Consider the following 57,671-nt stretch of genomic DNA (forward strand, 5'->3'; position numbering starts at 1 on the left):
CCCTATTTCACAATCCGAGACCCAATTCCCCTCTATCCTGGGGTCCGAACCAGAATTGGCCACCAGGCCAGTTACCGCATGCCTTATCACCCCGTGCTCCAATAAGGGGGACGAAACTTCACAGTCCACCCCCCTGTTTGCCCACTCCACCCTGGCCCAGCTCAGCTTGCTATCGCCTTCGGCCTGGTTGAATTCGATTCTATTCCAATCACCCTGTTTGGGATTTTCCATATTCGAGGTAAAGACGATCATACTCTTCTCTTCCCCGATCGAGATTAACCTCCCTTCAACCCTCAACTTATAATACCCATCAAACCTGATGACCGCTCCCGGCTCAATGGCCAAGGTAACCCCGGTGGGAACTACTATATCCGAAGTTACTATATAATGTCGGTCGCCTTCCCAAACTGTGTTCTGGGTCACATTTCCGCCCACCTCCACCTCCCGGAGCAATGAAAAATTGGGAATTATGAATGAAGAGTTATTAAGGGCAACATCGTAGATATACTTCCAGCCGTAACCCTCCTTTCGGGCCACGAGGATATATTCTCCATGGGGAACACCCAAAGATAAATTAAGAATTAAGAATGTAGAATTAAGAATCAATATTCGGTTTCTCAAGCTTCCCTTAACGCAGTGTTCATCCTTAATTTTTAATTCTCAATTCATAATTTGGGTTCGTAAACGGAGACGGTTATACCGCTGTGGTCGCTTTCACCCTCTAAGGCTGCCTTGCCTCCAATGGCCCCGCTGCCAGGGCTGGTAGACTCCCCCCAAAAGCATGCCTGCGCGAACCAACCGGCCGCCAGCAACGTCTCTGCCGCCTGCAGGTCTTCCTCTGCCGTCCTCAGCCAACGCTCTGCTTCATAGCGATTCTTGCTCACGCTCATAAATCGTCTCTGCTTCACGCAACGCCGCAGCGATGAAAGAACGGTGCGCGATGTTCTGCAGCTCCTCCGGCGTGTAGATCAACAAATCAACGGCACGTTCCGCAACCGCGCGGGCGATCGGCGTAAGCAAGGCATCGTAGCGATCCAAAAACCGTGCATCTGTATCCATGATCACCATCAAACCAAGATCGCTGTGTCGCGAGGGCGCAGCCGCTCCGCAATCTGCTCCAGTTCGCTCGACATCATCCTGCGACCTTGCATCCACCCGCCCCCAAATCCTCCAAACCTCCCGGAGGTTGGCCTACCAGGTCTCCTTCGCCCATATGCCCCTTTCCCCATGCCCGCAAGAACCTCCCGGAGGTTGCGTCAGTGCCGAACCAGCTCCCCTCAGGCCCTCTCCAAGACCCAGACGACCTCTTCTGCCGCCTTGCCAAAACGCTCCTGCAGTCCGGGTGTGGACCATTCCTCCTGCGTGTACACCAGCACGTCTGCCGGCACCGGCAGCGTCGTCGTGTCCCAGTCGGCAGCCCGGCCGACCAACGGCACCTTCGACTCCCGTACCACCACGATGAGGTCTACATCGCTCCCCACGCCCCAGTCGCCGCGCCCATACGAGCCAAAGTAGCCAATGCGCACCACCTCCGGGCGCTGCCTCGCCATCTCCTCCGCCCATCCCCGCACGGCCCGATCGACGCTCCCCACCTCAGGCCATGTGCGCACGCACGAACTGAAGGATCTCACCGGCATAGGCGATCGCCTGCTCGCTCTGCAGCGGACCGTAATGTTCAAACGGCGCACCTTCCGGGTAGCTGTTCGGGTAACGCGGCGGTATGTAAAAGGAATCCAGCACCCGTGCTTTGTCCACCAGCTCTTTGGGGGCCGAGACCTCCGCCGGCAAGGCGCTCAGGAGCTTTGCCACCACATGGCCCCATGCCTCCTGCCCCACATGGAGGTGCGGTGCCTTCACCGCCTTGTCCGCGGCCTGCTGGGCGGCAAAACAGGCCCACTCATGCCGTCCTGCAACACGGGAATCCTCTGCCTGCTGGAGATCCCGCTCGGCCTGTCTGTACCAGTCTCGTGCCCGGTTGGCCATAACTCCTAACCTCTCCTCCAAACCTCCGGGAGGTTGGTCCACCAGGTCTGCCTGGCCATATGCCGCTTCGCCATGCCTGCCAAGACCTCCCGGAGGTTCGCCCCACGCCTCACGCCTCCCTTGCTGCCCCGGGCATGCGCGTCGCCTGCCGGTCCGTATCGCCGCCTGCCCCCCATGCTATCAACACCGCCACAATGCGCTCCGACACGTGCTCGTCCCACAACGGCGGCACGCCCCCCCTCTTGCCGTCCCCGGCCAGCACGCGCTTGGCCTCTGCCACCAGCCTCTCCGGGTCCGTCCCCACCAGTACGTTCGTGCCCATGGTGATGGTAATCGGCCGCTCCGTGTTCTGGCGCACCGTGAGGCACGGTACCCCGAGAATGCTCGTCTCTTCCTGCACGCCTCCAGAGTCGGTGATGACCAGGCGCGCATTGGCCTCCAAGCAGAGAAAGTCCACGTAGCCCAGCGGGTCGAGTACCACCAGGCTGCCGGGCCCCTCCGCGGGCGACCAGAGCCCAAACTGCCGCAGCCTCTTTTGCGTGCGCGGGTGCGCAGGAAAGATCACCTTGAGCTCCTTGGCGATCTCCTGCAGCGCGCGGAACAGGCCCCGCAGCGAATCGCGGTCATCCACGTTGGAGGGCCGGTGCAGGGTCACCAGGCAATAGTCGCCGCGGCCGACGTGCAACTTCTCGCCGATTGCCGAGCCTTCCGCCTGCGGCAGAAAGGTCAAGAGCGACTCCACCATGGTGTTGCCGACAAAGTGAATCTTGTCATCGCCAATGCCCTCGGCGCGCAGGTTGCCGTTGCCATCCTCACAGGTGGTGAAGAGCAGCTCGCACAGGTGGTCGGTGAGGATGCGGTTGAGTTCCTCGGGCATGGTGCGGTCGAAGGAGCGCAGGCCAGCCTCCACGTGCGCCACCGGCACGCAGAGCTTGGCGCCCGCCAAGGCCGCAGCCAAGGTGGAGTTCACGTCCCCGACGACGATGACTAGGTCAGGCCGCTCGGCGAGCACCACCGGTTCAAAGGCTTTCAGCACCGCGGCGGTCTGTTCGGCATGCGTGCCGGAGCCCACGCCCAGGTAGTAGTCCGGCTCCGGCAGGCCGAGGTCGGCGAGGAAGACGTCGGACATGTCGGCGTCGTAGTGCTGCCCGGTGTGGACGAACACCGGGGCAAAGTGCTCCGGGTAGGCGCGCAGGCGCCTCAGGATGGGGGCCACTTTCATAAAGTTGGGCCGCGCCCCTGCGACGAGCACCACTTTCATTGGCGATTCTCGCAAAGGACGCACAGCTCCGCCGACAGCGCTATGCAGCTCTTACTGTTGCCCCCCAACCCCGCCTGGAAAACTTTGGAGTCGTTTGCGACCGTGGCGGCCCTGGCGAGGGAAGATGTCACACAAAGCACGCAAAGTTTCGCAAAGGACGCAATGACTTTCCTATTGTTCCCACCACCGCCCCATAAAGACGCTCTTGCCAACCCACTTTGCTCTTGCCGACATCTTGGCGCTCTTTGCAAGGATACTCATTCGGGCAATTGAGTGACAATGCGCGTGATGCCCTCTTTGAGGCGGGCGCTGTTGAGTTGCTGAGCAGGCCCAGGCGTTTGTCCGCCAGGCGCAGGTAGGTGAGCAGTTGCTTCTTGTGCACCGGCGCCACCTCCTCCACCGACTTGAGCTCCACCACCACCTTGTCCTCTACCAGCAGGTCCATGCGGAAGCCGACGTCGATGCGCACGTCGTCATAGCGCACGGGCAGGTCTTTCTGCTGTTCCACGCGCAGGCCGCGTCTGCGCAGCTCGTGCGCCAGCGCCGCCTCGTAGACGGTCTCGAAGAGTCCTGGGCCGAGTTTCGTGTGCACCGCAAACGCGGCATCCAGGACTGCTCTCGCAATGTCATTTTCTGTCATCGGGTTTCACGCAAAGAGCGCAAAGTGCCGCCAAGAACGCTACGCCTGTTCTATTGTCACCCCCTCCAGAGCAGCAACCATGAGGAGGGGACAACCGCAAACCTATTTCGGGATGGCCAACGAAGCAACTTGCACCACCAGCTCGGCATCGTCAAGGGCGCGCTCGGCATCCTGGCGCGAGTACCGCTCGGTGGGCACAAAATCCACGTCGCCGTAGAAGGAGAACTCCCGCTCCTTGCGCAGCCAGCTGGAGATGCGTGCCAACTCCTCCACCCTGGGCCTCACCTCCTCCGGAAAGCGCTCCCTCTGCTCCACGAGCAGCGCGCCCACGTCATGCCACTTGGGCGGCTCTACACCCGCCTGGCGCAGCATCCCCTTCAGCGCCAGTTCCACCACTTCCTGTGCCTCGCGCACCACGTCCGAGTAGGCCTCATGCTGCAGGAGCACACGCAGGGCCAGCAGGCGCTTTTGCGCCTTTGTCAGGTAGGCCTGTGCCAAGCTCGTGTTGGTCACAGCTCGAATACCTCGCCCGGCCGATAGTCTGGCTTCAGGTCCCAATACCAGGCATCACCGCGCCAGATGCGCCGCGCGCCGAGCTTCTGGAGTCTCTCTCGCAGGCGCATAAGCGCCGCCTCCAACACCCTGCCCCTGTCATAAAGGATGCGCGCATCCTCCACCATGTCCAAGAGCAGTGGGCTGCCCGCCGCCAGCTCCTCCGGCGTCTTGAACACGGGCGAAAGTTCCGCGGTCACTCCTGCCTCGTGCAGCGCTGCTACCTCTGCGCGCAGCAGCCTCTCCACTCCCTCGAACTCGGTCGCACGCGCCAACCGACCGTCCGGCAATGGGCTGGCGACGATGAGCAGGTCGATGTCCGAGTCTGGGCGCGCAGTGCCTCGCCCCACTGAGCCAAAGACCGCCACGGACACCAATCGCTCGCCGTAGACCTCCTTGCACGCCGCCACCAGCGCCGCCAGCAGTTTCTCATAATGCTTCATTTGGGTTTCACGCCAAGGACGCAAAGTGCCGCAAAGAACGCTACGCCTCTTCTATTGTCACCCCCCACCCACCAAAAATCCTTGGCGACCGTGGCGGCCTTCGCGAGAGAGAATCCGCGCAAAGAACGCCGAGTCCCGCCAAGGACGCAGGTACACGCCTGTTGTTTCCCCTCCCCACCCTATTCGTGAGGGACTTCCACGACGGAGCCCGAGGTAAATCGGTAGGTGCGGGCACAGGCGGGGCACTGGGCCTCGGCACCGTCAGGCGCCTCTTTGGGCAGCGACAGGCGCGTGCCGCACGCGCACATCCAGCCGATCAGCCGCGCCGGCGAGCCCACCACCAACCCATAATCCGGCACGTCGCGCGTGACCACCGCCCCAGCACCGATGAACGCGTGCCTGCCAATGGTCACCCCACAGACAATCGTCGCGTTCGCCCCGATAGAGGCGCCCTCCCTCACCAACGTCGGCACCCACTTGCCGTACTGCGGGTACTTTGCCTTGGGATAACGCGAGCGCGGATTGATGTCGTTCGTGAACACCGCCGACGGCCCGGCAAACACATAGTCTTCCAGCGTCACCAGGTCCCACACGTCCACATTGGACTCTAACTTGACCCCATTGCCCAGCACCGCCCTGCCCGCCACAAAGCAGTTGTGGCCGATGACGCAATTCTCGCCGATCTGCGCCCCGGCCTGCACCTGCGAGTTATGCCAGATCTTCGTGCCCCTGCCGATCTTGGCCCCCTTGTCCACCACCGCGCTCTCGTGGGCGTAAAACTCCCGCGCCGGCGGCCGAGGCGCCACCTTCTTCAGACTCGCCTCCGCCATCTCCAAAATGCGCAATACCTCCACCCCGACGCGCGCGTCGGTAAACGGCACCTTGTCCTGCTCCACGCACTCCACAAAGTGGCGCAGCTCCTCGGTGAGTGGCATCTTCTTCTCATAGTCGATGGCCCGCGTCATCCCTTCGCGCGTCACCGGCTCGCCGGCCACCCAGTCGATCCCCTTCTCGTAAAAGAGCAGCTCCTTGCGCGCACTCGAGTCCTCGAAGGACACCATCCCCTTGGAGCCGATCACCACCAGCCGGTGCTCCTTGAACGGATGCAACCAGCTGACGAAGATATGTCCCACCACATTTTCCGGATAGCGGAGCACGGTCATGGTGGTGTCGTGCACGTCCGGCTGCAGGAACACCCCCCCTTCGCACACCACCGCCTCCGGCATGGCGCCCACAAAGTACTGGAAGATGGAGATGTCATGCGGCGCAAAACTCCACAGGATATTCTCCTCGGTGCGCACCGTGCCCAAGTTGAGGCGGTTGCTGTACATGTACTGCAGCTTGCCCAGCTGCCCCTGGTCCAACAGTTCCTTTATCTTGCGAATCGCCGGATGGTAGAGCAACACATGTCCCACCATCAGCTTGCACCCCTTGCGGTCGGCATGGTCGGCCAGCTCTGCCGCGTCCTTGGAACTCAATGCCAACGGCTTTTCCACCAGCACATGCTTGCCCTGCTCCAACAGGAATTTAGTCACCGCAAAGTGGCTCGCCGCCGGTGTGGCCACCACGTAGCCGTCCACATCAGCCGCAAGCGACTCCTGCACGCTGGCGTACACAGCCACCTTCGGGTAGAGCGCCGCCATCTCTTGGCGCCGCCCAGGGTCGGTCTCGACGATTGCCCGCAGCTTGCCCGACTCGTGCAGCGTCCGCACATGATTCTTTCCCCAACGTCCAGCACCCACCACCGCAAAATTAGCCATGCACTGCTTCCTTTCCTTCTCCTTCTGCGACCTGTTCCTGTCCCATGAAGAACGCCATGCAGCGCCGCAGTCCCTCGGCAAAGTCAGTCTCCGGGTTGTAGCCGAGATACTGTCGCGCCTTACCGATATTGGCCAACGAGTGCTTCACATCACCAAGCCGCGGTTCGGCGTAGACCGGCTCCACACTCTTCCCCAACAGCTCATTGAGCAGGCGCACCAACCCGTTGATGGTCACCCGTCTGCCATAGGCGATGTTGAACACCTCGCCGGAACACTCCTCAGCCCCGGCTTCGCACGCCAACAGATTCGCCTGCACCACATTGCCCACGTAGGTGAAATCCCGCGACTGCGTGCCGTCACCGTACACGGTCGGCCGCTGCCCCTTGGCAATGAGCCTGATGAACTTGGGGATCACCGCCGAGTACTGCGACGCCGGGTCCTGGCGCGGCCCGAACACGTTGAAGTAGCGCAAGCAGACGGTCTCCAAACCGTACAGCCGGGTGAAGACCTGGCAGTATTTCTCTCCGGCTAACTTGGACACCGCATAAGGGGAGAGCGGCTTGGGCAGCATGTCCTCGGTCTTGGGCAGCGTCTCCAGGTCGCCGTAAATGGACGAGGAAGAGGCGTAGACAATGCGTCTCACCCCAGTCTCCTTGGCGGCGTTGAGGATGTTCAGCGTGCCCACCACGTTCACTTCGTTGCTGGTGATGGGATCCTTAACCGACCTGGGCACTGACGGCAGCGCCGCCTGATGCAGGACAAAGTCCACGCCTTCCGCCGCCTCGCGCACGATGTGGTAGCTGCGCACATCCCCTTCGATGACCTCCAGGCGGCCGGCAAAATCCGCCTGCGGCTGTTCCTCGCGCAGGATGGCAAGCAGCGCCGCGAGGTTCTCGCGTTTGCCGGTGGCAAAGTTGTCCAGCACGCGCACCCGGTCGCCGCGCCGCAGCAGCTCTTCCACCAAATGCGAGCCGATGAATCCGCCCCCGCCGGTGACCAAATAGAACGCCACCCTTTCCTCCTTAGCCCCGCAGGGGGAGCCCCATGGCGCGCCAGCGTGCGGCCCACTTGGCGGCGGACTTTTCGCCCCCTTGGCAGGCGGCCACCCGCACCAACTTGCCCTGCTCCACCTCCACCAGCAGCGACTGGCCGGTCACCCCCACGTTGAGCGCCACCTTCTGCCCGCAGCGAAAGTCCACCAACTCCCCTTCCACGCCGGCCAGCGGCCCCTCGACGATGCGCACGCGGTCGCCATAGTGCAACTCCTGGCTCAGCTCAAAGCTCGTCTTGCTGGCAAGCAGGGTGCGCACCGCCTCGATCTCTTCATCGCGCACAGGGGTAGGCTGGTTACCGATGGACACGATGCGCACCACGCCCGGCACGCTGAGCACGTCGTAGCGTTTGAAGTAAGAGATGTGGGCAAAGATGTAACAGGAAAAGAGCGGCACCTCCACGTATTTGCGCCGGTCCTTCCACTGGTGCAGGGTGCGATGCAGGGGCAGGTAGCACTCGACGCCGTTGCCGCGCAGCTGTTTCTCCACGCGCTTTTCGTGGCGCGGTCGGGTCACAAATGCGTACCAGTAGGGGTCTGTCTGGTTAATCATCAGAGCTTCCCCCTTCTCCGGGCGTGCTACCGCCCTGTCACTTACAGAGAGCCACTCTCCCTGCAGAACAAGGCACGCGCACTGCCCGCGGCACACCGGCATGCTCACGCCGGGCATGCGTGGAACAATCTCCACATCACCTCATCCCCTCCCAGGGGCGCTCAGTTGGCGTGGGAAGCGCAACTCCCCGACCGACCCGACCTGCCTCTCCTCACCTGTGGCGCGCCCCGCTTCCCACGCAGCTTGCTCACCTATGCGGCAGGCTTACGCGACCTCGCTGCCGCGATGCCTGCGCTTCTTCACCTTTTCCTCCTTCTTCTCCCCGTCGCCGTAGTAGTAATAGCGGTAGTAGTAATAGTAATAATAGCTGCCGTACATGTTGGTTGCAGTGATCTTGTTGAGCAACACGCCCAACACCGGTGCGTGCACCTGGTCCAACACCTCCTTGGCGCGCAGCAAGGCCTCGCGGTTGGTGCTCCCGGAGTTGACCACCAGCAGCACGCCGTCGACCAAACGCCCCAAGAGCGACGCGTCCGTCACCGCGATCACCGGGGGACTGTCGAACAGCACCACATCAAAGCGCTGGCGGAACTGTTCCATGCAGGCCTGCATCTGCTGCGAGCCGAGCAGCTCAGACGGGTTGGGCGGCAGTACTCCGGCCGGCACCACGCTCAGGTTGTCCACCGCCGTGCTCTGCAGCACCTCGTCCAGGGTCGCTTTGCCCACGAGCAGATTGGTCAGGCCCATGTCGCGGCGCAGGCCGAACAGCTTGTGCAGCACCGGCCGCCGCAGGTCGGCATCCACCAGCACCGTGCGCGTGTTGAGCTGCGCCATGGTGATGGCCAAGTTAGCCACGGTGGTGGACTTCCCCTCCTTGGGTCCGGCGCTGGTGACCAGAATGGTGCGCACCGGCGTGTCGCTGCGCGCGAACTGGATGCTGGTGCGCAGGCTGCGATAGGACTCGGCCACCGGCGACTTGGGGCGGAGATGCGTGACCAGGCGCGCCTCGATCAGCCGTGTCTCGTCGTCTAAGCGTTGGCCCGGCCCCTCTTCCGGGCGCCCGTCCCGCTGCGTGGCACGGATCACCGGAATGGTGCCCATCAGGTTCAGGCCCAGCGCCTCCACGTCCTCAATGCTGCGCACCGAGGTATCCATGTACTCCATCACAAAGGCAAAGCCCAAGCCGAGCATCAGCCCGATGATCGCCCCGAGCATAAGGTTCAGCTGCTTCTTGGGCTTTACCGGCGCTAACGGCACCTCCGCCCGGTCGATCACGGTCACGTTGCCCAATTGCCCCACCTCGGTGATGCGCGACTCCTGGTACTTTTCCTGCAGCATGACATAGAGCTTTTCGTCCACCTGGGCGGCGCGCTGCAGGCGAGCTAACTCCAAGGCTTTCTCCGGCAGAGCCTCCATCTCGCGGTTGAAGCGGTTGACGATCCCCTGCAACGCCTCCACGCGCGGCTGCAGCGACTGCAGCTCGGTCTCCACTTCGATCTTGCGCTGGAAAAGGGCGGTGGACACGCTCATGGGGTCGAGCATCTCGGAGGCGGCCAGGCGCGTGACCTCCTCCTTGAACTTGTCCTTGAGGGCCTCGATCTGCTTCTGCCGCAACAGGATGTCGCTGCGCTTTTCCTCCAAGGCGCCTACCTCCACCAACTGCGCCATGAACACGGCCAGGCTGGCCTCTTTCTCCGCCAACTGCCGCTTGATCTCCTGCAGGTAAGGGCTGGCCGACACCGCGTCGATGTCAAAGTGCTGGCGACTCTTCTCCAACTGCTCGTCGATGAACTTGAGCCGCTCCTTGTTTTCGGCAAGAGCCGTCTGCGCTTCCTTAAGCATAGACTCGAACTGTGCGGCCTTGCGCACCAGCTCTTCCGTTTCCTTATCCAGGGCCACCACCCGCTCGCGCTCCTTGTAGGCACGCAGCGCCTCTTCGGAGCGGCTGAGCTGTTCCTGAATGAGCCCCAACTGCTCCTCCAAGAACTGCTTCACCTGGCGCACCTCGGCCTGGCTCTGCGCCTGGTTGAACTTCTTGAACTCGTCGGCAATGGTGTTGGTGACAAAGGCCGCCTCAAAGGCGGAGGGCGCCTCGAAAGAGAGGTTAATCATGTCGCTGCTGCGCACCGGCGTCACCTTGATGCTCGTGCGGATCGCCTTGATGGCCGCCTCGCGCCGGGCGCGCGCCTCCTCCTCAGGAGAGAGCACCTTCTTAGAGCCGAAGATCCCCAGCCGCCCTCCCCCGCGCTTCTCGCCGTTCTCTGGCTCGTTGCCTAAGATGCGCAGCGTCGCTGCGTGCGGCGAGGCCTCCAAGCTCTGCACCACCCTCTCCGCCACCGACCGGCTCTTCAAGATCTCCACCTGGTTGTTGATCATGGTCTCTTTCTTCATGTAGCCGGTGACGTCGAACACCATCCTGCCGACGCCGCCCTCATCCTGGATCATGAGCTTGGCCGTGCCCTGGTAGATGGGTTCCGCCCGGAAGGTGAAGAAAGCAGTGGACCCCACGACCGCCAGAAAGCAGATGAGGATGATCCACCGCGCCCGATAAAGGACGCGCATATAGTCCTTCAGGGACACCTGTCGTTGGATAGGCTCTTGCATGGTAAGAACCTCACTGCAGGACTGCTAACGTCGCGCCTGCCGGCTGTAATAGTCGGCCATGAACACGATCTGCACCACCAGGGCGATGCGCCAGACGAATTCGAAGAATTTGCTGACGAAATGGAAAGTGGTGCCCGAGACCACCACGGTGTCGCCCGGCTTCAGCCTGGGGATCATGGACGCGTCAGCCGATTTGAGAAACTTTTTCACGTCCACCTCGATGACCTGCGGAGCCCCGCCCTCGCCGCTGCTTGCGCGAATTACCTTGACGCTCTTGATCTTCGCCTCTTCCCGTGGCCCGCCCGCGTAGGAGAGGAGGCTGATGAGGTCGGTATCGTAGGGGACCATGTACTGTCCCGGCTGCCGGACAAATCCCCACACGTTCACCTGCATGAGGATTTCGTCCTCCCTGCCCAAGAAGTAGCGGGCCGCCTGGGGCGCAGCAAGGCCACCGGTGGTCTGCTGGGCCAGCGCAAGACCCGCCCACAGGAGCAGGACGCCGCACGCCAAAGCATGGAATGTTCCATGTCTCGTCATCATCACCGTGCCATCTCCCTCTTGCGCCCCCATCTTGTGCCGATCACTCTCACCGCAATGCCATCCGGCCACGGCTCCCTGGCTCGTGCAGCGTTTCGCGCCGTGCCGTTCCGGCCTCCGCCCTTGCGACAGCTGGGCGCTCCGCGTCTCGCCACCACGCCCAAAGCTTGCGCCTCTTGCCGCCCGCTCTCTTGCTGCGCGACGATGAGCTCATAGCAGCTCGCCGTCTCAGCCATCACGCCAGGCCGGAGCGCTCCCGCCCAGCGCAGGGTAGGAGCGGTCGCACGGTGTGGAGCCTTGCCGCAATCGCGGACATGCGGTAGCGTGCGGGTGTGCGTACGGCCGCAAGAAATTGTCTTCTGGTGAGAAAGGAGCACTGGCAGGCGGCTGAGCGGTTTATCGTTGCCTGGAGAGGCGCTCGCGCTGCCCTTGCGGAAAAAGTTGGTGTGCGGCTCCCCCTCATCGTCGCTGCTGCAGGGCGTTGCGGTGTGGCCGTGCGCGGTAGACGGAGTGCGCGCGCACTGCACCTGGCCGTACCCCAGCCTTTCCCCTGGCCAAGCAGGAACAGCGAGCCTGCGTCGGCTCGTCTGCTCCCCTCTGCTGATCCGCGATCGTACCGTCATCGTCATCTGCCTCTACCGGATCGTCAGCTTCACAGCGGTCGCTACTCCAGAGCCAAAGGTCGGTGGCGACCAGAGAACGCCACTCCGACGAAAACGTTGACCGTGCCAGGCGCCTCAGGGCACCCTGCGCCTCCCGTCTCACCGCAACCCATCCAACCCTGTTGTGCTCTTGAGGTCCCTCCCCCCTGAAGAAGAGCGTGAAGATTTGTCCGCATCACCCTGTCCAGGGCTGCAGCGGACAGTAGCGGAACGATCCGGGCACCTGAGAAGAGACTGTGGTCAGGTGCACCAGAGCACTCCCCTGTTCTCTGAGCAACCCCCTTTGCAGCGCGGCAACCACAGGGGCTCAATGTATGGTTGCCACCGCCAGCGCGCAGGCGGCAAAGAGCACCGCTGCTCCCAAGGCGAGTGGCGCACCGGTGGAGATGCCGCAGCCGGCGCTCACCCCTGCCGCCGCCACGAGCACCATGATGAGCGCCGCCCGCAGACCAGGCCGGGGTTGCAACCGCCTCTTGACGGCACCTCTGAGGCTCATCTCAGGCCCCTTGCTCGGTGCAGCCAGTAGCGTTACGAAATCGAGAGCCACCCCTGCCCACATCCCCGAGTTCCCTTGGCGCCCCGTTTCCCTCAAGGGAGAAAGCAAAGTCCCCGTTCCCCCGCTCGCTCATTGCCACTTGCGCGAGGTACGAAACGGCCTCTTTGGCCTCGCGCCCACGGGCGCAGCCTGGGGTACTCTCACGTTGTTGGTCAGGGGATCCCCCTGCCAGGAGGAGCCGCGGTGCCTGTCCCGCAGGCGCACCCGCTTGTGAAAGTCAAGCGCAATATACGAAAGGCGCTGGAAAAAGTCAAGTAATTTTTTGTGCGGTTACGGAAATGTCACGATCGCAAACCCGCACCCTCAAAACCTCCGGGAGGTTCGCCCACCACGACCGCTCGGTTGCCCCCCGCTCACCTCATATCAATCACCTCCGCCTCGGCCGGCGGCTGAAAGGTGAACAGCGACCCAGCCAGAGTCACATTCAACTCCACGTCCTGCAGCTCATAGAGGTTCACGTTGTCATTCACATCCATCTGCCGCACGCGCAGCGGAATCCACAGCTTGCCATCCACCCAGAGGGTCACGGCGGTGATGAACTCCTCCCCTTTCGGGCGCAGCTCCACCACGTAGCAGTCGCTGCCGCCGATGGCCTCCTGGCCTTTCAGCACCGCCGTGTAGCCTTCGGCGTAGCGCAGCATGAGGTCGCGCATCAGCGGCGCGTCCGCCGTCTTGCCCAGTTCGTCGATGATGACCTGCTTGTTGGCCTTGCTGTAGTTCCACACCGTCTTGCCGTCGGTGACGATGAGCTGGTCATCGGTCTCGATGCGATAGCAGTCGCCCTTGGCCGCAGCCAGCGAGCCGGAGGTCTTCTGGCTCTCGCCCACCAGCTTCCACTCGAAGATCTGCGTAAAGCGCGCGCGCATGCTCTTCAGGGACTCGAAGGTCGCCCTCACCTTGCGCACCACCGCCTGCCCGTCCAGCTGCTGCGCCTCTGCCGGCAAGGACAAACTACTCGTCGCCACGAGCACCGCTACCGCCATTTCGTAAAGCCGCCTGAACATTGTGCTCTGCCTCCGGCAAGTTTTCTAAAGCAACCCCATCTCCGCCAAGCCGTCTTCGTCCACTAACACCTCGCGGGCCTTCGCCCCTTCGAACGGCCCGACGATGCCGGCCGCCTCCAACTCATCGATGAGCCGTGCCGCCCGCGAATACCCCACTTTCAGTCGCCGCTGCAGAATGGAGACCGAGCCCTGCTGGTGGGTGACCACGATGCGCGCCGCCTCCGTAAACAGGGGGTCCCGCTCCCGGTCGCCGCGGTAGGCGACTCCCGGCACCTGCTCCTCCAGCCAGGCCGGCAGCACGAACTTGGGCACCACTTTCGGCTGCCGCTGGATGTGATCGATGAGCCGCGAAATCTCCTCGGTGGAGATGTAGGCGTTGTGCAAGCGAATAGGCTCGGGAGAGGCCGCCGGCAAGAAGAGCATGTCGCCGCGCCCAAGCAACTGCTCCGCGCCGTTCTGGTCGATAATCGTGCGCGAGTCCACCTTGGAGGCCACCTGGAAGGCGATGCGCGCCGGAAAGTTCGCCTTGATGACCCCGGTAATCACATCCACCGACGGCCGCTGCGTGGCCACGATGAGGTGAATGCCCACGGCGCGGCTCATCTGCGTCAGGCGGGCGATGGGCTCCTCCACCTCGCGCGCTGCGGTGAGCATCAGGTCGGCAAGCTCATCGATGATCAGTACCACATACTGCAGCGGACGGGCCGGCTGCCCCTCCTTTCCCTTGATCTGACGCCTGCTCACCTTCTGGTTGTACTCCTCGATGTTGCGCACCCCGGCCTCGTTGAGCACCCGGTAGCGGCGCTCCATCTCCACCTCCAAGCTGCGCAGCACGGCGATGGTGTTGGCGGCGTTGGTCACCACCGTCTCATCCAGACCCTCCAAATAGGTGACGTGGTGCTCCTTGAGACGCGCGTAGGCGCTCAGCTCCAAGCGCTTGGGGTCTACCAGCACCAACTGCACCTGCGACGGGTGCGCCTTGAACAGGATGCTGGCGATGATGGTATTCAGGCATACGCTTTTTCCGGAACCGGTGGAGCCGCCGATGAGCAGGTGCGGCATGGTGGTCAGATCGGCGGTGAAGATCTCGCCGGAGATGGTCTTGCCCATGGCCATGGTGAGCACCGATTCCGCCTCCTGGAACTGCGGCGAATCGATGACTTCGCGCAAGTAGACCGTGGCCGGCCTGGGGTTGGGGATTTCGATGCCCACGGCCGCCTTGCCTGGGATGGGCGCGACAATGCGGATGCGGCGCGCGCGCAGCACTAAGGCCAGGTCATCGGCAAGGCTGGTGAACTGGCTGACCTTCACCCCTACGGCCGGCTCCACCTCGTAGCGGGTGATCACCGGGCCGGGGTTGATCTCCACCACGCGCCCGCGCACGCCGAACTCACGCAACCGGGTCTCCAGAAGGCGCGCGTCCTCCAACAGCTCCTCACGGGTGAGCAACACCTCGCGGTCAGGAGGTGCGTCCAGGAGCTCGGGGCTCGGGAACTGGTACTCGCGTTCCTCCTCCTCAGGCTGTGGCGCGGGCGGTGGCTGCATTCCGGGGCGGGCCTGCGCCCTGGCCATCGCCAGCTCCAACTGCGCCGGCCCTAAAGGAGACGGTTCGGCTTCTACCGCCGGCGCCTGCTGGGTGACTGGCCGCGCAGCGGAGGCCACCTGCAGCGCCCCCCTGACCAGCTCCTCTTGCCGGGTGCGCGTCTTCGCATCCTGACGAGCGACGAGACGACGTTTCCTGAATGACTGCCACCACCCCCTCACCTTGTCGCCCAACCGCGACAAGGTACTGCCTATGCTCACCTGCGTGGCGGAGATCACCATGAGCATCATCAGGGCGATGAGCAGAATGACACAGCCGGTGAGGCCGAATACCCCAACGATCAGGCGGGCCAGGAGCAGGCCCAAGGTACCGGCCAGTTCGCTGGCGCGAAAGTCGCCGTCGTGTATGGCCACCTGGGGAAGGGCGAGCAGGATTGCCGCGTAGAAGGCTAAGGCGACCATGTGCATGCTCCAGCGCCTGGCCGTGGCGCGGGAGCCGTCGCGGAGCAGCACCCATCCCCACAGCGCACAGAGCAGCGGCACCACCATCGACGGGTAGCCAATGGTGTAGCGGAAGAGAAAGTAGGAAATGTACGCCCCAGCCAACCCGAGCAAGTTGCGCGCCGAGCCAAAGCTCACCTGGCCCGGGCGCTCATTGGGGTGATAAGAGATCAAGGCCAACAGGAGCATGACCGCCAAGTAGATGAGCATCACGCCCAGGATTTCCCTGCGGCGCATGGCCACCACCGTCTCCTCCGGCCGCGGGCGCTTGACCACCCGCATGTCGCGCTCCCTGACTTTCACCGCCGATCCACCTCCTTGCAGCGCCTGATGCTCTCCCTGAGCAGGCGGGCGTTGGCCTGCACATCGCCGTCCATGAGCGCCGAGATGACCGCCACCCCGTGCGCGCCCGCCGCCATGACCTCCGCCACGCGCTGTGCGGTAATGCCACCGATGGCCACCACCGGGCACCGCACCCGCTGACAGATTTCCCGCAACCGCTGCAGCGAGGAGAGGTCAGCATCGGGCTTGGTCGCCGTGGGAAAGATGGCTCCCACGCCCACGTAGTCAGCCCCTTCTGCCTCTGCCGCCAATGCCTCCGCCACCGTACCGGCAGAGGCGCCGATGAGCATTTCCGGGCCGGCCACGCGACGCACCACCGCCACCGGCAGGTCTTCCTGCCCCACGTGCACCCCGTCGGCATACACCGCCATGGCTATGTCCAGTCGGTCGTTGACGAGAAACGGCACACCATGCGCCGCACAGACCCGCTGCGCCGCCAGGGCATTCTCATAAAAGAGCCGCCCCGAGGACACCTTGTCCCGGTACTGCACCACGGTAACCCCGCCGGCGATGGCTGCCTCAACCACTGCGGCTATCTCGCGGCCACGCAGCCAGCCACAGTCGATGATGCCGTACAGGGAAAAGTCGATGGCGGCCCGCCCGCTGTGCATTCTGCCTGCTGTGACCATGGCTTCTACCGCCACTGCCTTTGACTGAAAAGGCAAGAAGGCTTGTGCAGAGCCTTACCGCCGCAAGGCCTCCACAGGTCCTCCGCCCGCCACTGGGGTCGCTGCTCTGTCAATCGCCTTCTGGGACGACTGCTCCTCCCCTCCGCGCTTACTCGTCTCATCGGCGACAAGCGCACGGGGGCCGAGGCCGAGTAACTCACCAGCTCCCTCGCCGCGCTCCATGCGCACAGAGGCCGCGAAAGGGGCCTCCCTTCGCGCTCTGCCAACTGGCCACGGCATGCTTCAGGCCAGAAGTGCAGGGGCTGCCTATTCACGCCCATTGCGGTTGTCGCTCTCCGAATTCTGCGCCTCCAGAGACCCGCCTGCTCTACCGCCGGCGCGTCCGAATGACCCCGTCCGCATATTGGGGCACGATCTGGTAGGCGTCCACCTCCGCGCAGACGGGGATGTCCTGCCCAAAGCCGATGGTCGCCAGGAAACGGCCGTGCTCGCCCCCTTGCAGCACCTTCAGCGCGCTTTGCCGCGCCGAAAAGAAGCGTCCCGTCGCCTGCGCCGCGTCGCTGAGCTCCACCTGGCCGGGCAAGAGCTGCCGCAGGCGATGCAAAAGCAGCCCGGCGCAGAAGCAGTCCTCCGCAGAAAAACGTCCTTCCCGGCCAGCACAGACCAGCACGGCGTCGCCTCCTTCCTGTACCAAGGCCTGCGCCACCGCCCCGGCATTGACCAGTGCTCCCACCAGCACCGGCGCACCATTTTGCACCATGCGAAACAGGCGCGAGCCGTTGGTGGTGGTAAACACCACGGTGCTGTCCCGCAGGTTGGCGCCACGGTACTCCCGCGGCGAATTGCCCAGCGCAAAACCATCGATGCGCACGCCGCCGCGCTCTCCGCCCAGCAGCACGTGCTGGTCGCCGATGGTGGCGGCGATGCGCTTGGCTTGCTCTACCTCCTCCACTGGGATTATCGCTCGACAGCCATGCGCCAGCGCCGTAACGATGGTCGTGCTGGCGCGCAGCACGTCGATCACCACCACCGCTCGATTCGCCACCTGGCAGTAATTGAGCTCCCCGGGCACAAGACAGACGTCAACCTTCACTGTTTCCCCTCAATACGGTCTCTTGTAGAACGGCGTCTGCACCACCACCGCCGGCACTTCCTGGCCCCGGATCTGTACGGCAAAGATGCTCCCCACCTCCGCCAGCTCAGTGGGCACATAGCCCATGCCGATTCCTTTGTCCAAGCTTGGCGAGAAGGTGCCGCTGGTCACGTGCCCCACCTGCTTGCCATCCTTGACAATGGGGTAGCCGGGGCGCGGGATGGCCTTCTCCACCATCTCGAAGCCGACCAATTTGCGCCGCAGGCCCTGCTCCTTGACCCGCAGCAGCGCTTCGCGGCCGATAAAGTCGCCCTTCTGCAGCTTGGTAATCCACCCCAAGCCTACCTCCAGCGGGTTAGTGGTCTGGTCGATGTCGTTGCCGTACAGGCAGTACTTCATCTCCAGGCGCAGGCTATCTCGCGCCCCCAGCCCTATCGGCTCGATCTGGTACTCCTTGCCGGCCTCCATGACCGCCTCCCAGACCTGCTCGGAGTAGCGGCGGTCGAAGCCGATCTCGAAGCCGTCTTCGCCCGTGTACCCGGTGCGCGAGATGAGCATGTCCACTCCGGCCAGCCGGCCCCGCTGTGACCAGTAGTACTTGATCTTGCTCAGGTCCAGGCTCGTCAACTTTTGCAGGGTGGCCTGGGCGTAGCGCCCCTGCACCGCCAACAGCGTGGTCTCGTCGCTGACGTTCTCTAAGCTCACGTCCTTGATCAGGTGGTCCAGGAGCCAGGCGAAATCCTTCTCCAGATTGGAGGCGTTCACCACCATCATGTAATGCTCAGGCAGGCGGTAGACCAACAGGTCGTCGACGATGCCGCCGTCTGGGTAGCACATGGCCGAGTACTGCAGGCGGTTGATCTCAAGGGCGCTCACCTGGTTGATGGTCATGCGCTCCAGGAACTCCAGCGCCTTTGGGCCGCGGATGATGAATTCCCCCATGTGTGACACGTCGAACACGCCCACGGTGGTGCGCACGCGCCGATGCTCGCTCACGATGCTCGTGTACTGGATGGGCATCCAGTAGCCGGCGAACGGCACCAACTTGGCGTTCAGTCGCTTGTGCACCTCGTAAAGGCCAGTCTTCTTCGGCTCCATTCCCGCTCAGTCCTTTCTGTTCCACCACTGATCACGCATCTTGCCAAGAGCCTACGACGGCGCGCTCATGAGACCAGGGCGGCAAAGCGCTCCAGAGCCGTCTTGATATTCTCCAGCGAGTTGGCATAGGACAGCCGCAGGTAGCCATCGCCGTATTTGCCAAAGGCTGTGCCGGAAAGAGTCGCCACGCCCGCCTCCTCCAACAGGCGCCGCTCCAGTTCCTTGGAGCTGAACCCGGTGCCCGTGATGTTCGGGAAGGCGTAGAATGCCCCTTGCGGCTTCACACACCTCACCCCTTTGATCTTGTTGAGCGCCTCGACGATGTAGTCACGGCGGCGGCGTAATTCGGCCACCATGGCTGCCACCGGCTCCTGCGGCCCGTTGATGGCCGCAATCGCCCCGTACTGGCTAAAGTGCGAGGTACAGGAGACCGTGTTGATCGTCAGGCGCTCCACGTGCCGCGCCAGCTCCCGGGGCATCACCCCGTAGCCCAATCGCCAGCCGGTCATGGCGTAGGTCTTGGACAGGCCGTCCAAAATCACCGTCCGCTCGCGCATCCCCGGCAGCGTGGCGATACTCACGAAGCTGCCCTCGTAGAGGATGTTGCTGTACACTTCGTCCGACAGGACACAGATGTCGCGGGCCATGGCCACCTCGGCGATCACCTCCAGGTCCTGCCGGCTCAACACGCCGCCGGTGGGGTTCTGTGGCGAATTGAGGATGATGAGCTTGGTCTTGTCACTCACTAAGGAGCGAAACTCATCCACATCGAAGCTAAAGTTGCGCTCCTCGCGCAACGGGATCGGCACTGCCTTGCCGCCCGTGAACTCGATCACCGACTCGTAGATGGGAAACCCGGGGTTCGGATAGAGCACCTCGTCACCGGGATCGACCAGGGCGGTGATGACGAAGTACATGATCGGCTTAGCCCCTGGGGTGACCACCACCTCTTCCGGGGAGACAGAAAGGCCGCGCCGTGCCCCCACATCGGCAGCGATGGCCTCGCGGAGCTCCTTGATGCCCGCCGCAGGGCAGTAGCCAGTCTTGCCATCGCGCAGCGCCTTGATGGCCGCCTCCTTGATGTGCTCTGGCGTGTCAAAGTCCGGCTCGCCGATCTCCAGATGGATAATCTTCTTGCCTGCCGCTTCCAGGGCCTTTGCTTTCGCCAATACCTCGAAGGCTGTTTCCGTACCCAGTCTGCTCATCCGCTCTGCCAACCTCATATCGGCCCTCCGCTTGGTCCAGTCCTTCTGCCTCCGGGGCAGCCTGCGCCCCCTTTCTCCCAGAAGTGATCCCACCTCATCCGGCCGACTCCCGCCACCGGTCAAAATTACCAAAAAAGCCACTCGTCGTCAAGCTGTTCTTGCGATTTTAACGCCCTGGGCGGACGCCCATGGTCGCGCGCCTGGCAGGACAACGCCTTCCGTCCCCGCCCGGGCGCCCATCTCACGGCATCTTGCGCATCACGTCGTTGTAGGTGAGCAACAAGAAGCAGGCGAAAATGAGCACCATGCCGATCCATTGGATCACCATGCGCACCTTCACCGGCAGTGGCTTGCGGCGGATTCCCTCGACGATCACCACCACCAGGTGGCCGCCATCCAGGGCCGGCACCGGCAGGATGTTGATGAGCGCCAGGGTCACGCTGAACAGGGCCACCAGCGACAAGAGCTGTCCCGCAGCTTCGGCCACTCCGCGCCGCTGGCGCACTGCCTCCGCCACCCGCTGCCCAGAGCTGGCCGAGATGCGCGCGATGCCCAAAGGTCCTGCCACCTCACTGCAAGAGACCTGGGCCGTGACCAGCCCCTTCACGCTGGCGAAGGTCATGCGGAAGGCGTAGCTGGTCTGGGCAAAGCCGATGGCCACGGCCTCCCACGGCTTGACGCGCCGCGAGGGACCGACCACCTCCTGCGCAATATGCGGCCCGATGCCGATGAGCCCCAAGGGACGCAGCGACCACCCCTCGAGAGCCCACGAGCTTCTCGGCACCACGGTGCGCGTGATGAGCGAGTCGCCCTGCCGCCAGGTGACAAGCAGAGGCCGCCCTGCAGCGCGGTGCACGCGCGCCGTAAGCTCGCCCCAGGAGGAGACCGGCACCTGGTCCACCGCCACTATCTCAGCCCCAGGTGCCATCCCTGCTAATGCTGCCGGCATGCCAGGGATGACCTCGCCGACCACCGGGGGCAGCGAGCGGGAATCCACGCCTTCCGGCCTCTGCGGCACCCGCACGCCAAAAGAAAGCACCGTGTAGACCAAAAAGCCGAAGATGAGATTCATGAGCACGCCGGCGCAGAGCACGTACATCTTCTGCCAGGTGTTCTTGGACATGAATTCGTCCGGCGCGCCGGTGGCTTTTGCGTCCAAGCTCTCGTCGATAAACCCGGCCATCTTGACGTAGCCGCCCACCGGCAGCAGGCCGATGCCGTACTCGGTCCCCTTGCGCTGCAAGCGGAGCAGGCGCAAGCCGAACAGGTCGAAACCCAAGTAGAACCGTTCAACACGAATGCGGGCCAGGCGCGCCGCAAGGTAGTGGCCGAACTCGTGCACAAAGACGAGTATGCCGAAGACAAAGATGAACGAGACAACCGTCGTGAGGATTCTTACCGCCATTCTTCTGATCGCACCTTTCTCTTTCTTCGCAAAGCGGCGCCAGCGCCAGCACTGCTTACCGGTGGCAAAGACTCTCCACGTAGGCGCGCGCCCAGGCGTCACTGGCCAAGATGTCCTCGACACTGGGCTCGGCGATGGTCGTGTGTGCTGCCATGGTCTGCTCGATGAGCTGAGGGATGCGGTCGAAGGTAATCTTACGCCCCAAGAACATCGCCACCGCCACCTCGTTGGCAGCGTTCATCACTGCCGGCAGCGTCCCTCCGGTGCGCGCCGCCTGGTAGGCCAGACTCAGACATGGGAACCGCTGCAAGTCCGGCGGGCGGAATTCCAGGCGCTGGTGGCGAGTGAGGTCAAGGCGGGGCCACGAACCCGGCCGGCGCTCCGGGTAGGTGAGGGCAAATTGGATGGGTAGATGCATGTCCGGCGCTCCCAGTTGCGCCTTTACCGAGCCGTCCACAAACTCCACCAACGAGTGCACAATGGATTGCGGGTGGATGACCACGTCCACCTTCGCCACCGGCATGGCGAAAAGCCAGTGCGCCTCGATTACCTCCAGCCCCTTGTTCATCAGCGTCGCCGAGTCGATGGTGATTTTGGGGCCCATGCGCCAGTTCGGGTGCGCCAACGCCTGTTCCACGGTCACCTGGGAGAAGAGGGCCGGATCCAAGTCCAAGAACGGCCCACCGGAGGCCGTGAGGATCAGCCGGCGCACCGCGCTGCGGTCCTCCCCCATCAGGCACTGCAGGAGGGCGCTGTGCTCGCTGTCGATGGGGATGATGGGCACCCGGCGCTCGGCAGCCCGCCGCATGACGATCACCCCCCCGGCCACCAAGGTCTCCTTGTTGGCCAGCGCGACGCTCTTGCCCTGGTCGATGGCGGCCAAGGTCGGCAGCAGTCCTGCCGCCCCCAGCACGGCGTTCACCAGCAGGTCATAGTCCGGAGCCGCTGCCACCCGCATGGTCGCTTCCGGCCCCAACCAAACCTCCACGCCGTGCTGCTGCAGTTGCTGCCGCACCTGCTCCGGGCAGCGCCCACTGGCAATGGCCACTGCCTGCGCGTGGTACTTCACGGCCTGCTCGGCCACGATGTCGGCGTCATCGAGGGTGGCCAAGTAGGCCACCACAAACTCGTCCCCCAAGCCATCCACCACCTGCAAACAACTGCGGCCGATGGAGCCTGTGGAGCCGAGAATGGCCAGTCGCTTCCGGGCCATGCGGGTCACTCCCCGCCGGTCAACGGATCGTCACCCCCACGCCGACGTTGAACCCGGAGAACGCCTCCGCGAACATGTAATCGATGTTGGCATAGAGCAACGGCAGCGGCTTGATGGTCACCCCCACGTTGCCGTGCACGTTGGTGGAGCTGTAGCTCCCGGTGATGCCGTTGTAGTCCAGGTCTAAGGAGGTGCGGTCCACCCCGATGCCGGAGTAGAAGGTGACAAAGGGCACGCCCTTGCTCACCACAGCCTTGACGCTCATGGTGCTCACCGTGCCGAAGCTGTACTCCTCCGGCACAAAGAAGGCGTGGTAGGAGGCCATCAGCGCCACTTTCGGCAGCAGCGGGCCCTGCAGCAGGCCATACTTGAGGCCGACGCCCGCCAAGGTCACGCCGCCGCGCGTTGGCTCCTCCCCCAACGGGAAATGGAAAAAGCGTCCCATGGCCTCCAGCCGGAACGGCAGCCCGATGCTGGCGTGGATAAACGGCAAGCCGGCAAAGCTGACATCCTCGAACGGGCCGCCGCGCAGTTGCTTGTACTTGTCCGGCACAAACACCGCCACCCCGCGCACGCCCACATCGATCCCAAGAATGCTGTGCAGGTCGGCCGTGTGAAAGGTGCCGCCGGCAGAGAAGGAGCTGAACAGTTTGAGCACCTGGTCAATGTCGTCCGGGCCGACGTAAAAGTTCTGCGCCTGGAGGTGTGGCCCCAAGAAGAGCACCCCCGCCACGAGTACTGCCACGTACAGTTTGCGCATGGTCACCTCCGCGTTGGGTCCTGGTACTTGGCCAAGAGCTCTCTTGCCCTGGCCTTCTCCCTCTCCGTGAGCTGGCCGGAACACAAACTCACACCAAAAACGCGTGCGAACCCTTTGGCAAGCGCTGCAGCCATCTCCGCAAAGCTCACTGTGCGGCCGGCGATTTCGCTCACTGCCGCCGTCCGCTGCCGCAGGTATTCGCGATAGCGTGCGCGCTTTTCCTCATCCAGCCCAGCTAAGTAGTCCACCAGACACAGGTGTGCAGAGCCCAGGAGAATTGAGCCGTGTTGCAGCAACGCCCCCTCGTAACGGCGCTGCGCGCTCCCCACCAACTTGCGTCCCTGCCACAGGACTTCATTGCGCACCGAGCTGGAGAAGCACGGCACGGAAAACTCGGCACGCCGGTAATCCACCTGCGTCTGCTGCGCGCGTTCAAAACGGGCCGCCACCCCGAGGCTGTGCAGCCCTTCGACGAGGGCCAAACTAATCAGCTCATACGTCTGGGCAACTTCCTCGCCGAACCAAGGGCTGCCCGCTGGAATCACCACGCTGTAGGTGAGCTCCTCATCGTGGAGGATGGCGCGCCCGCCCGTGGGACGGCGCACCAGGCCTATGCCGTCGGCCAAGCACCGTTCTACGTCGATCTCCTCCGCGCGCTGGTGATAGCCCAGCGAGATACACGGCGGAGCCCAGGCAAACACGCGCAAGGTGGGCGTCGTCACCCCTTGCGTGGCCTCCATGGCCATGGCTTCGTCCACGGCCATATTCCACGCGCCTGGGCCAGCACCGCTGTCAAGGAAACGCCACGTGCTGCTTGCCGGGCCGTCTGCGCAAGCGAGCATCATATGATCCCGCGCCTGCTCTCCTCGATGAAGCGCACGATGTGCTGGATCTCCTCCGTCTGCGGCAGCTCTTCGCGGATGCGTGCTAATGCCTGGCTCACGTTCAGCTTGGAGCGATACAGCAGGCGATAGGCCCGCTTGAGCAACAGCAACGTCTCTGGCGCAAACCCGCGCCGCCGCAGTCCCACCGAGTTCAGCCCGGCAAACTGCAGTGGCTCGGCCATGGCCAGCACGTACGGCGGCACGTCCTTCATCGCTTTGCAGCCTGCGCCGACAAAGGCGTGGCGGCCGATGCGCACGAACTGGTGCACGGCCAACAGCCCACCCAATGTGGCCCACTCCTCGATGGTCACGTGCCCGGCGAGATTGGCAGAATTGGCCATAATCACGTGGTCCCCCACCACGCAGTCGTGCGCCACGTGCGTGTACGCCATCAGCAGGCAATCGCTGCCCACCACGGTCTTCCAGTGCTCCTTGGTGCCCCGGTTGAGCGTGGCGTACTCGCGGATGACTGTGCGATCGCCAATCTCCAGGGTGGTCTCCTCGAACCCGAATTTCAGGTCCTGGGGCACGGTGCCCAACACCGCCCCGTGGTGCACGCAGCACTCCTTGCCGATGCGCGTACCAGAGGCAATGAGCACGTGCGAGGCAACGGACGTCCCCTCCCCAATGATGACATTCTTCTCGATGACAGAAAACGGGCCCACGGACACGCCGTTGCCCAGTTCAGCAGCAGGTTCGACCAGGGCAGTGGGATGAATGTCGGTCAGACGCGCCTCTCCTCGCTTACTCCTTGTGCGGTACCAGCTTTTCGTCAACTATGGCGGCGGAAAACTCCGCCTCACAGACCAGGTCTCCGGCGACAAAGGCCTTGCCGGCCATCTTGGAAAGCGTCTTGCGGAATTTGACAATCTCCACTTCAAAGACCAATTGGTCCCCAGGCAAGACCGGCTTGCGGAAGCGGACGTTGTCGATGCCGGCGAAGTAGACCAGTTTGCCCACGGGGTCGTCCTCGGCGTCCAGCAGCAACAGGCCGCCCACCTGCGCCATCGCCTCCAGGATGAGCACGCCAGGCATGATGGGCCTGCCGGGAAAGTGCCCCTGGAAAAACCACTCGCTGACGGTGACGTTCTTCACGCCCACCACTTTCTCCTGCGGGATCAGGTCCACGATCTTGTCCACCAGGAGAAACGGATAGCGATGGGGCAGAATGCGCTGGATGCCATCGATATCCATGACCAGGCCTTCCACGGAGGTCTTCTGGTACTTGGCCTTGATGAGCTGCTTCTTGTACTCCTTGCGGATGCCCTTGACCAGCTCGACGTTGGCGGCATGGCCTGAGCGCGCGGCCAACACGTGGGCGCGCAACGGCACGCCCAGCAGCGCCAAGTCACCGATGAGGTCTAAGGCCTTGTGCCGCACCGGCTCGTTGGGATAGCGCAGCTCGCGGCCGTTGAGAATACCGTTCTTGCCCAGTTTGATGTCCTCGCTGAGGTTCAGCTTGCGGCGCAGTGCCTCCAACTCCTCGTCGCTCATCTGCCGGTCGCAGATGACGATGGCGTTGTCCAAGCTGCCACCCTTGATGAGGCCGGCTTCCCACAACTGCTCCACCTCGTGCAGGAAGCAGAAGGTGCGCGCCGGCGCATACTCGCTGACAAACTCGTCGGTCAGCGAGTACATCGAGGTGTACTGCGTGCCCAAGGCAGGGTTCTTATAATCCACCATGAAGGTGATGCGGAATTCGTCGGAGGGCACCACTACCAGATCAACCCCGTTGGCCGGGTCGCTGTAGGTGAGGGTGCGATCGATGTTCAAATAGTCCTTGGGCGAATCCTGCTCCACCAGTCCGGCGTCCAGCAACACCTTGACGAAGGGCATGGCGCTGCCGTCGCCCACCGGCGGCTCGTTGCCGTCGATTTCCACCAGGATGTTGTCGATCTCCAGGCCGGCAATGGCCGCCAACACATGCTCCACCGTGTGGATGCGCACCTCACCAAGGCCGAGAGTCGTGCCACGGGAGATATCCACCACGTGGTCGATGTCGGCGGGTATCTCCACCGAGTTCTCCAAGTCCACGCGCTTGAAGCGGATGCCACTGTTGACGGGGGCCGGCTTGAAGGTGACCTTGGCCTTGCTCCCTGTGTGCAGGCCTATCCCCGAATAGGAGATCGCCTTCTTGATGGTCTGCTGTTGCCGCAACATTAACCGTCCATCCTCATGACTGTCTTCGCCATTGCTGTGGAGAGTTCACTACCCCTGCTTCTTGCCGGTAGCGCGCAGCTCCTCCAGTTCCTTTTCCAACTGCCTGACCTTCTTGATGAGCTCCGGCAGGCGCGCCAACGCCGCCAGCGAACGGTGGTAGCTTGCCATCTCACGGGCAGGGTAGCCGATGACAAACATGCCCGCCGGTACATCCTTGGCCACGCCCGCTTGGGCACCGATGGTGGCATCATCGCCGATGGTCAGGTGCCCGACAAAGCCTGCCTGGCCGCCGATCTTCACGCGCTTACCCACCCGCGTGCTCCCCGAGATACCTGCCTGCGCAGCGATGACCGTGTGTTCGCCCACCTCCACGTTGTGGGCAATCTGGATGAGATTGTCCAACTTTGCCCCGCGCCGGAGAATGGTGGCCCCGAGCGTGGCTCGGTCGATGGTGGTGTTCGCCCCGATTTCGACGTCGTCCTCGACGATCACCGTGCCCGTCTGCGGCAGCTTCTCGTAGTGGTCTTCCTGGAACACAAACCCAAAGCCGTCCGCGCCAAGCACCGCACCGCTATGGATGATGACCCGCCTGCCGATTTGCACACCCTCACGCACGGTGACGTTGGCATGGATGACCGAGTCCTCGCCCACCGTCACATTGGGGTAGAGGACCACGCAAGGGTAGACCTTCACGTTGCGACCCAGGCGCACATTGCGACCGACCACCGCCAGCGGGCCGATGGCCACTCCCTCGCCGAGCTCGGCTGAGGGGTCGACCGCCGCCGCAGGGTGGACACCAGCCGGCAACGTCTCCTCCGGTGGGTGAAAGAGCAGGACAGCCCTCAGGAAGGCAAGATACGGGTCCTTGACGCGAATGGCCGGAATGGGGCATTCGCCCTGAAAGTCCTGGCCGAGGATGATCGCCGAAGCCCGCGTGGAGGGGACAAACTTTGCGTACTTGGGGTTCGCTAAGAAAGTCAACTCCCCTTGGCGCGCATCCTGGATCTTGCCTAGACCGGTGATGCGCACCTGTCCGTCCCCAGTAACCGTGCCACCCACGCGGGCGGCGATGTCAGCCAGCGTCATCGCCACGCGTCGCTCGCCAGCTGCCTCGACCTCTAACCCTTGGAGCCGGTGGTCTTGACGCTCTTGTTGAGTCCCTCAATCACGCGGTCCGTCAGGTCCGGCTGGTCTGGAGCCGCGTACACGATGTTGCCGTTGACGCCGTCGAAGATGTAGGTGAACCCTTCGGCCTCACCGATCTTCTTGATCACTGCGGTGATGGAGTTGATGATCGGCTCCATCAGCTCCCGTTCCTTGCGGAAGGCCTCGCCGTTCTGGCCCCACTTTTCCATCTGAAACTGCTGGATGCTCATGTACAGATTCTGGATCTCCTGCTGCTTCTCCTGCTTGCGCTGTTCGCTGAGCAGCAGGCTCTGGGCTTCCAGCTGGTCAGAGAGCTCCTGCAGCTGGCGCTGCATCTCGCGCACCTGGCCCTCCCACCCCGCATTGATCTCATCGAACTTTTTCTGCGCGTCCTGCGCCTCCTTGTAGTTCTGCAGGATCTTCTGCGAGTTGATGTAGCCGATCTTCATCTTCTGCGCCAATGCCCCGTCGGCAACAAGAGCAATGACCAACAGGCCCATCACCAAGGTCAAAACGCGTGCTTTCACTGTTACCTCCTCACACTTACCTGCTCAACCGCAGCCAGTCGCGAAACGCGATGGCCACACCTTTCACGCTTCTCTCTCAAAAGCCCCTGCCAAAGACAAAGTGCGGCACCCACCTGCCCCGCCGCTCGCCTGTTCGGGCGTCGATGTTGTCGAAACCGTATGCATAGTCAAAGCCGAGGATGCCGATCATGGGCATGTACACGCGCGCGCCTAGGCCCACGGAGCGCTTGAGGTCGGTGGGGTCGGTGCGCGTCATGGTCGGCCAGGTGTTGCCCGCCTCCGCGAAGATCAGGCCGAACACCGTGGGGTTAGGCACAATGGGCAGACGCAGCTCGGCAGTGTACTTGAGCAACACACGGTCACCCCTGGCGCTCGCATAGCCTGCCAAGGGGTCCTGGTAGCCACGGAGCGGCGTGGAGCGCGACATCCCTTCGCCACCGATGAAGAACAGGTCAAGATAAGGGATGCGCGAACCGCGCGCAAAGCCGTCCATGTACCCGGCCTCCAGGCCCAAGTGGAGGATCAACTGCCAGAAGGCCGGCAGGAACCATTCGCTGGAGAACTGATGCTTGTGGTAGCCGACGTTGCCGCCCAGAGGCCCACCGGCAATCTGCGTCTGCAAAGTGACCTGCGAGCCGCGCCGTGGAAACTCCGGATGGTCGAGGCTGTTCCGGGAGATGATCTGCGCGATGCTGCGGCTGGTCAATGGCCCCATCTCTTCATACCGCTTGAAATAAGGGTTGGTCTCCAGCAGGATGGGCAAAAAGTCCGACAGCTGCGTCTGGTCGACGGCGAAGATCCAGTCCCCGCGGAAGTAGTTGTCCGGCCAGCGGAAACGCCTTCCCACGCGCAGCGAACCGCCCCGGCTGCGTTGCCGGTAGCCGATGTACAGCGGGTCCCGCCTTGTGTCGTAGAAGCTAAAGCCCGCCAGGCTGGGCGTGTCGAACAACCATGGCTCGGTGAAGCTAATCATGAACGACCTAAAGCTGCGGCCAAAGTTCCAATCGAAGCTCAGGCGCTGGCCGTTGCCGAACAGGTTGTTCATGGACACGCCGATGCTGCCAATCATCTTGTCGCGCTCGCTCCAGCCGGCGGACATGTTGGCCGTGTCAGTGGACTTTTCTTCCACCTTGAGCTCGACGTCCACCTGCTTCTCGTCCACAGGCTGCACCTTCGGTTCCACGTTAGCGAAGTAGTTGAGCATGTACACCTCGCGCTGGCTGCGGATGAGCAGCTCGCGGTTGAACACTTCGCCGGGCCGGATACGCAACTCGCGGCGGATCACTTTTTCCTTGGTCTTGCTGTTGCCAGTTATGTGAATCTTGTAGATGTGCGCCTGGTCGTTCTCCATCACCACGAAGTGGATATCCACCCGGTCGTTGCCTAGCGGACGTTCCTTGGGGCTGATGGTGGCGTAGATGTAGCCGTTGTCGTAGTACAGGCCGCCGATCTTCTCAAAAACGGCCTTGTTCAGCTTCCCCTTGTCGTAGATGTCGCCCTCCTTGAAATCGAGCAGGCGGGCCAGCTCCTCTTGGGAATAGACCTTGTTCCCTTCCCAGGTGATGTTGCCGAAGCGATACTGCTCCCCCTCGTGCACCCAGATGGCGATGTACATATCGTCGCCGGCACTGCCGTAGTAGACGGAGTCACGAAGGATTTCGGCGTCGCGGTAGCCATGGTTGTGGTAGAACTCCACTACCTTCTCGAGGTCCTGCTCGTATTTCTTCCGGTCAAAGTCCGCGCCGCGCCACCAACGGTCCTCTTTGGTGTCCTTCATCTGCTTGCGCAACTTGCCGTCGTCGAAGGCCACATTGCCGTAGAAGTCGATCTTTTTGATCTGGACCTTCTTCCCTTCGTCGATGACCACCCGCACAACCACGCGGTCGGGCGTCTCGGTGGCGCGCACCTGCATGTCGATTTTGGCCAGCAGATGCCCCTTCTCCTTGTAGGCACCCTTGAGCTTTCTGCGCGCGCGCTGCAGGGCCCGCTGACTCACCACCTGGCCGCGATAGAAGTTCAGCTTGTTGTCGATCTCTTCCTTCTTGAGCTTCTTGTTCCCCTCGATCTCCACCTTCTCTAACCGCGGGTACTCGCTTACTTTTATGCTGAGGAAAACCCCATCAGCCACTTCGCGATCGAGCAGGATTTGCACGTCCGAGAAGATATCCAAGTTCCAGAGCTGGCGGATGGCGTTCTGGATGTCGTCGCTGGTGATCTGGTTGCCCACCGTGAGGCCAGAACTGAGGCGGATCATGTTGCCGTCGGCGGTCTTGTTGCCTTCCACCGACAGGCCCAGCAGTTTGACGCTGCGCTTACCTGTCTGGCCCAAGGCGGCGGTGCCACTGACCGTGAGCATGACCAGCACCAGGCCGGCTATGAGCACTTTGAAGGGTCGAAACCTCACAATCCTACCTCCATCTATTGCCGCGTCAATGTACAAAATCCCAAGAAAATTGCCAAGGAAAAAAAGTGCCTTGCGCCTACCGCTCAGAAGGGGAACCAGTGCCTGATCCACAGACGCGTATCGTCCTTGCGCCACAGCAGCAGCCCGTCATAGTCGTACTCCATTTCGATCAGCAACTTCGGGTTGATGCGCAGTTCCAAGCCGAGGGTGTGATGCAGGCCAAGGCCTGGCGCCTGGTAGCGATAGTCCAGCCCCGACTCGAGCTGGCCGGTATAGACCAAGTACAGGTCGTCGCTCAAGTACTTGCCCACGGTCAGGCGACTGCTGCGCAGGAGGTAGAGCTTGCTGGGCATGGGCGTGGTGGTCGCCAAGTTCATCTCGATCAGGTTGCGCGTCAGGCGCGAGCTGAGGCGCACCACGTCCAGGCCAAGGAAGCGTTCCAGACGGCGTTCGAATGGCCGGAACAGCGGACGGAAGACCAAGTTGTCGGCACTGATGCCGATGACATCCACGGTCTTTTGGCGCAGCCGCTCTGGCGTGTAGCCCAAGCTGGCCAAGAGCTGCGCCTCATTGCTTCCCAGGCTGGCGTTGTCGGAGGAGAGCTGGAAACGCAGCTCATCCCAGCGCGCCCGGTAGCGCTGGTCCAGTGCCCGTTCATCGACTCGGCGCCCCTCCAGCGCGCGGTCCACCGTGGCAAGCGTCAGATAGATCTGCGAGGGGATGCCGTTGGAATCGGCAACCGTCGTGTATGCCCTGCCATAGACCACCGGCACTAACGTGTTGCGGTCGAATTCGATGCCCGCCTGCTCCAGGCGGAAGTTCATGTCCAAGTACTCCACCGTGCCGCGCGTCGATCTGAGCTCGCCCTCGATGCGGAAACTCTTGTCGCGCAACTGCCCGGTGAAGCGCAGGCCTCCGTAGCGCTCATCCAGGTCCAGCGTCACGTACACATTGTCCAGCCCGCCTGGCAGCTGCTTCACATAGCGCGTATTGGTGCCCGGCACGACGCGCAGGTCCCATTCCACCGTCTCCAGCAGTTCGGTCACCTCCGGGCTTACCGCCTGCCCGCCGCCGTTGAAGGGGTACCCGAAACGCACTCCATGGAGCACCATGGTGCCGTACAAGACAAGCCGGTCCACAGGGCCGGCTATGCAGAAGTGGTCGCTACTGCCAGAGCCCAGCAGCTGGAATCGGCCGTACTCGCCGGCCTCCATGAGGCCAGGAAGGTTGAGCACCACGCCGTCCGCGGAGGTTTCCACCACGAGGATGCCGAGACTGACGCCGAGGTCTCCCAGCTCAAATGGCTGCAGTGCCCGGCGGTATTCCGCGCCGACCGCCGGCACGTTGTAGATGACGAAGGGCTCGCCACCCATGAGGCCGCGCAACTCGCTCACCTCCACAAAGCGGCTCTCCGGGTTCAGACGGAACGTCCCCTTCAGCTCTTTGACCACGGGCACCACTGAGGCAAAGCGTAGCTCCCCCTGCTCGATCGTCAGCTCTCCCTGCTCAAGCCGCGGGTCTGCCAAGGCACCTCCGATGCGCAGATGCAGGGCGCCTCGGCTCTTCCCCTGCTTGACAAAGCGGGAGGCTTCGTCCACCAGGGCCAGCGGGTCTCCTTGGCCAGCAATCTCCACCGACATCGGGTCGGCGAGGTTCAAGGGCAGCGCTCCTTTGCCCTGGATGGTGAACACCCCCTTGCGCACCAGGCGCAGCACAGGCATCCATACATAGTCACGCCCGCTCGCTCCTTCGGGAAGGACCTCTGGCCGCCCTGCCGAGACCAGGCGCAACGTGTCAAAAGCGACGTTCAAGAGCCGCCCCTCCACAACCGTCCCATCGCCGTTGAGAGTCAATCCTTGTGGCCCGTCCTGGGCGACCAGGCGGAGGGTAGCCCGCCCCCCGATCACGTCTGTCTTCCCAGTAACGGCTGCCACGATGGCTTCGAGGTCGATGTCGGCACCGGTGAGCTTCAGCTGGGTGATGCGCCGGCCTGGCCCAAGCGCGCCCTCGGCGCTGGCAATCTGCCGGGAGCCATGGCGGATGGCGAGTCGCCGGAGGTAAACAGTCGAATCCTGCACCTGGAAGGCCAGTTCGCCAGCAAAAGGCCCCTGCCGGTGGAAATGGGCGCTGGCAAGCTGCAGGGCGCCCTCGATGCACGGCGACCTCGTCGAGCCGCCCAGGTTGATCTCCCCGGATAGCTGGCCGTGGGCCACGGTGTCCGCCACCAGCGCAAAGTATGCCAAAGGCGCCCCCTGCAGACGCAGTCGGCCCTGCACCTTCTCCCCCTCGATCTTGAGTCCTGCGTTCACCGACTCGCCCAACATGAAGCGGCTGACTTCCACCACCCCTTTGCGCAGGTTCAGCTCCAGCAGGCCATCAACCGGCTCTTGGTCTGCGGGGAAGAACTTGAGGCTGCTGCGCCAGCTGCGGCGCTGCTTGCTGCCGACAAGCAACCCGCTGGTGCTCAGCAGGGGGTGAACGAGGTCGTTTTCGTCCCGCCACCGCCCTTCGACAAGGGTGGCCAGGCTGTCCCGGCGCCCGTGCAGGGCGACGTCGCACTCGAGGCGGCGGCGGAACTGCGCGCGGGCCGGGAGCTTCCACAAGACCGAGGCCGGCGCCTGCAGGTTCTGACCCTCGACGGCCATCTGAGGACCGTCCACCCGTGCCTGGAGATGCAACCCTTGCGGGCCCTCGACCATCACTTCCGTCTTGCGGCCCGCAAGAGCAAGCGTCCCTTGCATGGGCACGGCCGCGCCATGCTCGTCCAGCAGAGCCAGGCCAAACCGACCGCGCAGCCACGGGGCAGCGGCAGAGCCGCCGACCTCCACGGCGAACGAATCCGGACAGCTGGTCACAGAGGCGGCCAGCATGCGACGGAGCTCGCCAGCCAGATCGCCGCGGCCGCGCAGTTGCGCCTGGAGCCGTGCTCCTGCCTGGGTGAAAGTCATTGTCCCCACCCCCTCGACGTCGTTCCCGAAGCAGTTCAGACGCACGTGCCGAACCCGCAACACGGAGTCGGCATAGGAAAAGCCCACCTGTGCCTGCCTGGCCGTGAACCCACCCACCTTGAGGCGCGGAAGCGAGGCCCAGCCGTTCGCCCGCAAGGAATCCGGGCGGCCCTGCACGGCCACCTGCAGCGTTGCCTTCCCGGAAAGCCGAACCTTGGCCGAGGGGGCGACCACCGGTGCCAGCGCCTCCAGCTCGACGCCTCGCCCGCTGAGAACCAGGTCCACCCGGGGCCGCAGCAAGTCGTAGAGATACCCGCGCAGCTTGAGCTCCGCATCCTGCACCAGTCCCTGTGCGGCAAGCTCCAAAGTGTCACCCTTGCTGTCGATGGCAACGGAGAGGTTGTCCAATGAGAGCTCTGTGTCCCGCAGGAGCACTTTGCCTCCAGAGAGCTGCAGCGAGCCGGTCAAAGCCAACCCCCAGGGCCACGTCGGGGCCGAACGCACCAAAAGGGACCCCTCGACCTTTCCCTTCTTGCGAACTATCCGCCCTTTCGCCAGCGGCGGGATTGTGCTCAGGTCGTAGGCGTGGAGGGCAAGCTCTGCTTGTTCCAGCCTAAAGTCGGTCAAGTCAATGGACCCGTGCAAGTGGAGGCTCCGCCCGCTGGAGGAGAAAACTTTTCCGGTCAAATGGAAAGACGCGCGGGTTTCCTGGTCGGCCAGGGCCATTCCCTCGGCATCCCGCACCACCACCAACTGCTGTCCAGTGCTGTCGGCAAGGACAATCTGCCCCCCGCTTATGGTCACTCCTCTCAGCAGGGCAAAAGGCTTCGCGGTGCCAGTTGGCGCAGAATGCTGCGGTTGCGGCGCAGTCGCTTGCACTGAGGCCGCTCCAGTGGCCGGCTGCCGGCGAATGATCAGACGGGGATTGACAACCAGGGCGTTGCCGCCCATCTGTGCGGACTCGAGCCCGCCCAGGAGGAGGCGCATGAGGCTGAAGCCGAGGCGCACCTCGTCGGCTTGCAAAAGAAAGGTGCGACGGTCAAGCTGCACATCGCGCAGGTGGATCGTACCAAAGCCCACCTCCACCCGGTCTACTGAGAAGCTTTCGCCAAGGGCAGACCTAACCGACTCGATCACCAGGTTGTGGATGCGCTGGCTGGCACCACTGATCCGCCAGCCGTAGTAGGCCACCAAAGCCACCACTGCCAGCACGGCAACCACCAGCAACACCCAGCGACGCTCACGCATGACGCCTCATCACCAGGGAGATTCCAGAAAACCAAGACTTAAACGGAACCCTGTCGGGCAAAGTTCCGACTCGAACTGCCGAGGTCCCAGGAAGTTGCGCACAAAACCACTGCAGCTGTTCCGCACATGGGGCAAGATCGCGAAGAAGCGAAGCGCTGGAGGGAGACCCCGCGGTCACTGCCTCGGCTGGAGCACAGGGGCATCAGCCGTCCACGAGCTGTTCGCTCACTCGCCCAAAACGGCGTTCCCTGCGCTGATAAGCCTCAATGGCGGCGAAGAACTCCGCCTTGCGGAAATCTGGCCAAAGCACGTCGGTCACGTAGATTTCGGTGTAGGCCAGTTGCCAGAGCAGAAAGTTGCTGATGCGCAGCTCACCGCTGGTCCTGATGAGCAGATCAGGGTCGGGAATGTCCCGCGTGTAGAGGTAGCGCGACACTGTAGCCTCATCGATCTGCTCTGGCGTCAGCTCGCCGCGCAGGGTGGCGTCGGCAATGGCCCTGACTGCGTCCACAATCTCCACGCGGCCACCATAGCTCAGCGCCAAGTTGACGGTCAGGCCGGTGTTCTTGCTCAGGCGTTGCACGGTCGTCATCATGCCGCGGCGGGCGGCCAGCGGAAGGTCTTCGATGTGGCCGATGGTCATCAGGCGCACATTGTTCTTGTCCAGCTCGTCCACTTCCCTGCGGGTGGTCTCAAGCAGGAGCCGCATGAGGGCCGAGACTTCGTTGCGGGGCCGCCACCAGTTCTCCGTGGAAAAGGTGTACAGCGTCAGCACCTGGATGCCCAACTCGCCGCAGGCCTCCACCACGGCACGCACCGAGTTTATCCCTTCTCGATGGCCTGCCACGCGCGGCAAGCCCCTCTGTTTGGCCCAGCGACCATTGCCGTCCATGATGATGGCCACGTGCCGCGGCAGCCCGCCGCGCCGTTTGATCCGCTCCCGGACTATGTCAAGTTCGTCACCCACCGCCACATGCCTCGACAAGATGTTCAACTGCCGTGAATAAGGTACGCGAAACACTGCTCAAAATCAAGCGAAAACTACGCCCTAACCTTGCTCCCTCGCGTCCCAAGGGCCGGCGACGGCTGTGCCGCGCCACCAACAAAAAGGCCCCGTGTACACGGGGCCTCGCACGCCGATCTGTGCCTTGCGGCTACTTGCGCAGTTCCGCCGCACGGTCGAACGCCTTCTCTCCGTCCTCACGGCGGCCGCAGTTCACATAGGCCACGCCCAAGTTGTACCATGCGTTCGCATTGTCCGGCTTCAGCTGTACGGCTCTCTCCAAATAGGGAATAGCGCCACAGTGGTATTTCTCGATCTGCTTCTTCAGATCTTCAATTTCCTTCTCATTGAACCGCTTCCCCTTCTCCTCCTCTTCTACCGCTCGCTTCCTGATCTGGTCGCCGATGCTCAGATAGGCGTTGCCCACGTTCACCAAGGCGTCGGCGTCGTCGGGGTTCTTCTCGATCACCTTCTCAAACTGCTCGATAGCCTTCTCGTAGTTGCCGCGCAGATAGTGCAAGCGTCCGAGGTTGAAGAGGAGGTCTGGATTGTCGGGCTGCTGCTGCAAGGCCTGCTCGTACTCGCCCAGCGCCTTGTCTCCCTCGCCCATGTAGTCGTAGGCCAGCGCCTTGCTGGCGATGGCATCGACATCGCCGGGGTCCAGCTCCAGGCGCCGGTCAGCAATCCTCAGCACCTGCGGGTACTCCTCAGCCTGCATGTACAGCGAGGTCAGGGAGCGGTAGGCGTCCTTATCATTTGGCGCAAGCTCCACCACCTTCTCGTACATGGCAATAGCCCGCTTCAGACTGTCCAGTTGCACATAGGTGTAGCCCAGATTCTTGTAGGCCTCAGTGCGCTTTGCATCGATGACCAGGCAGGTCAGGAAGTCCTCCTTGGCCGCCGCCAGCTGCCCGGCATTTACCCTCTTGATGCCGTTGTTGAAGTAGGAGACCCAATGGCGCTCGATATCGTGCTTGATGCGCGGCTCAAAACGAGGCGAAATGGCCAACGAGGCGTCAAACTCTTTGCGCATCCCCGCAAAATCCCCGCGCTGCGCATAGGCCTGCCCCAGCAAGAAGTGAGCTTCTGCGTCCTGAGGGTAGATCTTTACCGCCATCTCCAATTGCTCAGTCGCCTTGGCCCAGTCGTCTTGCTGGATGTACACCTTGGCCGAGGTCACCTCCTTGGACTGGCACCCCAACAGAACAAGGCTTGCTCCCAGAAACACCAGTACTCCTACAGCGATCAAACGTTTCCGCATCTTGCAGCTCCCTCGTGAGAATGAGACTTTTCCGCCTTCGCCCTTGACGGTGAAATATACGGCAAAACTCTTACTAAATCAAGCATTATTTCGCAGCTTTTCCGCAAACGGCGGGGTAATCACCCCTTTTTCGGTGATGATGGCGCTCACCAGCTCATGCGGCGTCACGTCGAAGGCGGGGTTATAGACCTTGATGCCTGCAGGGGCAATTTGCACGCCGAAGCCGGAGATGAGCTCTTCCGCGCCCCGTTCTTCAATGGGAATATCGGCCCCGGTGGCTGTCTCCAAGTCAAGCGTGGAGCTGGGCGCCGCGACGTAAAACGGAATCTGATGACACCTGGCCACCACCGCCAGGTTGTACGTGCCAACCTTGTTGGCGACATCGCCATTGGCGGCGATGCGGTCTGCCCCCACCAGGACGCAATCCACCCGCCCCTGCTGCATGAGGAAAGCCGCCGCCGCGTCACAAATCAGAGTCACGTCGAAGCCGGCCTGGAACAGCTCCCAGGCAGTGAGGCGGGCGCCCTGCAGCAACGGCCTCGTCTCGTCCACGTACACGGTCACCTTCTTGCGCATCTCGCGGGCGGCATAGAGCACCCCTAAGGCGGTCCCGTAGCCGGCGGTGGCTAAGGCACCGGCGTTGCAATGGGTAAGGACTGACACCTGTGCTGGCAAGAGGGCCGCTCCGTGCTGGCCGATGCGCTCGCACATCTTGCGGTCCTCTTCCATGATGGCCATCGCCTCCCTGAGCAGCAGCCGAGTAATCTCGCTCACCAGGCGGCTGGGATTCCGTCCCACCACGGCGCGCATGCGCTGGAGCGCCCAGCCGAGGTTGACGCCGGTAGGACGCGTTTCCTTCAGGCGGCTGATAGCGCGGTCAATCTCCTCAAAGAAGCGTGCCCGCTCCGAGCCTGGCACCTTCTGCGCGGCCAGCACCACCCCGAAGGCAGCTGCCACGCCAATGGCCGGTGCACCCCGGATGCGCAGATGCTCGATCGCCTCCGCCACGGCTTCATAGGTGTCCAAATCCAGGTAGACAAGCTCACCAGGCAACTTTGTCTGATCTATGATGCGTAGCTTGCCATCAACCCACTCAAGCGCTCTTACATTCATGGTCACTCCTCTTCTGCCGGGCTCCTGCCACCCCTGGCCTGGGCCCGGCGTCTCGTCAGCATGTATCAGTCCCGCAAAGCTTCATCGCCGTGTCGGCGCAGGCACCGATCCTTCCCTAAGATCGCACCCCTGCCCACCAGCCCGAAGCAAACCGCTTGTGGCAGTCTTTCCTCGCCTCCTTTCCCCTCTCAGCCAGCCAAGCGCCGGCCTGCCTCCTGTCCACCCAAAATCTTCTCCAAAAATTCAACGATGCGTACACTCGCCCCCATGCGCTCTTCCACCATGGCCCGTGCCTGGCTGCCGGCGGTCTCTCGTGCCTTGCCGTTGTGCAGCAGGCGGCTAAGGTACTTTTCGACCTCCTCGGTGCTGTTCACGACAAAGCCGCCACCGCGTCGCACCAGGTCCAAGGCCTCGTTGCTGTTCGAATGGTGCGGGCCAAAGAGCACCGGGATGCCGTACACCGCCGGTTCCAAGACGCTATGCACGCCCGTGGTGAACCCCCCGCCCACATACGCCACATCTGCCACGGAGTAGAGGTTGGCAAGGATGCCCACTTCGTCCACCACCAGCACGGCGCCATCCGCCTTTGCCCCTTGTCGCCAGACGCTGAGTCGCAGACTGGCCAGGCCCTGCGCTGCCAACTGCCGCTCCAGCTCGGCAAGGTGTTCTTGTCCCGGCTCGTGGGGGACGAAGATCACGCGCAGCCCAAGTTCGCCACACAACGATCGCAAGGCGGGCAACAGATGTCGTTCGTCAGCCGGCCAGGTGCTCCCCGCCAGAAACACTGGCTGTGCGCAGGCGCCGAAGTAGTGCTGCAGGTCGCGCACCTTGTCGTTCTCCATTGAGCGGCGCTTGACCTGGTCGTAGCGGGTGTCGCCGACGGGGATGATGGTGGGCCCCGCACCGGCAACTGCCCGCAGCCGTTCGGCTTCCGCCGCGGAGGTGGCCAAGATGTAGTCAAAGCTGCTGTAGAGGAGTCGCCCCACAACCCGGCCACTCCAGCGCCCCGGGCAAATCTTCGCCGACAGGCTGGCGTCAATGAGCACGGCCGGCGCCCTAGAGCGCCTCAGCGCGGCAATGTGGTTCGGCCAGATGTCATGGCGCACAACCACGCCAATTTGCGGCCGCGCTATGCGGATAAATCGCCTTGCCCCAGGGAGGGTGTCCAGGGGCAGGTAGGTGACCACGTCGCACTCAGCGCCTTCGGTGATGTGGTCGCGCACCGAAGGTGAGGTCACGCTGAGCAGAACGGCCACGTTCGGGATGCGTTCCCGCGCCGCGGCAATCAGCGGGCGGGCCTGTTCAAATTCCCCCATGGAGCAGGCGTGGATCCACAGCCGGGGAGCCGTGCGATCCAGCAACGCCATTTTCTTCTGCAGCTGCACAAAAAGAGCGCGGCGCCCGAGTACGGCCCGCCGCACCTTCTTGTTCACCAGCGTGCCAATTCCCACTGTGAAGATAAACAGCGGGATGGCGACAAGGTTGTACAGTAGAAGCCAAAAAGCAGGCATTCCTCTCCTCGGAGGCCACCTGCGCCGGAGGTGGCCCTCACTATTGACGGAACGGGGTCAAGCGCAGGTAGTCCCGTCCTAAAATCACGCTGACCTGGAAGGCAGACTTGGGGTCCAGCTTCGGTACCACGGCCTCCTCGCCGAGCCCCAGCACAGAGGCCACCTTGCGCGCACGTTCCTTTTGCACGGAGAAGTGGTCGACAACCACCGTGCGCTGCACGTTGAAATTGGCATGGTTATCATGACCCACCACGTTGAAGTTGTGGTCCTCGAGGAACCGGCGCGTCTGCTGGGCGACGCCGTTCACACCGCAGCCATTGAAAACCATGACCGTGATGCGTTCTTCCACCGGTACCTTCTGCTCACCACCGGGCACTGCCTGTACCGGAGTCGTGTTACGAGGAATGCGGCTCATCACAAGGAAGCCGGTCAGCACGACGTTGAGCGCGATCACGCCCACAACCACCCACTTGACCGCCGTGGAGGAACCTCTCCTGCCAGAGCTCCGCACTCGCCGTGGAGCCACCCTCCCCTTGCTGAACGATCTTGGCCTCTGCACCGTCCTTCCTCCCTGGAACTCGTTCACCAGCCTCCACACCGCCTTGCCTGCAGTGGGTAACGCACGCCCCGTGCATCCCGGAGCCCGGTCTGCACGGCTCTAAGGGTTTTCCTGCCAACCATCCTGGCGAGCGCTCTCGGGCCGATACAGCCAGTATGCGGGTAGCGCCCGGTACTGCACTCCCAGCGAGAACTTGCTCGACGGCCGGTACTGAATCTCGGCTGCGGACACGAAAGGTCCATTCGCCAAGAGAGAGCCCACGCCGTAGCTCTGCAACGGAGAGTGCGCAATGCCCCACTGCAGCCGCACCTGCAGCGGTTGCGACAGGGCGTACTCGATGGTGTTCAGGTACAGCCCCTGCGCCAGGCTCTGTCCGCCAAAGGAAAAGTAGCTCAGCGTATACGAGTGCGACAAATGCAGCCGCGAGGGGTCAAGCCCCAACAGTCCACCGAACCGCGGAGTGGCCGGCGTGCGCAGCTCCTTAGCCAGATCGAGCGGCTGGCTCTGCTGCTTGAGTTGGGCGGTGGCCGCACCCACCACCAGACACCAGACGACCACTGCTCCGCATCGCCGTATCATTCCATCACCTCCTGTTCTTCTACGGCCCCAAGGCCGACCGTGCAACCCCACTCGATCTGACCACCCGCGGGGACGCCCCCATCACCTGGCGCTCTGACATCGAAACTGCCCGGGGTCGAATTCGATTTCTACTCCGTCGTCCCTCTTCTCGTAGGTAATGAGCACACCCCCCAGTTCCTCACGTTGCACCACCTGAGTGCGCCACGAACTCGGCTTGATGGAAACCTCTCTGTCACCAATGACTCCATCGACGCCGCCTGCCTCCTGTACCGGCGTGGCCAGCCGATAGGCCAGTCCCGTGAGCTCCGCCACCTTCTTCGGGATGGCTTCCTGGTACTTCAACCCCACGAATGTCTTCGCCAAAACGAGGTCCTCGACCCATTTCGTGATCATCTCATCAGTGATGCTCTCCAGAACGCCCTTGAACTTGACAAGCTTCTCCCGAATGAGTCGGCATGCTTCTTCGATTGCGTTTGGAAATCTCGCCTGGTACCAGGAAGCCCAATCGTCAAACGTGTGCCCCTCAAATTCCTGAATCAGGTTCGACATCTGCCCCACGACGCGGGGCCTGGTCGCGCCCGCAAATCGATTGGCCAGATTGAGAAGCGGAGCCACATAAGTCGGCAACTCAGGCGGAGGAGCCGTGAGCAGGTCGCGCAGTTCTGCGAAGGTAATCAGGGTTTTCATTCGCCCTGTCTCGTCGGGACGTCCTCGACGCTACCCTGTCTGTGCAATTGCAACAGGTGCCTGCGGAGACGAAACTCCCTGCTTGCGTCCACGGCGACCAAGCCCGTTCGGGCTAAGTGGCCGTTAAGAAACGTCTTGTTCTTCAGGTAAACGTACGCAAGCAAATTCCCTTGCTCGTCGTGTTTCTCTTTGTCGAAGCGCAGGAAGACCTTGGTACCCCTCGTTCTCTGGCGGAGAAACTCCATCGCCTCCGTCCGAAAGAGAGGTTTCTCCACAATCCCCAACAGCCGCACGCACAGTCCATTGTCAAGCTGCAGTCGTTCGGGAGAAAGGACCTCCTTGACACCAAACAGCTCGCTGCGACACCCCGTGTCCCCATCCTCGACACGGGAACCAAACTTCAGTTTACGCGGGTCGACCCGCTTGTCGAGTCGGTGGGGATCGGAGAATTTGTGGGGCAACCTTGCCATCAGCTCGGAGAACCTTCTCGGAGCAGCCCCCTGCTTGACAAACTCGTACGTGGTCTCGCCGAAAAGGTCACCTCGACCCACACCCAGTTTTTCCCTGATGATCGCCATGAACTTCGCGTTGATCTCGTAGCCAATGGAATTCCGCCCCAACTCCTTTGCTGCCAGTGACGTAGTGCCACTGCCAAGGAAAGGGTCAAGCACCGTGTCCCCCCCAAAAGAGAACATGCGAATCAGCCTCCTCGGAAGCTCCACAGGGAACATCGCCAGGTGTTTGTCCTGCTTCTCGCCTCCAAAGGTCCAGTGACCGGAAAAGTAAGCATTCCACTCTTCGGTACTGAGCTTGGACAGCCCGCGTATCTCGCGGCTCACTTTGGGCGCATCCCCGAGTTTCTTGAAAATGAGGATGAACTCGTAGTCAATCTTCAGGATTCCATTCCGCGGGTAAGGGAAGGATCCCATCACGGTGGCGCCGCCTGTGGTGTTGGTGGTCGTCACCTTCTGCCAGATGATGGCCCCCATGTAGTCCATGCCCAGCGTTTCACAGAACTTGATGATCTCCGTGCGGATGGGAATGACCTTGTAACGCCCGTAGTAGACGGAGCGGGCAAACTGATCGCCAATATTCACACACATCCGGCAGCCCTTGTGCAGGACGCGGAAACATTCCTGCCAGACCAGGTTCAGGTTGTTGATATAGTCCTCATAGGAATCGTGGAACCCGATCTGGCGTTCGTCGCCATAGTCCTTGAGCTGCCAATAGGGCGGCGAGGTGATGATGAGGTGCACCGATTCATCCGGCACCTCGGCCATCTGTCTCGCGTCGCCCAAAATGATGCGGTGATGGGTGCGCATCTGAAACTCCCGCAACCCTCTCTTTGGCCCGCCGCTATGCACCTTGCGGGGACGAACGACCTTTTGAAATTAAGCAAAACGCGGCCTCAATGTCAACCGCTTTTTTCGCCGCGCTGCCGCGCCGCAAGCACCTCCTCTACCTGGCGGAGCTGCTCCACGCTGTTCACCCCCATGCTTTCGGCAAAATCCGGCGTCAGCACCGCCGCCACACGCTCGCCACGGCTCCGCATGATCTTGACCACATCGGGCAAGTAGTATTCGCCCTGCGCATTGTCGTTGCTCACCAGCGCAATGGTGGCGAACAGCTTGCGCGCGTCGAACACGTAGGTGCCGATGTTCACCTCCTGGATGGCCCGCTCCTCGGGGGTGGCGTCCTTCTCCTCCACGATGCGGTCGACAAAGCCGTTCTCGTCACGAATGATGCGGCCGTAACCGAATGGGTTCTCTGTGCGGCCCACGAGCAGCGTCGCTACTGCCTGGGTGTTGCGATGGACCTGGATCAGTTCACGGATGCGCTCCGGGCTGAGCAGGGGCACATCTCCGCACAGCACCAGGACATCACCGGCAAAATCGCGCAGCAATGGCTCAGCCTGCGCCACCGCATGGGCGGTGCCGAGCTGCTCCTCCTGCACGGCGAACAGGACTCCGGTGTGCCGGAGCACTTCCATGACGCGCTCCCGCTGGTGGCCCACCACGACTATGATGGGATGCGCGCCTACTCCGCGCCCCTGTTCGATGACGTACATCACCATCGGCCGGCCAAGCACCTGGTGCAAGACTTTGGCCAGGTCCGATTTCATGCGCTTCCCCTTGCCCGCCGCCATGATGACCGCCGCCAACGGGCGCGGCTCTTGTCCTTGCCCGACCCCTGCGCTCCTCATCAAACCTCCACCATCACATTGTCAATGAGTCGTGTGCTTCCAATCCACACCGCTAAGGCAATCAGCACCTGGCCGCGCAGCTGCTCCACCTCCTCCAGCGTCTGCGCGTCCACCACCGCCACATAGTCGACCCTGGCTGAGGGAGCCGTGCGGATAACTGCTTCCATCTCCATGACCAACCGTGCCGCGCTTCGCTCGCCGGCTGCCACCAGTTCCGAGGCGCGCTGCAGCGCCTTGGACAAGACCACCGCCTGTCTTCGTTCCTCTGGCGACAGATAGGAATTCCGCGAACTCATGGCCAAACCGTCGGGCTCGCGGACGATGGGCGCCACGACGATCTCCAAGTCGAAGTTGAGGTCCTGCGCCATTCGTCTCACCACCAGCGCCTGCTGCGCATCCTTCTGGCCAAAGACTGCCACGTGTGGCTTGACGATGTTGAACAGCTTGGCCACCACGGTGGTCACACCGCGAAAGTGGGTGGGTCGGGAACGGCCGCACAGCACGCCCGTAATCTTCTCCACCTCGACGTAGGTCAGATAGCCGGCAGGGTACATCTCTTCCACGGAGGGATGAAATATCACATCGCAACCGGCTTGCTCGGCGAGGGCCATGTCGCGCGGCAGGTCGCGGGGGTAGCGCTGGTAATCCTCATGCGGCGCAAATTGCGTGGGATTGACAAAGATGCTGGTCACCACCACGTCTGACCGTTCGCGGGCAATGCGAATCAGGCTGAGATGTCCCTCGTGCAGGTAGCCCATGGTCGGCACCAGGCCGACGAGCCTGCCCTCCTGGCGCCAGCGCTCGGCTTGGAGCTGCATGTCCCGCACCTTTCGCACAAGTTGGACTGCCATGCGCCGCAAGGTCTCCTATTCTTGGTCCCCGGTGTAGCTTTCCCCCATGCTGGGGAACTGCCCGCGCTTGACATCGTCGACGTAGCCAGCGCAGGCCTGGCGGATGATGCGCCCCAGCTCCGCATACCGTCGCACGAACTTGGGGCGGAACTTCTCAAAGAGCCCAAGCATGTCGTAGGTCACCAGGATCTGGCCGTCGCAATGGGGGCCAGCCCCGATGCCGATGGTAGGCACAGACACTGCCTCCGTAATGCGCTTTGCCACCTCCAAGCAGACCTTCTCCAGGACAATGGCAAAAACCCCTGCCTGCTCCAAGGCATGGGCGTCGTCCAGAAGGCGCTCGGCCTCTTGCTCAGTCGTGCCCTGCAGCACGTAGCCGCCGAATTTGCGAATGGACTGGGGCGTGAGGCCGAGGTGGCCCAGCACCGGCATTCCCACCGCGGTCAGGCGACGGATGGTCTCTGCCATCTCTTCGCCCCCTTCGATCTTGACCGCCTCTGCGCCGGCTTCCTGGAAGAAACGGCCGGCGTTGCGCACCGCCTCCTCGACAGTGACCTGATACGAGAGGAAAGGCATATCTGCGACCAGGAGCGCCCGCCTCACCCCGCGCCTAACGGCGGCCGTGTGGTAGAGCATGGCCTCCATGGTCATGGGCAAAGTCGTCTCGTAGCCGGCCACCACCATCGCCGCTGAGTCGCCCACCAGGATGAGGTCAAGGCCGGCCTCGTCCAACAAGGCGGCCATGGTGGCGTCGTACGCGGTGAGGGCAGCGATCTTCTCCCTGCGGCGCTTCATCTCCACCAGGCTAGGCACGGTCACTTTCTTGCGTTCCGCCATGGGGCCTACTTTCTCCTGGCGTGAACGACACCGCCGCCGAGCACCACCTCACCATCGTAGAGCACCACCGACTGTCCTGGTGTGACGGCGCGTTGTGGCTTCATGAAGCGCAAGACCAGCCGCTCCTTGTCAGCGTATTCCACCGTTGCCGCAAATCCCGGATCCTTGTAGCGAATTTTGGCGGTCACCACCCGACCCGCCTCCGGGCACTCAACCGCTATCCAGTTCACCGGCGTTGCCTCCAGACCGGTGGACAGCAGCTCTTCGGCGGTGCCCACCTGGAGCCGGTTCTGTGCCGGGTCGATATCTACGACGTAGACAGGGCGCCCGACAGCCACCCCCACGCCTTTGCGCTGCCCAATGGTGTAGAACGGGTAACCACGGTGCTCTCCGAGAACTGTACCCTCCCTGTCCACCACCTGGCCGGGAGGCACGCGCTTGCCCACACGGCCTGCCCACTCATTGACAAAGTCACCGTAATGGCCTTCTGGCACGAAGCAGACCTCCTGGCTCTCCGGCCGGTCGGCGCCAGGCAGTCCCCACAAGGCAGCCAGTCGCCGAACCTCCTTCTTGCGCATTTCGCCCAACGGAAAGAGCGTACGCGCCAACCGTTCCTGCGTCAGTCCCCAAAGGGCATAGGACTGGTCCTTGTGGCTATCGAGCCCCTTGCGCAGCACGAAGCGCCCCGACTCTGCGGAAAAGGCAAGGCGGGCGTAGTGCCCGGTGGCTAACTGAGTGGCGCCTAAGCTCATCGCCACCTGGAGGAGCTCCCCCCACTTGATGCGCGCGTTGCACAGCACACAGGGGTTCGGCGTGCGGCCACGCAGGTACTCTTCCACGAAGTTGACCACCACCTCTCGCTCGAACTCCTGCCGGAGGTCGATGATGTAGTGACGAATACCAAGCTTCTCGCACACCCCTTGCGCGGAGCGCACTGTTTCCGAGAAGCAGCAACTATGCGGCTGCGGCAACGGCCCTTCCCACAGGCGCATGGTCAGCCCTTTGACGGTGTGCCCCTGCTGCTTGAGCAGGGCTGCCGCCACCGAGCTGTCCACGCCGCCGCTCATGGCCACTGCCACCACCTGCTGGTTCTTGTCCGCAAATACGCTCTTCATGAGTCTCGCATCCCCCTTGCCCTTGCCAGGTACAACAAAAAAATCCGCTCCCCGATGCGGGACACGGATCGCTCAGGTGCTGACCGACACTGGCAGCTGTCATGCTCCGAATGGGTCAGAACGCTCCGCTGAAGGTGAACCGATTCTGGCTACCCACTTCGCCCATGGACGAGAAGGAATAGTCGAACCGATACGATCGCCACGTGATCCCGAAACCGAGCGATATGCCCGCCAGATAGTCCTTGCTGCTGCCTACGTCCATATCGGAGCCGATGGAATCGTAACCCCACCTCAGGAAAAGGCCCTCGCCCACCGTGAATTCGCCGCCGATCGTCCACTGCCAGACGTCGTCCGGATACTTGTACGTCGTGACACCCAAGAGCAGGGGCAGATGTTCCAGGCGCTTCATCAGCCCCAGCCGATAAGCCAGCGGGAGCCGGTCTTTTTCCTCGGCAAAGGCCGAAAGCACCGCGCCGGCGTTCGCCACACCAGCCGCCACATCCAGGTCGTGGATGGGCGTATGGTACAGGACACCGGCGTCCGCCACCAGCGCGCTGGAGCGATAGTGATCAATAGAGGCGCACACCAATTTGACCCCGGCGCCGAGGAGCAAGGTCGGCAGGACCTTGTAGGCCGCACCGGCAGCGAACGAAAGTCCGCCGGCACCAAACTCCCCTTGCTCCTGTCCTAACTCGTCCCTCCTCTTGAATGTGCCATAGTTAATGTAGTTCAGGCCCACCGCCGCGACCGTCCGCGGCGCCACCGGTTGTGCGTACGCCACAAAGCCAGAGTGAAAGTCGAGCACGTGCTTCAAGTAGGTGAGGGTCGCGCTGCGGCTACCAATTTCCGCCAGTCCTGCCGGATTGTAGAAGAGGCAGTGGACGTCGCCGGGCACGGCCACGAAGGTACCTCCCATGGCGCTGGGCCTTGCACCTACGTGCGTGCGCAGGAACTGGTAGCCAGTCGTTCCGGGAGAGGCGCCGTGCGCCGCCGCACTCACCACGAGGGCAAAGAGAAGTATGGCGACTGCAAGAGTTCTCTTACGCATGCCTCCACCTCCAGGCGCGACGCACCACGCGACTGCCAGCACATCCCTTTAGCCGCTCATGAGAGCCACCTGTCGGAATCGAACCGACGACCTGCTCATTACGAGTGAGCCGCTCTACCAGCTGAGCTAAGGTGGCAAAGCCGGCTTTCACCACTGGCGCCAGTAATGTAGCAATTTACCGCTTGGGAATCAAGCGAAAATGTGATGCTGGATGGAGAGGTCAGGCAAGTGCCTGCTTCCGCTGCGCGTGTTCATTGCAGGCCCCCCGCTCGAAAAGGCGCAGCCAGCGTTTCCTTCCTCCTGCCCCGCCTTCCGGTTGCTTCAAGACAAACTTCGCCCGACCCCGGCGTTTGCCCCCGCGCTGCGACCAGGGTCTTTCTCGCGCCGGCCTGCCCTTGCTGGCGACGCTGGCCCGAAATCGTACACAATTTCTGGGTTCATTGCTGTCGTCCCCCCTTGATGGTTACCCACCGGAGGCGCTCCGTTTTCGCCAGCCCCAGCTGCTGGCAGGACCAACCTGCGCGTCGGCGCGCTTCAACACACAAACCCCTTGCATTTCCGCAAAAGTTTTGTACTTTTTCAAACCAAAAGGAGGGAAGTACGATGCGGGTAACGCTCTCGGTGGTCTTAAGTACCTTGCTTGTTGCCATTGCCGGCGCGCAGCAGGTGAGCTACGTGACCACCATCCAGCCTTTCCGCTTCATCTTAGAAGAGGTTGTCGGCGAGCGGGCGCAGGTGCGGGCTCTCTTGCCGCCTGGGGCATCTCCGCACACCCACCACCTTCGCCCTTCGGACATCCGTGCCGCACAGGAGGCAACAGCCCTCTTTAGCGGCGGCCCCGGCCTGGACGACTGGGCGGATGAATTGCCGTGTGCCCGCAAGTTCTCGCTGCTCGCCCTGGTCCCCCAGGACTCGCTCCTCCGACTGGGCACCCACGGCAGCCCTCAGCCGGCGCCGCACGCACACTCCCACACGGGGGTCGACCCGCACTTCTGGACCGATCCCGTGCTGGTGCGCGCCATGCTCCCGGCGCTGGTCGATTCGCTGTGCAGGGTGGACCGTGCCGGATCCGCCGTCTATCGTCGCAATGCCTCCATGTTTACCCGCCAGCTGGACAGTCTGACGACCGCGCTCGCCGCCGCGCTGAGCAAGGTACGCGGGGCACGGGTCATCTTGGCGCATCCGTTCTTCAACTACTTCCTGCGCCGCTTCGGCATCGAAGTGGTGGGCACGGTAGAACTCGCTGCCGGCAGCGAGCCGAGCGCCCGGGACATCCAGCGGTTGAGACTCCTCGCCCAGACTACCGGCGCAAAGGCCATCTTCACCCATCCACAGCTTCCGGACCACCCCGCGCGCGCGGTAGCGGAGGCTGCCGGCATTCCCATCGTCCAGCTCGACCCCCTCGGGGGTGCGGAAGGCAGGACCTCCTACGCGCAACTGTTGTGGTACAACGCGCGCATCTTGGCAAGGGTGCTGCGATGAGCAGGATGGCTGTTGAAGTGGACAACCTCAGCGTGCGTCTTGGCGAACACGTGGCTCTTTCGGGCGTGAACCTGGCCATCCCCGAGAACGCCTTCGTGGCCATAGTCGGGCCAAATGGCGGAGGCAAGTCGACATTGTTGAAGGTGCTGCTCGGGCTCTTGCCTCCGACCACCGGGCGGGTGCGCATCTGGGGCCGGGCGCCCGATGAGGTGCCTCCTGAGCTCATCGGCTATGTGCCGCAGGTGAAAACCATGGACCGCACTTTTCCAGCGTTGTCCATCGAGCTGGTGATGACCGGTGTCACCCGGCGTTGGCCGTGGTCGCCCCGCCGGCAAGCCCGAGAGGAAGCCATGGCTGCCCTGGCCCGGGTGGGTGCCGCACACTTGGCGCAGCGCCCCTTAGCCAAACTCTCAGGAGGCGAGCTGCAACGGGTCTATCTGGCCCGCAGCATGGTGCGGCGCCCCAAGCTGGTGATGCTCGACGAGCCTGCCACCGGCATCGACGCCATCGGCGAGGCCGACATGTACCACATGCTGGAAGCGTACCAAGAGGAATCGGTGGCAACGCTGCTCATGGTCACCCAGGACTGGCACGCGGCCACTCACCACGCCGACTTGGTGTTGCTTCTCAACCGCGCCCAAGTCAGCTTTGGGCCGCCGCGGGAGGCGCTGCGCGAGGACAATCTGCGCGCTGCTTTTGGCCACGTCGGCCATCCACACGAACTAAAGTTTCTCATGGACTCCCATGGCTGAGCTCCTTTCGCTCCCCTTCATGCAGAGGGCCCTCCTGGGCGGAGTGCTGGTGGGCTTTCTCGCCAGCTACTACGGCGTCTTTGTGGTGCAACGGGGACTGAGCTTCCTTGGCAGTGGCTTGGCACACGCGGCGTTCGGCGGGGTGGCCCTCGGCCTTCTCCTCAACACCGAGCCCCTCTGGGTGGCGGTGCCGTTCACCTTGCTCGTGGCCCTGGGCATTGCGTGGGTGCACAACCGCACCAAGCTGGGCGGCGACACGGCAGTGGGCATCTTTTTCTCCGTTGCCATGGCCCTTGGCGTGCTGTTCCTTTTCTTGCGCAGGCAGTATACGGCGGACGCCTTCACCTACCTCTTCGGCTCCATCCTTGCGGTGAGCAATGCAGACCTGTGGCTGACTGGCGGGGTGCTGCTCCTCACCTTGTTGGCCCTCCCTCTCTGGCGGCGGTGGTCCTATGCCTCATTTGACCGCGAGCTGGCGCAGGCCGACCGCCTCCCTGTTGCTATGGACGACTACCTCCTCATCCTGCTCATTGCGGTGAGCGTGGTGGTGGCCATCAAGGTGGTGGGCATCGTGCTCATTGCTGCCTTTCTTGTTGTGCCTGCCGCAGCGGCCCGTCTGCTCGGCCGCACCTTCCGCCACATGACCCTTCTTTCGGTGGCCGTCGGCATGAGCAGTGCCGTCGTCGGCCTGGTGGTGTCCTACTACTTGGACGTCCCAAGTGGGCCCACCATCATCCTGGTACAGGCGCTCGTCTTCTTCATTGCCGTGGCAGCCACATCCTCCCTTTCCCGCCGGTGAGTATGAGTCGCCCGCAAGAGTCCGGCACCCCCCAAAAAAGTGCTGTTTCCTTTTGCCAAATTTTCTTATCTTTAGTACCCGTCATCGGCAAAACGTAGCCATTTCGCGGAGGTGTTCCCAAAGGGATGGACGACAACCGCTTCTTGCATGCCGAACGAGCGCAGTGGGAAGAGAAGGTCCTCAATAAGGTGCTGCAAACCCACCCGGAGCGCAAGGCGTCGTTTTCTACGGGTTCCTGGCTTCCGGTTGACCGCCTCTACCTGCCCACGCCACTGACGCCGGAGGAATACCAGGAGAAATTGGGTTTTCCCGGCCAGTATCCTTTCACCCGGGGTGTGCAGCCGACCATGTATCGCGGCAGGCTGTGGACCATGCGCCAGTACGCCGGCTTTGGCACTGCCGAAGAGTCCAACGCCAGATACAAGTACCTGTTGAGCCAGGGACAGACTGGCCTTTCGGTGGCCTTCGATCTCCCCACGCAGGTTGGCTACGACTCGCATGACCCGCGCGCCCGGGGCGAGGTGGGCAAAGTCGGTGTGGCCATCGACACGCTGCGGGACATGGAGATCCTGTTCGATGGCATACCTCTGGACAAGGTATCCACTTCCATGACCATCAATGCGCCGGCCTGTGTGTTGCTGGCCTTCTACATCGTCGTGGCGGAAAAGCAGGGCGTGCCGCCCTCCCAGCTTGAGGGCACTATTCAGAACGACATCCTCAAGGAGTACATTGCACGCGGCACCTACATCTTCCCGCCGAAGCCTTCGCTGCGGCTGATTACCAACATCTTCGAGTACTGCGCGCACGCGGTGCCCAGGTGGAACACCATCAGCATCTCCGGCTATCACATTCGCGAGGCCGGAGCGACGGCTGTGCAGGAGGTGGCCTTTACCCTCGCCAACGGCATCACCTACGTGCAGGCAGCGCTCGATGCCGGACTGGACGTGGACCGTTTTGCCGGCCGCCTGTCCTTTTTCTTCAATGCCTACAACGATCTGTTCGAGGAGGTGGCCAAGTTTCGGGCGGCACGCCGCATCTGGGCGAAAATCATGAAGGAACGCTTTGCCGCCAAGGACCCCAGGTCGATGATGCTGCGCTTCCACACCCAGACAGGGGGGAGCACCCTCACGGCGCAGCAGCCAGACAACAACGTGGTTCGTGTAACCACCCAGACCTTGGCTGCCGTGCTGGGCGGCACGCAAAGTCTGCACACCAACTCGCGGGACGAGGCGCTGAGCCTGCCCACCGAGGAGGCAGTGCGCATCGCCCTGCGCACGCAGCAGATCGTCGCCCACGAATCCGGCGTGACCAACACGGTCGACCCGCTGGCAGGCTCCTACTACGTGGAAGCCCTCACCGATGCCATCGAGAGCGAGGTGTGGAAGTACCTCGACGAGATCGACAAGATGGGCGGCATGGTGGCTGCCATCGAGAAGGGTTACGTCCAACGCGAGATTCAGGAGGCAGCCTACCGCTACCAGCGCGAGGTGGAAAGAGGCGAGCGGATTGTGGTGGGCGTGAACGCCTACGTCATCGACGAAGCACCGCCCGAGAACATCCTGCGCGTGGACCCCAGCCTGCAGCAGGTCCAGGTCAAGAAGCTGGCCGAGGTAAAGGCGCAACGCGACAACGAGGTGGTGCGAACCACGCTGGCCGCCCTGCGCCAGGCAGCCCGCCAGCCAGAGGTCAATGTGATGCCCTTTGTGCTGGATGCTGCCCGCGCCTATGCCACCTTAGGCGAGATCTGTGACGTGTTCAGGCAGGAGTTCGGCGAATACCAGGAAACCGTGGTGCTCTGAGGAACGTGCGATGGCGAAGAAAAAGATCCGCATACTCATTGCCAAACCCGGACTTGACGGCCACGACCGAGGTGCCAAGTACGTGGCCCGCGCCCTGAAGGATGCCGGCTACGAGGTCATCTACACGGGGATCCGCCAGTCGCCCGAAGCCATAGCCAACGCGGCCATCCAGGAAGATGTGGATTTTGTGGGGCTCAGCCTGCTTTCCGGGGCACACAACGAGCTCTTTCCGGAAGTGGTGAAGCTGCTCCGCGAACGGGGTGGCGAGCAGATAATCGTGTTTGGCGGGGGGATCATCCCGCAAGGCGACATCCCCTTCCTGCGCGCGCAAGGCGTGGAGGCGATCTTCACCCCGGGCACACCCATGTCCAAAGTCATCGAGTTCATCGAGGGCAACCGGGCACGGGTCGAGGGCAGATGAGCTTAGCCGAACGCGTGTTAGCGGGCGAGACCGTGGCCGTCGCCCGGGCGATGAGCTGGATCGAGAACGACCACCCCGAGAAGGAGTCGCTCACTGACGCCCTGAGCCTGCACTGTGGCCGCGCCTTGGTCCTGGGTATCACCGGGCCGCCTGGTTCAGGCAAGAGCAGCCTGGTGGACCGCCTCATCTGGCGGGAAAGGGCCCAGGGCCGGCGCGTGGGGGTCATCGCCGTGGACCCCAGTTCTCCTTTTTCAGGGGGGGCCATCCTTGGCGACCGCCTGCGGATGCAAAATCACGCTACTGACAGCGGCGTATTCATCCGCTCCATGGCCTCCCGCGGTCATCTAGGCGGCGTGGCCGGCGCCACCGCCGACGCCATCAAGGTGCTGGATGCTGCCGGCTTCGATCGCGTCCTGGTGGAGACCATGGGTGTGGGCCAGAGCGAAATCGAGGTCATGGAGCTGGCCGATATCGTCGTCTTAGTCCTGGTGCCAGGGTTAGGCGATGAGATCCAGGCCCTCAAGGCAGGCATCATGGAGATCGGCGACATCTTTGTCGTCAACAAGAGCGACAAGCCGGAAGCAGCAAAGGTGCGCGCACAGGTGGAGTACGTGCTGGGCCTTGCGCAGGAGCGAGCACAATCACCGCGCCCCATCGTGATGACCTCTGCTCTGAACAACGAGGGCATCGACGAGCTCGTGGCAGCCTTGGAAATTTACCATGCCACCCTTGTGGCAAACGGGGCCTTAGCTCAGCGCCGGCGGGAGCGCATCGCCCGCGAGTTGCAGCGCCTCGTCGCCGCCAAGGTCCAGGAGAAAGCGAACGCCGTTCTCGACCTGGAGGGGCGCTTGCAGGACTGGGTGCAATGCGTCGCCGAACGACGCTGCGGCCCCTACACCCTGGTGCGCGAAGGTCTTCAGCAATTCTGGCAGGAGCACAGACGACCATGATCAAACAGATCGCCCACATCGGCATCGCCGTTCGTTCCTTGGATAACCACCTGCCCTTCTACCGCGAGGTGCTGCAACTCCCGTTGCAGGCCATCGAAGAAGTGCCCGAACAGAAGGTCCGGGTCGCCATGTTCAAGGTGGGAGAGGCTACCATCGAACTGTTGGAGCCGCTGAGCGCCGATAGCCCCATCGCCTCTTTCTTGGAAAAGCGCGGCGAAGGCCTGCACCATGTGGCCTATGAAAGTGACGACATTGTCGCCGAAATCGCCCATTTGCAGCAACACGGGGTACGGATGCTAGACCAGACCCCGCGCCGTGGGGCCCATGGGACAGAGATCGCCTTCATCCACCCCAGTTCTTCAGGCAAGGTGCTGACCGAAATCTGCCAGCACCGGGGAGAAAGTCATGAGCATTGAGCGCAAAATTCTCGAACTGAAGCAGAAGCAAGAGATCGCCCGCCTGGGCGGCGGCATCGAGTCCATCGAGAAACAGCACGCCAAGGGGAAGCTGACCGCCCGCGAGCGCATCAGCCTGGTCCTGGACAAGAACAGTTTCGAAGAGCTGGACATGTTCCGCACCTCCACCACCAGCCAGGTGGGCCTGGGGGACAAACAGGTCTTTGGTGACGGCATCATCACCGGCTACGGCAGCATCTTCGGCCGCCTAGTGTTCGTCTACTCCTTCGACTTTACCGTCTACGGCGGCTCGTTGTCGCAGGTGGTGGCCGAAAAGGTGGTCAAGGTCATGGACATGGCCGCTAAGGTGGGCGCCCCCATCATCGGCATCAACGACTCGGGTGGCGCCCGCATTCAAGAAGGGGTGGACGCCCTTGCAGGCTATACCGACATCTTCCTGCGCAACGTGCTCTACTCCGGCGTAATCCCGCAGATAAGCGCAGTGGTTGGTCCGGCGGCAGGTGGGGCCGTCTACTCGCCGGCGCTTACCGACTTTATCTTCATGGTGCGGCGCACCTCGTTCATGTTCCTCACCGGGCCCAAGGTGGTCAAGCAGGTGACGCATGAGGAGGTCTCGGCTGACGAGCTGGGCGGCGCGGATGTGCATGCCACCAAGAGCGGCATCACCCACTTTACCTTTGACGACGAGCATAGCCTGTTCGAGGGCATCCGCACCCTGTTGCGCTACCTGCCGCAGAACAACATGGAAGAGCCGGTGGTCATCCCCAACAACGACCCCACCGACCGCCTGAGCGAGGAGCTCAACTACATCGTCCCGGAGAGCCCGAACAAGCCGTACGACATGAAGGCCATCATCAGGACGGTGCTGGACAACAACGAATTTCTGGAGGTGCAGGAGCTGTTCGCGCCCAATCTCATCATCGGCTTCGGCCGTTTGAACGGTCGTTCGGTGGGCATTGTGGCCAATCAGCCCAAGCATCTGGCCGGGGTGCTGGACTGCAAGGCTTCGGTGAAGGCGGCGCGCTTTGTTCGCTTCTGCGACTGCTTCAACATCCCGGTGATCACCTTCGAGGACGTGCCCGGTTTCATGCCCGGCACGGCTCAGGAGTACAACGGCATCATCGCCCACGGCGCAAAGATGCTCTACGCCTATGCCGAGGCCACCGTGCCCAAGATCACCGTGATCACGCGCAAGGCCTACGGCGGTGCCTTCTGCGTCATGAACTCCAAGCAGCTGCGCGGTGACATCATCTACGCCTGGCCCACGGCAGAGATTGCCGTCATGGGGCCGGAAGGGGCGAGCGAAATCATCTACGCCAAGGAGATCCAGGCGGCAGAGGACCCGGAGAAGAAGTTAGCAGAGAAGATCCAGGAATACCGGGAAAAGTTCGCCAACCCGTACGTTGCTGCCAGCCGCGGTATGATCGACGAGGTCATCGAGCCGAAGGTGACGCGCTACGAGCTCATCAAGGCCCTGGAGATGCTCAAGAACAAGCGGGATGAGAACCCGCCCAAGAAGCACGGCAACATTCCCTTGTAGGCAAGTCAATGTTGGGAAGTCACAACCTCTCCGAAGGATTGGTAATCGCCGCTGCGGGCATGGCAGTGGTCTTTGCCGGCCTGACGCTCATCTGGTTAGCTATTTCCCTGTTCAACTGGTTCGTGATCATAGCGAAGCGCCGCCCGGAAGCCGCGGCGGCCCCAGAGGGGGCGGTGGTAACGGCGCCAGCGGCCGAGGTGCCCCGCGAACACCTGCTGGCAATCGGCATCGCCGTGGAGCTCTACCGGCGCCTGCACCTGGAAGTTCCCGAGAGCGCAGTCACCTTTGAACGCGGCGATGTGCGCACCGGTTGGAAGGTCGGTTTCCGCTACGGGCAACGCCAGCGCCCTGCGAGGTAAGAGGAGATGAAGGAAAAGAAACTGGTATTGGAGATCGAAGGAAGAGAGTACACGGTCGTTATCAGCGACTTTGGCCCACAGGAGGCCACCATTGCCGTCGACGGCAAGCCCTACAAGGTGGCGCTCAAGGACTTGGGCAGTGAGCAGCTCGCCGAGGTACGGCCTGCGCCTGCGCCGCCTCCTTCGGCCTTGGAGCCGCAGGTGCCTGTGTTCGCCCCAGCCAAGCGCGTTGCCCCTGGTTCGCCCATCCATCGCCCGAAGACGGTCGGCAGCGACTATGCCATCGCCGCTCCTTTGCCTGGGCTCATCCTCGAGATCCTCGTGCGCGATGGCGACGTGGTCAGGCGCGGTCAGGCCGTGGCCATCCTGGAGGCCATGAAGATGGAAAACGAAGTTACCTCGCAGACTGAGGGCGTGGTCATCGACGTGCGCTTCCGGGAAGGGGATTCTGTCAACCAGGGGGACGTGCTCGTCCTGCTCAAACCGGTGGAGGGATAGGATGGAGCTCTTTTTCAAGTTGCTGCGCACCACCGGCTTTGCCAACATCGAAGTGGGCAACCTCCTGATGATTGTCGTCGGCTGTGTGGCCATCTATCTGGCCATTGCCAAAAAGTACGAGCCGCTGCTGCTGGTGCCCATCGGCTTTGGCATCATCGTGGGCAACATGCCCTATGGCGCTGGTATGCCCCTTGGCGTGTACGACACGGTGAGCAATGGCTTTCCGCAGAACAGCGTGTTTAGCCTCTTCTACTATGGGGTGACCTCTGGTGTGTTGCCGCCGCTCATCTTCTTGGGGATTGGCGCGTTGACCGACTTTTCCTCCCTGATCTCCAACCCCAAGTCCGTGCTCCTTGGCGCAGCTGCGCAAGTGGGCATTTTCCTGACCTTCTTCGGCGCCATCCCACTGGGATTCACCACGAAGGAGGCTGCCTCCATCGGCATCATCGGCGGGGCAGATGGCCCTACTTCCATCTTCTTGGCCTCGCTATTGGCGCCCCACCTTCTTGGGCCCATCGCCATTGCCGGCTATTCGTACATTGCCCTGGTGCCCCTCATTCAGCCGCCCGTCATGCGCTTGCTGACCACGCGCAACGAGAAGCTTATTCGCATGAAGCCGCCGCGGCCCGTCAGCCAGCGGGAAAAGATCATCTTCCCCATCGTGGTACTGCTGGTGGCAACCCTGGTGGCACCTGGCTCCCTACCCCTGGTGGGCATGCTCATGCTGGGCAATCTCCTCAAGGAAAGCGGGGTGACCGGCCGTCTGGCCAAGACTGCGGGCACCGCCCTGCTGGATATTTGCACCATTCTCCTCGCTTTCTCGGTGGGCGCCAGCACCCAAGCACGGGTTTTTCTCACACCCAAGTCCTTGGGCATATTCGCGCTGGGTTTGCTCTCGTTCATCATCGCCACTGCTGGGGGCGTGCTCTTCGGCAAGCTCATGAACGCCCTCTCCAAAGACCCAGTCAATCCCCTGATTGGCGCCGCTGGGGTCTCGGCAGTTCCCGACTCGGCGCGGGTGGTGCACCAGTTCGCCCAGCGCTACGATCGCGACAATCACCTGCTCATGCACGCCATGGCTGCCAATGTGGCGGGGGTCATCGGCTCGGCAGTCGCGGCAGGGGTTTTCTTGGCAATCTTCCATTGACCAGAACAGACAAGGAGAAGCAAAGGATGC

Annotated in this window: 55 protein-coding genes, 1 tRNA gene and 1 pseudogene (1 of these 57 running past the window's edge); 12 read left to right on the forward strand and 45 right to left on the reverse strand. The window is 62.7% G+C overall.

The annotated features are described in order from the left end of the window. The 45 genes and pseudogenes from NUW13_04980 to NUW13_05200 form a co-directional block, all read right to left on the reverse strand. Positions 1-537 (reverse strand): hypothetical protein (locus tag NUW13_04980; protein ID MCR4438380.1); only part of this gene is annotated, 537 nt, incomplete at its 3' end. 128 nt (positions 538-665) lie between these two features. Next, entirely contained in the window at positions 666-890 is a 225-nt protein-coding gene (locus NUW13_04985; protein ID MCR4438381.1) for a HEPN domain-containing protein, read from the reverse strand. Further along, the gene (locus NUW13_04990) at positions 865-1,155 is read right to left on the reverse strand and encodes a hypothetical protein (GenBank protein MCR4438382.1); all 291 of its coding nucleotides are present in this window, start codon (positions 1,153-1,155) and stop codon (positions 865-867) included. The genes NUW13_04985 and NUW13_04990 overlap by 26 nt, the downstream gene beginning before the upstream one ends. A gap of 122 nt (positions 1,156-1,277) precedes the next feature. Then, positions 1,278-1,637: a nucleotidyltransferase domain-containing protein gene (locus NUW13_04995; protein ID MCR4438383.1), complete on the reverse strand. Its 360-nt coding sequence runs from the start codon at positions 1,635-1,637 to the stop codon at positions 1,278-1,280. Beyond that, positions 1,594-1,983: a HEPN domain-containing protein gene (locus tag NUW13_05000; protein ID MCR4438384.1), complete on the reverse strand. Its 390-nt coding sequence runs from the start codon at positions 1,981-1,983 to the stop codon at positions 1,594-1,596. The genes NUW13_04995 and NUW13_05000 overlap by 44 nt, the downstream gene beginning before the upstream one ends. Before the next feature lie 109 nt (positions 1,984-2,092). After that, a complete protein-coding gene (gene wecB / locus NUW13_05005; GenBank protein MCR4438385.1) occupies positions 2,093-3,244 on the reverse strand; it encodes a UDP-N-acetylglucosamine 2-epimerase (non-hydrolyzing) in 1,152 nt (383 codons plus the stop codon). A gap of 257 nt (positions 3,245-3,501) precedes the next feature. After that, a pseudogene (locus tag NUW13_05010) lies at positions 3,502-3,884 on the reverse strand (GxxExxY protein). A 102-nt stretch (positions 3,885-3,986) separates the two neighbouring features. Continuing rightward, entirely contained in the window at positions 3,987-4,397 is a 411-nt protein-coding gene (locus NUW13_05015) for a HEPN domain-containing protein (protein MCR4438386.1), read from the reverse strand. After that, complete coding sequence (locus NUW13_05020) at positions 4,394-4,879, reverse strand: nucleotidyltransferase domain-containing protein (GenBank protein ID MCR4438387.1); 486 nt, start codon at positions 4,877-4,879, stop codon at positions 4,394-4,396. Before NUW13_05020 ends, NUW13_05015 begins: the two co-directional genes overlap by 4 nt. A gap of 179 nt (positions 4,880-5,058) precedes the next feature. Beyond that, the gene (locus NUW13_05025; protein MCR4438388.1) at positions 5,059-6,639 is read right to left on the reverse strand and encodes a Gfo/Idh/MocA family oxidoreductase; all 1,581 of its coding nucleotides are present in this window, start codon (positions 6,637-6,639) and stop codon (positions 5,059-5,061) included. Further along, positions 6,632-7,651 carry an SDR family oxidoreductase gene (locus tag NUW13_05030; protein ID MCR4438389.1) on the reverse strand — a complete coding sequence of 340 codons (1,020 nt, stop codon included), beginning with the start codon at positions 7,649-7,651 and terminating at the stop codon, positions 6,632-6,634. The genes NUW13_05025 and NUW13_05030 overlap by 8 nt, the downstream gene beginning before the upstream one ends. Before the next feature lie 10 nt (positions 7,652-7,661). Then, a complete protein-coding gene (locus NUW13_05035) occupies positions 7,662-8,243 on the reverse strand; it encodes a UpxY family transcription antiterminator (GenBank protein MCR4438390.1) in 582 nt (193 codons plus the stop codon). Positions 8,244-8,507: 264 nt separating this feature from the next. Then, positions 8,508-10,847: a polysaccharide biosynthesis tyrosine autokinase gene (locus NUW13_05040; protein MCR4438391.1), complete on the reverse strand. Its 2,340-nt coding sequence runs from the start codon at positions 10,845-10,847 to the stop codon at positions 8,508-8,510. Positions 10,848-10,871: 24 nt separating this feature from the next. Then, a complete protein-coding gene (locus NUW13_05045; GenBank protein ID MCR4438392.1) occupies positions 10,872-11,390 on the reverse strand; it encodes an SLBB domain-containing protein in 519 nt (172 codons plus the stop codon). A gap of 963 nt (positions 11,391-12,353) precedes the next feature. Continuing rightward, positions 12,354-12,542, reverse strand: coding sequence for a hypothetical protein (locus NUW13_05050; GenBank protein MCR4438393.1), 189 nt, complete (start codon positions 12,540-12,542; stop codon positions 12,354-12,356). A 413-nt stretch (positions 12,543-12,955) separates the two neighbouring features. Further along, on the reverse strand, positions 12,956-13,606 hold the full coding sequence (locus tag NUW13_05055) for an outer membrane lipoprotein carrier protein LolA (protein ID MCR4438394.1): 651 nt from the start codon (positions 13,604-13,606) through the stop codon (positions 12,956-12,958). A gap of 24 nt (positions 13,607-13,630) precedes the next feature. Next, positions 13,631-15,952, reverse strand: a complete 2,322-nt coding sequence (locus NUW13_05060) for a DNA translocase FtsK (GenBank protein MCR4438395.1) — start codon at positions 15,950-15,952, stop codon at positions 13,631-13,633. Beyond that, a complete protein-coding gene (thiE, locus tag NUW13_05065; protein MCR4438396.1) occupies positions 15,949-16,602 on the reverse strand; it encodes a thiamine phosphate synthase in 654 nt (217 codons plus the stop codon). Before thiE ends, NUW13_05060 begins: the two co-directional genes overlap by 4 nt. A 385-nt stretch (positions 16,603-16,987) precedes the next feature. Continuing rightward, on the reverse strand, positions 16,988-17,713 hold the full coding sequence (locus NUW13_05070) for a 2-phosphosulfolactate phosphatase (GenBank protein MCR4438397.1): 726 nt from the start codon (positions 17,711-17,713) through the stop codon (positions 16,988-16,990). A gap of 9 nt (positions 17,714-17,722) precedes the next feature. Then, positions 17,723-18,811: a glycine cleavage system aminomethyltransferase GcvT gene (gcvT, locus tag NUW13_05075; protein ID MCR4438398.1), complete on the reverse strand. Its 1,089-nt coding sequence runs from the start codon at positions 18,809-18,811 to the stop codon at positions 17,723-17,725. A 65-nt stretch (positions 18,812-18,876) separates the two neighbouring features. After that, the gene (locus NUW13_05080; protein ID MCR4438399.1) at positions 18,877-20,034 is read right to left on the reverse strand and encodes a pyridoxal phosphate-dependent aminotransferase; all 1,158 of its coding nucleotides are present in this window, start codon (positions 20,032-20,034) and stop codon (positions 18,877-18,879) included. Between the two features lie 223 nt (positions 20,035-20,257). Next, complete coding sequence (locus NUW13_05085; protein ID MCR4438400.1) at positions 20,258-21,421, reverse strand: site-2 protease family protein; 1,164 nt, start codon at positions 21,419-21,421, stop codon at positions 20,258-20,260. 55 nt (positions 21,422-21,476) lie between these two features. Beyond that, positions 21,477-22,634, reverse strand: coding sequence for a 1-deoxy-D-xylulose-5-phosphate reductoisomerase (locus NUW13_05090; GenBank protein MCR4438401.1), 1,158 nt, complete (start codon positions 22,632-22,634; stop codon positions 21,477-21,479). Positions 22,635-22,653: 19 nt separating this feature from the next. After that, positions 22,654-23,394 (reverse strand): hypothetical protein, encoded by a 741-nt coding sequence (locus NUW13_05095; GenBank protein MCR4438402.1) that lies wholly within the window; start codon positions 23,392-23,394, stop codon positions 22,654-22,656. 2 nt (positions 23,395-23,396) lie between these two features. After that, positions 23,397-24,158 carry a lipoate--protein ligase family protein gene (locus NUW13_05100; GenBank protein ID MCR4438403.1) on the reverse strand — a complete coding sequence of 254 codons (762 nt, stop codon included), beginning with the start codon at positions 24,156-24,158 and terminating at the stop codon, positions 23,397-23,399. Between the two features lie 77 nt (positions 24,159-24,235). Next, positions 24,236-25,054, reverse strand: coding sequence for an acyl-ACP--UDP-N-acetylglucosamine O-acyltransferase (lpxA, locus tag NUW13_05105; protein ID MCR4438404.1), 819 nt, complete (start codon positions 25,052-25,054; stop codon positions 24,236-24,238). After that, positions 25,023-26,438, reverse strand: coding sequence for a bifunctional UDP-3-O-[3-hydroxymyristoyl] N-acetylglucosamine deacetylase/3-hydroxyacyl-ACP dehydratase (locus tag NUW13_05110; protein ID MCR4438405.1), 1,416 nt, complete (start codon positions 26,436-26,438; stop codon positions 25,023-25,025). The genes lpxA and NUW13_05110 overlap by 32 nt, the downstream gene beginning before the upstream one ends. A gap of 48 nt (positions 26,439-26,486) precedes the next feature. Next, entirely contained in the window at positions 26,487-27,524 is a 1,038-nt protein-coding gene (lpxD, locus tag NUW13_05115; protein MCR4438406.1) for a UDP-3-O-(3-hydroxymyristoyl)glucosamine N-acyltransferase, read from the reverse strand. Between the two features lie 32 nt (positions 27,525-27,556). Then, positions 27,557-28,111, reverse strand: coding sequence for an OmpH family outer membrane protein (locus NUW13_05120; GenBank protein MCR4438407.1), 555 nt, complete (start codon positions 28,109-28,111; stop codon positions 27,557-27,559). Between the two features lie 76 nt (positions 28,112-28,187). Next, positions 28,188-30,515 (reverse strand): outer membrane protein assembly factor BamA, encoded by a 2,328-nt coding sequence (gene bamA, locus NUW13_05125; protein ID MCR4438408.1) that lies wholly within the window; start codon positions 30,513-30,515, stop codon positions 28,188-28,190. An 83-nt stretch (positions 30,516-30,598) separates the two neighbouring features. After that, positions 30,599-34,711, reverse strand: a complete 4,113-nt coding sequence (locus tag NUW13_05130) for a translocation/assembly module TamB domain-containing protein (GenBank protein ID MCR4438409.1) — start codon at positions 34,709-34,711, stop codon at positions 30,599-30,601. Between the two features lie 202 nt (positions 34,712-34,913). After that, the gene (locus tag NUW13_05135) at positions 34,914-35,678 is read right to left on the reverse strand and encodes an isoprenyl transferase (GenBank protein MCR4438410.1); all 765 of its coding nucleotides are present in this window, start codon (positions 35,676-35,678) and stop codon (positions 34,914-34,916) included. Between the two features lie 187 nt (positions 35,679-35,865). After that, complete coding sequence (locus NUW13_05140) at positions 35,866-36,975, reverse strand: tetratricopeptide repeat protein (protein ID MCR4438411.1); 1,110 nt, start codon at positions 36,973-36,975, stop codon at positions 35,866-35,868. Positions 36,976-37,053: 78 nt separating this feature from the next. Next, positions 37,054-38,088, reverse strand: a complete 1,035-nt coding sequence (gene mtnA / locus NUW13_05145) for an S-methyl-5-thioribose-1-phosphate isomerase (protein ID MCR4438412.1) — start codon at positions 38,086-38,088, stop codon at positions 37,054-37,056. Positions 38,089-38,276: 188 nt separating this feature from the next. After that, a complete protein-coding gene (locus tag NUW13_05150) occupies positions 38,277-39,599 on the reverse strand; it encodes a hypothetical protein (GenBank protein ID MCR4438413.1) in 1,323 nt (440 codons plus the stop codon). A 40-nt stretch (positions 39,600-39,639) separates the two neighbouring features. Further along, a complete protein-coding gene (locus tag NUW13_05155; GenBank protein ID MCR4438414.1) occupies positions 39,640-40,158 on the reverse strand; it encodes a LytR C-terminal domain-containing protein in 519 nt (172 codons plus the stop codon). Between the two features lie 99 nt (positions 40,159-40,257). Further along, a complete protein-coding gene (locus tag NUW13_05160) occupies positions 40,258-40,737 on the reverse strand; it encodes a hypothetical protein (GenBank protein MCR4438415.1) in 480 nt (159 codons plus the stop codon). An 81-nt stretch (positions 40,738-40,818) separates the two neighbouring features. Next, entirely contained in the window at positions 40,819-41,424 is a 606-nt protein-coding gene (locus NUW13_05165; GenBank protein ID MCR4438416.1) for an MjaI family restriction endonuclease, read from the reverse strand. After that, positions 41,421-42,746 (reverse strand): DNA methyltransferase, encoded by a 1,326-nt coding sequence (locus NUW13_05170; GenBank protein ID MCR4438417.1) that lies wholly within the window; start codon positions 42,744-42,746, stop codon positions 41,421-41,423. The genes NUW13_05165 and NUW13_05170 overlap by 4 nt, the downstream gene beginning before the upstream one ends. Before the next feature lie 92 nt (positions 42,747-42,838). Next, positions 42,839-43,627 (reverse strand): sugar phosphate nucleotidyltransferase, encoded by a 789-nt coding sequence (locus NUW13_05175; protein ID MCR4438418.1) that lies wholly within the window; start codon positions 43,625-43,627, stop codon positions 42,839-42,841. Then, complete coding sequence (gene panC / locus NUW13_05180; protein MCR4438419.1) at positions 43,627-44,478, reverse strand: pantoate--beta-alanine ligase; 852 nt, start codon at positions 44,476-44,478, stop codon at positions 43,627-43,629. Before panC ends, NUW13_05175 begins: the two co-directional genes overlap by 1 nt. Before the next feature lie 15 nt (positions 44,479-44,493). Continuing rightward, positions 44,494-45,315, reverse strand: a complete 822-nt coding sequence (gene panB, locus NUW13_05185; protein ID MCR4438420.1) for a 3-methyl-2-oxobutanoate hydroxymethyltransferase — start codon at positions 45,313-45,315, stop codon at positions 44,494-44,496. Positions 45,316-45,320: 5 nt separating this feature from the next. Further along, a complete protein-coding gene (gene mnmA, locus NUW13_05190; GenBank protein ID MCR4438421.1) occupies positions 45,321-46,430 on the reverse strand; it encodes a tRNA 2-thiouridine(34) synthase MnmA in 1,110 nt (369 codons plus the stop codon). A 115-nt stretch (positions 46,431-46,545) separates the two neighbouring features. After that, positions 46,546-47,478, reverse strand: coding sequence for a PorV/PorQ family protein (locus NUW13_05195; GenBank protein ID MCR4438422.1), 933 nt, complete (start codon positions 47,476-47,478; stop codon positions 46,546-46,548). 63 nt (positions 47,479-47,541) lie between these two features. Then, positions 47,542-47,614, reverse strand: a tRNA-Thr gene (locus tag NUW13_05200). Positions 47,615-48,081: 467 nt separating this feature from the next. Between NUW13_05200 and NUW13_05205 the strand changes: the two genes are divergently transcribed. From NUW13_05205 to NUW13_05260, 12 genes are all read left to right on the forward strand, one after another. Beyond that, positions 48,082-48,960 carry a metal ABC transporter substrate-binding protein gene (locus NUW13_05205; protein MCR4438423.1) on the forward strand — a complete coding sequence of 293 codons (879 nt, stop codon included), beginning with the start codon at positions 48,082-48,084 and terminating at the stop codon, positions 48,958-48,960. Next, positions 48,957-49,712, forward strand: coding sequence for a metal ABC transporter ATP-binding protein (locus tag NUW13_05210; GenBank protein ID MCR4438424.1), 756 nt, complete (start codon positions 48,957-48,959; stop codon positions 49,710-49,712). Before NUW13_05205 ends, NUW13_05210 begins: the two co-directional genes overlap by 4 nt. Then, entirely contained in the window at positions 49,705-50,511 is an 807-nt protein-coding gene (locus tag NUW13_05215; protein ID MCR4438425.1) for a metal ABC transporter permease, read from the forward strand. Before NUW13_05210 ends, NUW13_05215 begins: the two co-directional genes overlap by 8 nt. Before the next feature lie 125 nt (positions 50,512-50,636). Beyond that, the gene (locus NUW13_05220) at positions 50,637-52,310 is read left to right on the forward strand and encodes a methylmalonyl-CoA mutase family protein (protein ID MCR4438426.1); all 1,674 of its coding nucleotides are present in this window, start codon (positions 50,637-50,639) and stop codon (positions 52,308-52,310) included. A 10-nt stretch (positions 52,311-52,320) separates the two neighbouring features. Beyond that, complete coding sequence (locus tag NUW13_05225) at positions 52,321-52,731, forward strand: cobalamin B12-binding domain-containing protein (protein MCR4438427.1); 411 nt, start codon at positions 52,321-52,323, stop codon at positions 52,729-52,731. Next, positions 52,728-53,681: a methylmalonyl Co-A mutase-associated GTPase MeaB gene (gene meaB, locus NUW13_05230; protein MCR4438428.1), complete on the forward strand. Its 954-nt coding sequence runs from the start codon at positions 52,728-52,730 to the stop codon at positions 53,679-53,681. Before NUW13_05225 ends, meaB begins: the two co-directional genes overlap by 4 nt. Next, on the forward strand, positions 53,678-54,097 hold the full coding sequence (gene mce / locus NUW13_05235) for a methylmalonyl-CoA epimerase (protein MCR4438429.1): 420 nt from the start codon (positions 53,678-53,680) through the stop codon (positions 54,095-54,097). Before meaB ends, mce begins: the two co-directional genes overlap by 4 nt. Continuing rightward, positions 54,087-55,637 carry an acyl-CoA carboxylase subunit beta gene (locus NUW13_05240; GenBank protein MCR4438430.1) on the forward strand — a complete coding sequence of 517 codons (1,551 nt, stop codon included), beginning with the start codon at positions 54,087-54,089 and terminating at the stop codon, positions 55,635-55,637. The genes mce and NUW13_05240 overlap by 11 nt, the downstream gene beginning before the upstream one ends. Before the next feature lie 8 nt (positions 55,638-55,645). Then, positions 55,646-55,996, forward strand: a complete 351-nt coding sequence (locus NUW13_05245) for an OadG family protein (GenBank protein ID MCR4438431.1) — start codon at positions 55,646-55,648, stop codon at positions 55,994-55,996. Between the two features lie 6 nt (positions 55,997-56,002). Further along, on the forward strand, positions 56,003-56,494 hold the full coding sequence (locus NUW13_05250; protein MCR4438432.1) for a biotin/lipoyl-binding protein: 492 nt from the start codon (positions 56,003-56,005) through the stop codon (positions 56,492-56,494). A 1-nt stretch (position 56,495) separates the two neighbouring features. Continuing rightward, the gene (locus NUW13_05255) at positions 56,496-57,641 is read left to right on the forward strand and encodes a sodium ion-translocating decarboxylase subunit beta (GenBank protein ID MCR4438433.1); all 1,146 of its coding nucleotides are present in this window, start codon (positions 56,496-56,498) and stop codon (positions 57,639-57,641) included. Between the two features lie 26 nt (positions 57,642-57,667). Next, positions 57,668-57,671 carry the 5' portion of a C69 family dipeptidase gene (locus NUW13_05260; GenBank protein MCR4438434.1) on the forward strand. It continues 1,613 nt past the right edge of the window, so 4 of the gene's 1,617 nt are visible here — the first part of the coding sequence; the start codon lies at positions 57,668-57,670; its stop codon lies off the right edge, out of view.

It is taken from the genome of candidate division KSB1 bacterium (assembly GCA_024655945.1).
GTDB lineage: Bacteria > Zhuqueibacterota > Zhuqueibacteria > JANLFK01 > Oleimicrobiaceae > Oleimicrobium.

Bases quoted from the DNA above. Each gene is read 5' to 3' on its own strand.
- NUW13_05110 (MCR4438405.1), bottom strand. From the start codon at position 26,438: ATGTTGCGGCAACAGCAGACCATCAAGAAGGCGATCTCCTATTCGGGG.
- mtnA (MCR4438412.1), bottom strand. From the start codon at position 38,088: ATGAATGTAAGAGCGCTTGAGTGGGTTGATGGCAAGCTACGCATCATA.
- NUW13_05095 (MCR4438402.1), bottom strand. From the start codon at position 23,394: ATGCGCAAACTGTACGTGGCAGTACTCGTGGCGGGGGTGCTCTTCTTG.
- mnmA (MCR4438421.1), bottom strand. From the start codon at position 46,430: ATGAAGAGCGTATTTGCGGACAAGAACCAGCAGGTGGTGGCAGTGGCC.
- mce (MCR4438429.1), top strand. From the start codon at position 53,678: ATGATCAAACAGATCGCCCACATCGGCATCGCCGTTCGTTCCTTGGAT.
- panC (MCR4438419.1), bottom strand. From the start codon at position 44,478: ATGGCAGTCCAACTTGTGCGAAAGGTGCGGGACATGCAGCTCCAAGCC.
- NUW13_05050 (MCR4438393.1), bottom strand. From the start codon at position 12,542: ATGAGCCTCAGAGGTGCCGTCAAGAGGCGGTTGCAACCCCGGCCTGGT.
- thiE (MCR4438396.1), bottom strand. From the start codon at position 16,602: ATGCACAGCGGGCGGGCCGCCATCGACTTTTCCCTGTACGGCATCATC.
- NUW13_04995 (MCR4438383.1), bottom strand. From the start codon at position 1,637: ATGCCGGTGAGATCCTTCAGTTCGTGCGTGCGCACATGGCCTGAGGTG.
- NUW13_05215 (MCR4438425.1), top strand. From the start codon at position 49,705: ATGGCTGAGCTCCTTTCGCTCCCCTTCATGCAGAGGGCCCTCCTGGGC.
- NUW13_05240 (MCR4438430.1), top strand. From the start codon at position 54,087: ATGAGCATTGAGCGCAAAATTCTCGAACTGAAGCAGAAGCAAGAGATC.
- NUW13_05035 (MCR4438390.1), bottom strand. From the start codon at position 8,243: ATGATTAACCAGACAGACCCCTACTGGTACGCATTTGTGACCCGACCG.
- NUW13_05025 (MCR4438388.1), bottom strand. From the start codon at position 6,639: ATGGCTAATTTTGCGGTGGTGGGTGCTGGACGTTGGGGAAAGAATCAT.
- NUW13_05100 (MCR4438403.1), bottom strand. From the start codon at position 24,158: ATGGCCGTGGACGAAGCCATGGCCATGGAGGCCACGCAAGGGGTGACG.
- NUW13_05140 (MCR4438411.1), bottom strand. From the start codon at position 36,975: ATGCGGAAACGTTTGATCGCTGTAGGAGTACTGGTGTTTCTGGGAGCA.
- NUW13_05040 (MCR4438391.1), bottom strand. From the start codon at position 10,847: ATGCAAGAGCCTATCCAACGACAGGTGTCCCTGAAGGACTATATGCGC.
- wecB (MCR4438385.1), bottom strand. From the start codon at position 3,244: ATGAAAGTGGTGCTCGTCGCAGGGGCGCGGCCCAACTTTATGAAAGTG.
- panB (MCR4438420.1), bottom strand. From the start codon at position 45,315: ATGGCGGAACGCAAGAAAGTGACCGTGCCTAGCCTGGTGGAGATGAAG.
- NUW13_05225 (MCR4438427.1), top strand. From the start codon at position 52,321: ATGGCGAAGAAAAAGATCCGCATACTCATTGCCAAACCCGGACTTGAC.
- NUW13_05165 (MCR4438416.1), bottom strand. From the start codon at position 41,424: ATGAAAACCCTGATTACCTTCGCAGAACTGCGCGACCTGCTCACGGCT.
- NUW13_05175 (MCR4438418.1), bottom strand. From the start codon at position 43,627: ATGAGGAGCGCAGGGGTCGGGCAAGGACAAGAGCCGCGCCCGTTGGCG.
- NUW13_04985 (MCR4438381.1), bottom strand. From the start codon at position 890: ATGAGCGTGAGCAAGAATCGCTATGAAGCAGAGCGTTGGCTGAGGACG.
- NUW13_05130 (MCR4438409.1), bottom strand. From the start codon at position 34,711: ATGCGTGAGCGTCGCTGGGTGTTGCTGGTGGTTGCCGTGCTGGCAGTG.
- lpxD (MCR4438406.1), bottom strand. From the start codon at position 27,524: ATGACGCTGGCTGACATCGCCGCCCGCGTGGGTGGCACGGTTACTGGG.
- NUW13_05245 (MCR4438431.1), top strand. From the start codon at position 55,646: ATGTTGGGAAGTCACAACCTCTCCGAAGGATTGGTAATCGCCGCTGCG.
- NUW13_05090 (MCR4438401.1), bottom strand. From the start codon at position 22,634: ATGGCCCGGAAGCGACTGGCCATTCTCGGCTCCACAGGCTCCATCGGC.
- NUW13_05085 (MCR4438400.1), bottom strand. From the start codon at position 21,421: ATGGCGGTAAGAATCCTCACGACGGTTGTCTCGTTCATCTTTGTCTTC.
- NUW13_05150 (MCR4438413.1), bottom strand. From the start codon at position 39,599: ATGCCTGCTTTTTGGCTTCTACTGTACAACCTTGTCGCCATCCCGCTG.
- NUW13_05250 (MCR4438432.1), top strand. From the start codon at position 56,003: ATGAAGGAAAAGAAACTGGTATTGGAGATCGAAGGAAGAGAGTACACG.
- NUW13_05170 (MCR4438417.1), bottom strand. From the start codon at position 42,746: ATGCGCACCCATCACCGCATCATTTTGGGCGACGCGAGACAGATGGCC.
- NUW13_05195 (MCR4438422.1), bottom strand. From the start codon at position 47,478: ATGCGTAAGAGAACTCTTGCAGTCGCCATACTTCTCTTTGCCCTCGTG.
- NUW13_05020 (MCR4438387.1), bottom strand. From the start codon at position 4,879: ATGAAGCATTATGAGAAACTGCTGGCGGCGCTGGTGGCGGCGTGCAAG.
- meaB (MCR4438428.1), top strand. From the start codon at position 52,728: ATGAGCTTAGCCGAACGCGTGTTAGCGGGCGAGACCGTGGCCGTCGCC.
- NUW13_05160 (MCR4438415.1), bottom strand. From the start codon at position 40,737: ATGATACGGCGATGCGGAGCAGTGGTCGTCTGGTGTCTGGTGGTGGGT.
- NUW13_05055 (MCR4438394.1), bottom strand. From the start codon at position 13,606: ATGTTCAGGCGGCTTTACGAAATGGCGGTAGCGGTGCTCGTGGCGACG.
- NUW13_05220 (MCR4438426.1), top strand. From the start codon at position 50,637: ATGGACGACAACCGCTTCTTGCATGCCGAACGAGCGCAGTGGGAAGAG.
- NUW13_05205 (MCR4438423.1), top strand. From the start codon at position 48,082: ATGCGGGTAACGCTCTCGGTGGTCTTAAGTACCTTGCTTGTTGCCATT.
- NUW13_05210 (MCR4438424.1), top strand. From the start codon at position 48,957: ATGAGCAGGATGGCTGTTGAAGTGGACAACCTCAGCGTGCGTCTTGGC.
- gcvT (MCR4438398.1), bottom strand. From the start codon at position 18,811: ATGGAGCCGAAGAAGACTGGCCTTTACGAGGTGCACAAGCGACTGAAC.
- NUW13_05080 (MCR4438399.1), bottom strand. From the start codon at position 20,034: ATGAGGTTGGCAGAGCGGATGAGCAGACTGGGTACGGAAACAGCCTTC.
- NUW13_05000 (MCR4438384.1), bottom strand. From the start codon at position 1,983: ATGGCCAACCGGGCACGAGACTGGTACAGACAGGCCGAGCGGGATCTC.
- NUW13_05255 (MCR4438433.1), top strand. From the start codon at position 56,496: ATGGAGCTCTTTTTCAAGTTGCTGCGCACCACCGGCTTTGCCAACATC.